Here is a 54710-nt window from a genome sequence, read left to right as displayed (position 1 = left end):
GGCCGAGGCCGAGGAATATCGCGAGAAAATGATCGAAGCGGCGGCCGAGGCCAACGAGGCCCTGCTCAACAAGTACCTCGAGGAAGGCGGGCTCAGCGAGGAAGAGATCCGCAAGGGGCTCGCCGAGCGGGCGAAGCGTGTCGAGATCGTGCTGTGCATGTGCGGCACGGCCTTCAAGAACAAAGGCGTACAAGCGCTCCTCGATGCGGTCATCGAGTTCATGCCATCACCCATCGAGATGCCCGACGTCAAAGGCATCGACGACGATGGCGAACCGGCTGGGCGCAAAGCGAGCGACGATGAGCCTTTTTCGGCGCTGGCCTTCAAGATCCTGAACGACCCCTTCGTCGGCAACCTCACGTTCTTCCGCGTCTATTCAGGCGTCCTGAATTCTGGCGACACGGTGTTCGTGCCGACCAAGTCGAAGACCGAGCGCATCGGGCGCCTCCTGCAGATGCACGCCTCCGAGCGCACCGAGATCAAGGAAGTCCGCGCCGGCGATATCGCCGCGGCCGTGGGTCTGAAGGACGTCATCACCGGCGACACGCTGTGTTCGCAGGAGAAGATCATCACGCTCGAGAAGATGGTCTTCCCCGATCCCGTGATCTCGGTTGCCGTTGAACCCAAAACCAAGGCCGACCAGGAGAAGATGGGCCTCGCGCTGCAGCGTCTCGCCAAGGAAGATCCGTCGTTTCGCGTGCATACGGACCAGGAATCGGGCCAGACGATCATTTCCGGCATGGGCGAGCTGCATCTCGAGATCATCGTCGATCGCATGAAGCGCGAGTTCAAGGTCGAGGCCAATGTCGGCAAGCCGCAGGTGGCGTATCGCGAGACCATCCGCGCGAGCGTCGAGCAGGAAGGCAAGTTCGTCCGCCAGTCTGGTGGCCGCGGCCAGTACGGTCACGTGTGGCTCAAGATCGAGCCGAACGAATCGGGCAAGGGCTATGAATTCGTCAACGGCATCGTGGGCGGCGTCGTGCCGCGCGAGTACATACCGGCTGTGGACAAGGGCATCAAGGAAGCCTGCGAGACTGGCGTCATTGCGGGCTACCCGGTGGTCGACGTCAAGGTCACGATTTTCGACGGCTCCTACCATGACGTCGACTCGAGCGAAATGGCGTTCAAGATCGCCGGCTCCATGGGCTTCAAGGAGGGCTTTCGCAAGGCGAAGCCCGTGCTGCTCGAGCCCATCATGAAAGTCGAAGTCGTCACGCCGGAGGATTACTCGGGCGATGTCATCGGCGATCTCAATCGCCGCCGCGGACAGATCAGCGGCATGGACGAGGGCCCGTCGGGCAAGGTCATCACCGCCGACGTGCCGCTCTCGGAGATGTTCGGCTATGCGACGAACGTCCGCTCGATGAGCCAGGGCCGCGCAACGTTTACGATGGAATTCGGCAAGTACATGGAAGTGCCGCCGAACATCGCTGATAGCATCATCAAGAAATAACTTTCGCCCAAGAGGTACAGGTCGTGTCGAAAGAGAAGTTTGAGCGCAAGAAGCCGCACGTGAACGTGGGGACGATAGGTCACGTGGACCACGGTAAGACGACGCTGACGGCGGCGCTGACGAAGGTGATGGCGGAGACCTATGGTGGTGCGTTCATGGCGTACGACCAGATTGACAAGGCGCCTGAGGAGAAGGCGCGTGGCATCACGATATCGACGGCGCACGTGGAGTACGAGTCGGCGGCGCGACACTACGCGCACGTGGACTGCCCCGGGCACGCGGACTACGTGAAGAACATGATCACGGGTGCGGCGCAGATGGACGGTGCGATTCTGGTGGTGTCGGCGGCGGATGGGCCGATGCCGCAGACGCGCGAGCACATTCTGCTGGCGCGGCAGGTGGGGGTGCCGTACATCGTGGTGTTCATGAACAAGGCGGACATGGTCGATGACAAGGAGCTGCTGGAGCTTGTTGAGATGGAGGTACGGGAGCTTCTGTCGACGTACAAGTTCCCCGGTGAGAAGACGCCGATCGTGATTGGCTCGGCGCTGAAGGCGCTGGAGGGGGATACCTCGGAGATTGGGGTGCCTGCGGTGGTGAAGCTGGTGGAGGAGATGGACAAGTACATTCCTGTGCCCGAGCGCGACATCGACAAGCCGTTTTTGATGCCTGTGGAGGATGTGTTCTCGATTTCGGGTCGCGGCACGGTGGTGACGGGACGTATCGAGCGCGGGATCGTGAAGGTCAATGACGAGGTGGAGATCATTGGACTGAAGGCGACGGCGAAGACGATCTGCACGGGCGTGGAGATGTTCAGGAAGCTGCTGGACGAGGGTCAGGCGGGGGATAACGTGGGGGTGTTGCTGCGTGGCACGAAGCGCGAGGAAGTGGAGCGCGGGCAGGTGCTGGCGAAGCCGGGGAGCATCACGCCGCACACGAACTTCGAGTGCGAGGTGTACGTGCTGACGAAGGAAGAGGGTGGTCGGCACACGCCGTTTTTCAAGGGGTATCGGCCGCAGTTTTACTTTCGCACGACGGACGTGACGGGCACGATCGAGCTGCCTGCGGGGGTCGAGATGGTGATGCCCGGGGACAACATCAAGATGGTGGTGGACCTGATTGCGCCGATTGCGATGGAAGAGGGGCTGCGCTTTGCGATCCGCGAGGGCGGCCGCACGGTCGGCGCCGGCGTCGTCTCCAAGGTGCTCAAGTAATCAACATCAGTCAGTCAGCGCGACAGTAACAGCGCGGAGTCGAACATCATGGCCAGCCAGAACATCAGAATACGATTGAAAGCATTCGATCACCGCCTGATCGACAGTTCCGCACGGGAGATCGTCGAGACGGCGCGTCGTACGGGCGCGCGCGTGCAGGGGCCGGTGCCGTTGCCGACCAAGATGGAGCGCTTCACGCTGCTGATCTCGCCGCATGCCGACAAGGATGCGCGTGACCAATACGAACTGCGCACCCACAAACGGCTCATGGACATCGTCAACCCGACCGACAAGACGGTCGATGCGCTGATGAAGCTCGAGCTCCCGGCTGGCGTCGACGTGCAGATCAAGCTCAACTGACGTTGGGATAGTGGGTCGGTCCGGCCCGCTTGCAAGATCCGGACCAACTGTTATACTGCGCGGCCTTTTTGGGTCTGCCGCCCCAGGTTTGCGGCGGATAATCCAGAGCCGCAGCAGCGGCAATCGGGCGAGGTTGGCGCGGGGCATGTCCCCTGCCAAGACCACTCGAGCAACGACGGGCAGTCCTGTCCGACGTTCTTGCGTGATCAGCCTCAAAGCCCGGGTTTTGTTAGTGGCGCATGCCAATCGTAGTGTGCGCGTTGAGGATGACTATTTATGGCAATCGGGCTCATTGGCCGCAAGCGCGGCATGACGCGCGTCTTTACCGACGAGGGCGAGACCATCCCGGTAACGGTGGTGGAAGTGCTCCCCAATCGTGTCGTGCAGGTAAAGACTGCCGATCGTGATGGCTACAGCGCGGTACAGGTTACCTATGGCGCGCGACGCGCTCAATTGCTGTCGAAAGGCGCCGCCGGCCATTTTGCCAAGGCGAATGTCGAGCCCGGCAAAGCGCTGATCGAATTTCGCATCGCTGCGGGCGATGCGGACAAGCTCGCGGTCGGCACCGAGATCAATGCCGGACAATTCACTGCAGGCCAGGTCGTCGACGTTTCGGGCACGACGATCGGCAAGGGTTTCGCCGGCACCATGAAACGGCACAACTTCGCCGGCGGCTACAAGACTCACGGCAACTCCGTATCGCATCGCGCGCCGGGCTCCATTGGCCAGCGCCAGACGCCAGGAAGGGTCTTCGCCGGCAAGCGCATGTCCGGTCACATGGGCGTCGTTCGCCGCACGACAGAGAATCTGCGTGTCGTCGAAGTCGACGCAGAACGCAACCTGTTGTTGATACGCGGCGCCGTGCCGGGCCCTGCCGGCGCGGAAGTCGTCGTGCGGCCTTCCGTGAAGGCTGCTGCGCGCGCGCGTCGCAAGACCGTCGCGCCGACCAAGAAGAATTGAGGCGCAGGCAAATGAAGCTCAAGATTCTCGGCTCCACCGGTGCCACGCTCGAAGTCTCCGATGGCAATTTCGGTTCCAGTTTCAACGAAACCCTGGTGCACCAGGTCGTCACCAGCTACCGCAACGGTTATCGCGCCGGCACCAAGGCGCAAAAGACGCGTGCGGAAGTGCGCGGCGGTGGCAAGAAACCCTGGGCGCAGAAGGGCACGGGCCAGGCGCGCGCCGGTTCCTCGCGCAGCCCGATCTGGGTGGGCGGCGGACGCGCATTCGCGGCGAAGCCTCGCGATTATTCCCAGAAGGTCAATCGCAAGATGTATCGCGGCGCATTGCGCGCGATGTTGTCGGAACTGGTACGGCAGGATCGCTTGCTTGTCGCCGATGGCCTGTCGGTCGATGCGCCGAAGACCCAGCTGCTCGCGAAGCGCCTGAAGACCATGCAGCTCGACAACGTGCTGATCGTGATCGAGGCGCAGGATGAGAAGCTGATGCTGGCCGCGCGCAACCTGCCGCACGTCGATGTGCTGCCAGTCAGTGCATTGAACCCGCTTGCGCTCATTGCACACGACAAGGTGTTGATGACAATCGGCGCGGTGAAGGTGCTCGAGCAACGGCTGACCGATTCCGCGCAGCGTTCCGCCAAGACCGTGCACTGAGCGGGAGAAGCACGATGCCATCCAGAGAGAAACTTGCCACCGTACTGCTCGCGCCGCACTTGACGGAAAAAACGGCACTCGCGATGCAGAACAACAACCAGTACACCTTCCGTGTGCGCCGCGACGCAACGCGTACCGACGTCAGGCAGGCGGTCGAACTCATGTTCGATGTCAAGGTCGACAGCGTGCGCGTCGTGAACGAGATCGGCAAGAAGCGCCGCATGGGCAAGATTCAGGGCCGAACGCAGGACTGGAAGAAAGCCTATGTGTCCCTGGCCGCAGGCCAGAGCATCAGTTACGAAGACGGGATCAAGGCCTGAGGGCCGCGCCACCAGCCAGGTAAAGACAGATGGCCATCATCAAACTCAAACCTACCTCACCCGGCTCGCGCTTCGTCGTGAAGATTTCGCGTTCGCACCTGCACAAGGGCGGACCGTTTGCGCCGCTGACTGCGCCCAAGAAGAAGCACTCGGGGCGCAACAACGTCGGCCGCATCACCATGCGCCACCAGGGCGGCGGCATCCGGCACAAGTACCGCCTGATCGACTTTCGACGCGACAAGGACAGCATCGGCGCGGTCGTCGAGCGACTCGAGTACGATCCGAACCGCTCGGCGCATATCGCTCTTCTCAAGTACAGCGACGGCGAGCGCCGCTACATTCTCGCGCCGAAGGGCGTTGCGGCGGGCGACGAGCTGCGCTCGGGTCCCGACTCGCCCATCAAGGCGGGCAACGCGATGGCGCTGCGCCATCTGCCAGTCGGCACGACGGTGCACAACATCGAGTTGAAGCCCGGCAAGGGCGGGCAGCTCGCGCGCAGTGCCGGCAACAGCGCCCAGTTCACTGCGCGCGAGGGTCTTCATGCCTATCTGCGACTGAAGTCCGGCGAGGTACGCAAGGTCCATATCGATTGCCGCGCGACCATCGGCGAGGTGGGCAACGACGAGCACAACCTGCGCAGCTTCGGCAAGGCGGGTGCCAAGCGCTGGCGCGGCGTCAGGCCGACCGTGCGTGGTGTCGCCATGAATCCGGTCGATCACCCGCACGGCGGTGGCGAGGGCAAGCCTGGCCAGGGTAATCCGCATCCTGTATCCCCCTGGGGCCTGCAGACCAAGGGCAAGAAAACGCGCGTCAACAAACGCACCAACAACATGATCGTGCAGCGCCGCAAGAAGAAGTCGCGCTGATCGCATTGAGGTAGAAGCAAAGTGCCACGTTCGCTCAAGAAAGGCCCGTTCGTCGATCTGCACCTCGCGCGCAAGGTCGAGACCGCGGCCGCGAAAAATGACCGCAAGCCGATCAAGACATGGTCGCGACGCTCATTGATCACGCCCGAGATGGTGGGTCTGACCCTCGCCGTGCACAACGGCCGGCAGCACATACCAGTGCTGGTCTCCGAGAACATGGTCGGGCACAAGCTCGGTGAATTCGCCCCGACGCGCACGTTCAAGTCGCACTCGGGCGATCGCAAGAGCTCGGAAGGGTAGGCGCATGGAAGTCAGTGCCAAATTGCGTTACGCGCGTATCTCGCCGCAGAAATGCCGCATCGTTGCCGACGCGGTGCGCGGCAAGAATGCGAGCAATGCGCTCAACATCCTCAAGTTCATGCCGAAGAAAGGCGCCCGAATCGTCCACAAGCTGCTGTGGTCGGCCGTGAACAATGCCGAGAACCAGAATCTCGATGTGGACGAACTGAAAGTGTCGCGAGTCATGGTCGACACGGCGCCGGTCTACAAGCGTTTCGCCGCTCGCGCCAAGGGCCGCGGTACTCGCGTTGTGAAGCGCAATAGTCATATCACGATCGTCGTCAGCGACGGCGCGAAGGATTGATCGATGGGTCAAAAAGTAAACCCGATTGGAATACGCCTGGGCATCGTGCGCGATTGGACCAGCAAGTGGTATGCGGACACGCGCAACTATGCTGCCAACCTCAAGACCGATTTCGACGTCCGCGAGTTTCTCAAGAATAAACTCAGGGAAGCGTCCGTCAGCCGCATCAACATCGAGCGCGCCGCGAAGAAAGTCAACATCACCATCCAGACAGCGCGGCCAGGCATCGTCATCGGCAAGAAGGGCGAGGACATAGAGAAATTGCGCGTCGACACGGCACGCATGCTGCGTATGCCGGTTACCGACGTGCGTGTGAACATTTCCGAAATCCGCAAGCCCGAACTTGATGCGCAGCTGGTTGCCGACAGCATCGCCCAGCAGATCGAAAAACGCGTGATGTTCCGTCGCGCCATGCGTCGCGCCGTCATGAGCACGATGCGCAGCGGCGCGCTCGGTATCAAGGTGCGCCTGTCCGGTCGCCTGAATGGCGCTGAAATCGCCCGCACCGAGTGGTATCGCGAAGGACGCATACCACTGCATACCTACCGCGCCGACATCGACTACGGGCTGTCCGAAGCCAAGACGACCTACGGCGTGATCGGCATCAAGGTGTGGATCTTCAAGGGCGAGATTTTCGGTGCGGAGGAGAAGCTGGAGGCTGAGAGCGCGGAAGCTGCCGCCACCGAGAACGCCGAACAGGCAGCCCCGGCTGCTCCTGCGGAGGCGCCGGCCGGCTGAACGCGGCGGAGTTGACCAAACATGCAGCAACCAAAGAGAACCAAATACCGCAAGCAGTTCAAGGGTCGCAACCCGGGACTTGCGACCCGCGGCAGCAGCGTGGCCTTTGGCGATTTTGGCTTGAAATCGCTCGATCGTGCGCGCATGACCGCGCGCGAAATCGAGGCGGCTCGTCGTGCCATGGCGCGCTACGTCAAGCGTGGCGGCCAGATCTGGATCCGCGTGTTCCCGGATGTACCGATTACCAAGAAGCCGCTCGAAGTGCGCATGGGCAGCGGCAAGGGCAATGTCGAGTACTGGGTCGCGAAAGTGCAGCCGGGCAAGGTGCTGTTCGAGATGGAGGGCGTAGACGAGGCGACGGCACGCGAAGCATTCCGCCTTGCCGGCGCCAAGCTCTCGGTACGCACCGGATTCGTGCGTCGCCAGGTCCTTTAGTCGTCGTGCGCAGAAAGTAATCAAAGATGGACGCAAAAGAAATTCGCAACAGATCGGATGAGCAGTTGAACGACGAGCTGCTCAAGTTGCGCCGCGAGCAGTTCTCGCTGCGCATGCAGTTGGTTGCCGGGCAAGGGGTCAAGCCGAACGAGTTTGGCCGTGTCCGGCGCAACATCGCGCGGATCAAGACGATTTTGCGTGAACGAAGTGCGGAGAAGTCTCATGGCGGATGACAGCAGCCAGGCGCGGACCCTGACCGGACGCGTCGTGAGCAACAAAATGAACAAGACGGTTGCGGTGTCGGTCGAGCGACTCATTCGCCACCCGCGCTATGGCAAGTACGTGCGACGCACGACCAAGTTCCTTGCGCACGATGAGAACGGCAGTGTTCGCGAAGGCGATCTCGTGACGATCACGCCGTGTCGGCCGATGTCGCGGCACAAGTCGTGGAAGGTCCTGCAGGTTCTCGAGTCACAGGCTGAGTGAGAACGGGTGACCCATGATTCAACTGCGCTCGATGCTAAATGCCGCGGATAACAGCGGCGCAAGAACCCTGATGTGCATCAAGGTGCTCGGTGGCACGCGCCGCCGTTATGCCAACGTCGGTGACGTCATCAAGGTCAGCGTCAAGGACGCTATACCCCGTGGCAAAGTCAAGAAAGGCGAGGTCTACGACGCCGTGATCGTGCGAACCCGCAAGGGTGTGCGTCGTCCGGATGGGTCCCTGATTCGCTTCGACGGCAATGCCGCCGTATTGCTCACCAACAAGCTCGAGCCGATCGGTACCCGCATTTTCGGACCGGTTACGCGCGAGCTGCGCAACCAGCAGTTCATGAAAATCATTTCGCTCGCGCCAGAGGTGCTCTGACCATGCGCAAGATTCGCAAGGGTGATCAGGTAGTGGTCCTGTCGGGCCGCGACAAGGGACGACGTGGCACGGTACTTCAGGTGCTGGCCGATGGCACGGCCCTGGTCGAGGGGATCAACCGCGTCAAGAAGCACCAGAAGCCACGACCGACGGCGCAGGGTGCGCCGGCTCCTGGCGGCATCATCGACAAGGAGGCGCCGCTCAGGTTGTGCAAGCTGGCATTGTGGAATGCGTCGGGCAAGCGCAGCGAGCGCGTGGGCGTCAAGCGCCTTGCGGATGGCAAGCGCGTGCGATTCTTCAAGTCCAATGGCGAAATGATCGGAGCCTGAGGCCCAAGTCATGACACGTTTGCAGGAATTTTATCGCGACAAGGTGGTGCCGAAGCTCACTTCGGAGCTCAAGTGCGGCAATCCGATGCAGGTGCCGCGCATTACCAAGATCACGGTCAACATGGGTGTCGGCGAAGCCGTTGCAGACCGCAAGGTCATCGATGCCGCCGTCGGCGACTTGACCAGGATCACCGGCCAGAAGCCGATGCTATGCACGGCCAAGAAGTCGGTCGCGTCGTTCAAGGTGCGCGACGGACTTGCGATCGGTTGCAAGGTGACGCTGCGCGGCCGGCGCATGTACGAATTCCTCGACAGGCTGATCACCATTGCGCTGCCGCGGGTGCGTGATTTTCGCGGCCTGTCGCCGCGTTCGTTCGATGGCCGGGGCAATTACAGCCTTGGCGTGAAAGAGCAGATCATTTTTCCGGAGATCCAGTACGACCAGATCGACCAGCTGCGTGGCATGGACATCACCATCACCACGACGGCCGCGGACGACAAGGCAGGTCGTGCGTTGCTCGAAGCGTTCAATTTTCCGTTCCGCAAATAAAGGCGCAGCAACTGCAGGGCAGACAGGCAGAGGTAGCAAGAGACTATGGCCAAGACAAACATGGTGGAGCGCGACAAGCGTCGGGCACGCACGGTCAAGCGGTACGCAGCCAAGCGCGCGGCGCTGAAAGAGACCATACGCAGTCCGAAGTCCTCGCCGCAGGAGCGCGAGGTTGCCCAGGTTGCGTTGCAGAAATTGCCGCGTGACGCGTCACCAATCCGTACCCGCAATCGCTGTTCTCTGACGGGACGTTCGCGTGGCGTGTATCGCAAATTCGGATTGTCGCGTACGAAGATCCGCGAATTGGCCATGCGCGGGGAAATTCCTGGCGTGTCCAAGGCCAGCTGGTAAGGAGTCACTCAAGACATGAGCATGACCGATCCAATAGCCGATCTTCTGACCCGCATCCGCAACGCGCAGATGGCTGGCAAGACCGAAGTCGCGGTGAGCGCATCGCGCATCAAGACCGCCATTGCCAAGGTCCTGAAGGACGAGGGCTATATCAACGATTTCCGCACTTCCGACAATGGCGCGAAGCGCGAACTGACGATCGAGTTGAAGTATTTCGAGGGCCGGCCGGTGATAGACCGCCTGGAGCGGGTGAGCCGACCGGGGCTGCGTATTTATCGCGGCAAGACGGAGCTGCCGAAGATTCTCGGCGGCATGGGCACGGTGATCGTATCCACGCCGCGCGGCGTCATGACGGACCGTCAGGCGCGCGAAATCGGCCAGGGCGGCGAGGTGCTGTGCATCGTCGCCTGACGACGATGTATCTGCTTAGGTGAGAGCGCATGAGTCGAATTGCAAAACAACCGGTTGAACTGCCCCAGGGCGTGACAGCAAGCGTTGCCGCAGGCCAGGTGACGGTCAAGGGCGCCAAGGGAACGATCGCCGTGCCGCTGTCGGGCGGGGTCGGTGTAATCGCCGAGGAGAAAAAACTCGCCCTCAAGTACACGCGCGAGCAGCGCATGCACGCAGGATCCATCCGCGCGCATCTTGCCAATGTCGTACGCGGCGTGTCGAAGGGTTACGAACGCAAGCTGGAACTGGTCGGCGTCGGATTTCGAGCCCAGGTGCAGGGCAAGAACCTCAACCTCGTACTCGGATTTTCGCACCCGGTTGTCTTCCCGGTGCCCGATGGCATCAGCATCGAGGCGCCGAGTCAGACCGAGATCGTCGTCAAGGGCATCGACAAGCAGCGCGTTGGGCAGGTTGCCGCGAAGATTCGCGAGCTGCGACCGCCGGAACCGTACAAGGGCAAGGGCGTGCGCTATGCCAACGAGCGTATTTCCCTCAAGGAAGGCAAGAAGAAATAACTTGCGCGCAGGATAGGAACATGCAAATCACCAAGAAGCAGCGCCGGATGCGCCGAGCGACCAAGCCAAGGGCGAAGATTCGCGAGCTGGGCGCGGCGCGGCTTGCCGTGCATCGCACACCGCGACACATATACGCGCAGCTGTTCGCTGCCGGTACGGATCACGTCGTCGCGACGGCCTCGACGCTCGACAAGGGGCTCGTGACCGGGCTCAAGGCGACGGGCAATGTCGATGCGGCAAAGGCGGTTGGCCGGTCGATTGCCGAAAAGGCACGGGCAGCCGGCATCGAGGCGGTCGCTTTCGACCGGTCGGGATTTCGCTTTCATGGTCGCGTGAAGGCGCTTGCCGACGCGGCACGCGAAGCGGGACTGAAGTTTTAGACAACGGGGCAGCAAAGCATGGCACGAGTCGAGAAAACACCTGGCGGCGACGAGTTCATCGAGAAACTCGTGGCGGTCAATCGCACTGCCAAGGTGGTCAAGGGTGGCCGTCAGTTCGGTTTCACCGCCCTTACCGTGGTGGGCGATGGCGCCGGGCGCGTTGGCTTTGGATTCGGCAAGGCACGCGAGGTGCCGGTCGCCATATCCAAGGCAATGGCGCAGGCGCGCAAGAGCCTGATCAATGTCGCGCTGCGTAACGACACATTGTTCTACGCGATTCAGGGCCGTCATGGTGCGACCCGCGTGTTCATGCAGCCTGCTTCGGACGGAACCGGCGTCATTGCCGGCGGTGGGATGCGCGCCGTGCTCGAGTGCGCGGGCGTGCGCAACGTGCTCGCCAAGAGCTATGGTTCGCGCAACCCGATCAATGTGGTGCGCGCGACGATCAATGCGCTGGGAGCCATCCGCTCGCCGCGCGACATCGCCGCGAAGCGCGGCAAGACACTGGAAGAAATCACGGGTTGAAGCCATGGCCAAGTCGAGTGCGCAAATCAAGGTGACGCTGCAGAAGAGCCTGCATGGGCAACTCGCCGGCATCGCGGCAAGCGCCCGCGGCCTCGGCCTGCGCCGGCGTCACCAGTCGGTAATGGTGGCGGACACCGCCGAAAACCGGGGCATGATCAACGCCGCCCAGCATTTGCTCAAGGTCGAGCGGCAGTAGCGCCCCTTTGGAGTTGCAAGTATGCGATTGAACACAATCAAGAGTGCCGCGGGTGCGCGCCGCAAGCGCCTGCGGGTTGGTCGTGGCGCATCGAGCGGCCAGGGCAAGACCTCCGGCCGCGGCGTGAAGGGCCAGCGTGCGCGCAAGGGCGGCTATCACAAGGTCGGCTTCGAAGGCGGCCAGATGCCCGTGCAGCGCCGCTTGCCGAAGTTCGGCTTTCGCTCCGCGAAGAAATCGACGCGCGCCGAAGTGCGCCTCGATGAACTCGCCAAGGTCGATTCACAGGTGATCGACCTGGCCGCGTTGAAGGCGAGCAACATCGTGCCGGCGAGAGCCGAGCAGGCAAAAGTCATACTCTCGGGCAAGCTCGAGCGTGCCGTCACATTGCGCGGCATCCTCGCGACCAAGGGCGCGCGCAGTGCGATCGAGGCGGCCGGCGGCAAGATCGAGGCGGCGGCGAAGTAGCGTCATGGCAGCGGCGAATTCCAAGTCGGTGGCGGCAGCGATGGGTGGCGAACCGGGTCGTTTCGACGAAGTCCGGCGCCGGCTGCTGTTCCTGGCGGGCGGACTGATCGTCTACCGCATCGGCACATTCATCCCGGTGCCGGGCATCGATCCCGCGCAGGTCGCGAAGTTCTTCGCCGATCAGGCAGCGACGATACTCGGCATCGTCAACATGTTCTCGGGCGGCGCGCTCGAGCGCCTGTCGATTTTCGCCATGGGCGTGATGCCATACATCTCCGCGTCGATCATCATCCAGATGGTCTCGCACGTGTATCCGCCATGGGAGGAGTTGCGCAAGGAGGGCGAATCAGGCCGGCGCAAACTGACCCAGATCACGCGCTATGCGACAGTGGCCCTGGCTGTGTTCCAGTCGCTGTCGGCGGCGGTAGCACTGCAAAACGGTGGCATGGCGATATCGCCCGGGCCGCGCTTCCTGTTCTTGGCCTGCATCACCATGACCACCGGCACCATGTTCCTGATGTGGCTCGGTGAGCAGATCACCGAGCGCGGTATCGGCAATGGCATTTCCATGCTGATCCTCGCGGGCATCATCGCGGGACTGCCCGGTGCGGTCGGTCGCACCATCGACCAGATCAGCACCGGCGAAATGTCCGGCGCATTCGCGCTGCTGCTGTTGTTGATCGTGCTGGGTGTGACCGCATTCTGCGTCTACGTCGAACGGGCTCTGCGCAAGATCCCGGTCAATTACGCCAAGCGCCAGGTCGGCCGGCGTGTTTATGCGGGGCAGAGCACGCATCTGCCTTTCAAGATGAACATGTCAGGCGTCATTCCGCCGATCTTCGCCTCGAGCCTGCTGCTCTTTCCGGCGACGATCGCGAGCTTTGCGGGCACCGGCGAGAGCCAGGTGGCCGGCGTGTTGCAGACGATCTCCGCGGCGTTGGGTTACGGGCAGCCGCTGCATCTGCTCATCTACGGCGCGCTCATTATATTCTTCTGCTTCTTCTATACGGCGCTCGTTTTCAATTCGCGCGACACGGCGGAGAATCTCAAGAAGTCCGGTGCATTCATTCCGGGCATACGGCCGGGGCAGCAGACCGGCGAGTACATCGACAAGGTGCTGACGAGACTGACGCTCTGGGGTGCACTCTACGTGGCCGCGGTCTGTCTCATCCCGGAATTCCTTATTTCCAGCAAGGGCGTGCCGTTCGTTTTCGGCGGCACTTCTTTGCTGATTCTGGTGGTCGTGGTGATGGACTTCATGTCGCAACTGACCGCGCACACCATGTCGTACCAGTATCCGGGCCTTATCAAGAAGGCGAATCTGCTCGGCTATGGCCGCGGCGGATCCGGCGGGACGCGAGGATAAGACGATGAAAGTCCGACCATCAGTTAAAAAGATGTGCAAGAACTGCAAGATCGTGCGGCGCCGGCGCGTCGTTTACGTGATCTGCAGCGATCTGCGTCACAAACAACGGCAGGGTTAAGAGCTATGGCACGTATTGCCGGCATCAACATACCGATGAACAAGCATGTGCTCATCGGGCTGACACATATCTACGGGATTGGCCGCGCGCGCGCTGAGCAGATCTGCCAGATCGCCAACGTGGAAACCACGACCAAGGTCAAGGACCTGACCGAGGTCGAGGTGAACAACCTGCGTTCGACGATCCAGAAAATACTGGTCGAAGGCGACCTGCGCCGCGAGGTTTCCATGAACATCAAACGATTGATGGACCTTGGAACCTACCGCGGCATGCGTCATCGGCGCGGCCTGCCGGTCAATGGCCAGCGCACCCGCACCAATGCGCGTACCCGCAAGGGTCCGCGCAAACAGGCCGTCAAACTCAATGCGCCTCCGGGCAAGGCATAAGGCATAGGACAAGCACAGGCGAGAAACATGGCAGAGACCAAGCAAGCAACTGCAGCCGGGGGCAAGAAGCCGAAAAAAGCGCGCAAGAACGTGCTCGACGGCATCGCCCATGTGCATGCATCGTTCAACAACACGATCATCACGATCACGGACCGTCAGGGCAACGCCCTGTCCTGGGCGACCTCGGGCGGCTGCGGTTTCCGCGGTTCGCGCAAGAGCACGCCGTTTGCGGCACAGGTGGCGGCCGAGAAGGCCGGAACAGCCGCGCAGGAACATGGCCTGAAGAACGTCGAAGTGCGCGTCGCCGGACCGGGCCCTGGCCGCGAGTCGGCCGTGCGGGCGCTCAATGCCTGCGGCCTGAAGATCACCAGCATCGCCGACGTCACGCCCATTCCACACAACGGTTGTCGGCCACCCAAGCGCCGCCGCGTATAGCGCTGACGAGGCAGAGGAATTCGCATATGGCACGATACGTAGGACCCAAGTGCAAGCTCTCGCGACGCGAGGGCACAGATCTTTTCCTCAAGAGCGGCGTCAAACCCCTCGAGAGCAAGTGCAAGCTGAGTGTGCCGCCGGGCGGCATCAAGGGCGAGCGGCGTACGCGCCTGTCCGACTATGGCCTGCAGCTGCGCGAGAAGCAGAAACTGCGCCGCATGTATGGCGTGCTGGAGCGCCAGTTCAGCAATTACTACACCGAGGCGGCACGGCGCACGGGCTCGACGGGCGAGAACCTGCTGAAGCTGCTCGAATGCCGGCTCGACAACGTCGTCTACCGCATGGGCTTCGCCGCTACCCGCGCCGAAGGCCGGCAGCTCGTCAGCCACAAGGCGGTGCTGGTCAACGATTCGGTCGTCACGATCCCGAGCTATCAGGTGCGCGCGGGCGATGTAATCGGTTTGCGCGACAAGGCGAAGAAGCAGCTACGCATCCAGAACGCGCTGCAGATCGCCGCGCAGGTCGGGCGCCCGGACTGGGTGGATGTCGATGAGTCGGCCCTGCGCGGAACCTTCAAGTCGGTTCCGGCGCGCGAGGATATCCTGCCCGATATCAACGAAAACCTGGTGGTCGAGCTGTATTCCAAGTAAAGGCATTGCTGCGGCTTTGCCGCGGTGTCACAAATAATAGGGTGCAACGGTAATGCAAGGATCCGTCACAGAATTTCTCAAGCCACGAGTCGTCAAGGTACAGCCCGTCGGCCATTGCCAGGCGCGTATCACCATCGAACCGCTGGAGCGCGGATTTGGTCACACACTGGGCAATGCATTGCGCCGTGTGCTGCTCTCGTCGATGCCAGGCGCCGCGATCACCGAGGTGGAAATCGACGGCGTACTGCACGAGTACACCAGCATGGAGGGTGTGCAGGAAGACGTAGTCGACGTGCTGCTGAACCTCAAGTCGGTGGCGATTCGCATGCACTCGCGCGATTCGGCGGAGCTGCGCCTGCTCAAGAAAGGCCCGGGACCGGTCACGGCGGGCGATATCCAGACCGATCACGATATCGAAGTCGTGAACCCGGACCTGGTGATAGCCAATCTCACCAAGGCAGGTGAACTGTCCATGCTGCTGCGCGTCGAGCGTGGCCGCGGCTATCGGCCGGCGGCGCAGCGCGTAGCCTTCGAGGAACAGTCCCGGCCGATCGGTCGCCTGCAGCTCGATGCCTCGTTTTCGCCCGTGCGGCGCGTTACCTATGGCGTCGACTCCGCGCGCGTGGAGCAGCGCACCGACCTCGACAAGCTGGTAATGGACCTCGAGACGAACGGTACGATCGATGCCGAAGAGGCGATTCGCCGCGCCGGCGCCATACTGAAGGACCAGCTGTCAGTGTTCGTCGATCTTCGCGGGGAGGAAGAAACCACCGCCAAGGTCACGGAGATGCAGTTCGATCCGATCCTGCTGCGGCCGGTCGATGAGCTCGAGCTCACCGTGCGCAGCGCCAATTGCCTCAAAGCGGAGAATATCCACTACATCGGCGATCTGGTGCAGCGCACCGAGGTGGAACTGCTGCGCACCCCCAATCTCGGCAAGAAGTCATTGACCGAAATCAAGGAAGTGCTGCAAAGCCACGGCCTGATGCTTGGCATGCGCCTGGACGGCTGGCCGCCGCTCAGTCTGCGTCATGAAGAAGACCGCAACCTCATCTAACAGGGCCTGCACGCATGAGACATCAACTATCCGGACGCCAGCTGTCGCGCAATAGCCCGCATCGTTGGGCCATGCTGCGCAACATGAGCGTATCTCTGCTGCGGCATGAGACCATCCGCACGACCTTGCCCAAGGCCAAGGAATTGCGCCGCGTGGTCGAACCGCTGATAACGCTGGCGAAGACCGATTCCGAGGCTCGCCGACGCCTGGCGTTCTCGCGCCTGCGCGATGCCGAGGTCGTGGCCAAGCTGTTCGAGGACCTGGGGCGCCGCTTTGGCGGGCGACCGGGGGGGTATACCCGCATTTTGCGCATGTTGCCGCGGCCGGGCGACTCAGCCCCCATGGCGCTGATGCAACTGGTCGATGGCCCTGCCACGGTTGCTGCCAGCGCCAAGGAAGACGCCGCAGGCGACCAAGCGGCCCCGAAGGCGACCACCAAAGCCGCAGCCAAGAAGACCGCCAAAAAGCCGGCCAAGAAGGCCGCAGCGGCGGACGCAGCGCCCAAAAAGAAGAAAGCTGCGGCGCGCAAGAAAAAAGCCGCTACCTGAACCGGCGGCCGCCGCCTCGCTGCGGCGTCTCTCGCGGCCTGCGCCGAGGCATTCGACGGCCGCTCGGGGATTGCCCGGGCCCTGGCCCTTCTTTAATCTGTGCGCCAGGGTCGGCACCTGCCGACCCTATGGGACCAAATAACAAGGGGAGTGCTAATGGGTCTGGCATCTGAGTTCAAAGAATTTGCCATGAAAGGCAACGTTGTCGACATGGCAGTCGGCATCATTGTCGGCGGGGCATTCGGCAAGATCGTTTCGTCTTTCGTCGGCGACGTGGTCATGCCGCCGCTCGGCAAGGCGATCGGCGGCGTGAATTTCACCGACCTCGCGACCAGTCTCGGACCTGGCGCGGACGGCAATGAAGTGCTGCTGAAGTACGGTTCGTTCATGCAGACCGTGTTCGATTTCATCGTGATCGCGCTGGTGCTGTTCATTGCCTTGAAGGGCATCAACAAACTGAAGAAGCCCGACCCGGCGGCACCGCCGCCGCCGCCGCCGAAGAGTGAGGTGTTGCTGGAGGAAATCCGTAACCTCCTCGCGAAGAAGTAACGGGGCTGGTTCTCGTGAACCCGGAACGGGCCGCGCGAGCGGCCCGTTCTCTTTTGTCATTGCCGGTTCTAGGTCTTCGCGAACGCATCGCGGGTGAGGTTTTCGTTGCCGTCCTGCTGCACGGCAAGGTTGTCCTCGATGCGTATGCCACCGAAGGGGTGGAGCTGTTCCACGCGTGACCAGTTGATCGCCGCTGCGAGCGCGCTGTTGCGGGCGCGCTCGAGCAGGCTGTCGATGAAGTAAACGCCAGGCTCCATGGTGACCACAAAGCCCGGTTCGAGTACCCGCGTGAGCCGCAATGCGCCCTCACCCTCGGGCCGGGGAATCTCGGCGCCGCTTCGGTCGCGCAAGGTACCGCCAACATCGTGGACCTGCAGGCCGAGCAGGTGACCGATGCCATGCGGATAGAAGACCTTGCTCAACCCTCTTGCGACGGCTTCATCGGCCTCGACCGAAATCAGGTCGGCACCCTGCAGCCACTCCGCGATCAGCATATGGGCGGATTGGTGGATATCGCGCCAGTCGCTCCCGGAGCGAACGCTGGCGCAGAGCGATTGTTGCAGCAGATCGAATTGCTCGATCAGCTGGGCAAATTCGCGGTCGGAAAAAGAATAGGTGCGGGTGATATCGCAGGCGTAACCGTTGACCTGGGCACCGGCGTCGATCAGCAGTGAGTGCAGGTGTTTCGGTCGGTCGCGCTCGAGGATCTGGTAGTGCAAAACGGCAGCATTGCGATTCTCGGCAATGATGCTGTTGTAAGGCAGGTCCTGTTCACGCTGTGCACAGGCGGCCAGATAGGCCATGTGGATGTCGAATTCGCTGCCGCCAGCGAGAAAGGCCTGTTTCGCTGCGCGGTGCGCGACGGCGCCCATCCGGTTGGCTTCACGCAGGCAGGCGATTTCATAGCGCGATTTCATGGCGCGTGGATAGTGCATGCGCAGCGTGAGGTCGGGCGGGTTGACGGCCGGGTCGCCCCATTGCACCAGGGCATCGAAAGGCTCGCCGACGAAAGCCACCGAGGAGAGGTCTGCCGGCAGCTGGGCGCGCGCCTCCGCAGGATCGCGGATGACGGTTATGTCGAAATGCGCCACCCAGTAGCTGTCGGGTATGGCGGCCTGCTTGTACCAGTAGTCGTCCGGCTGGTGAAACAGCAGCTGCGGCCGCTTGCCGGGTTCGAAATAGATGAACGAATCCGGCGCATCCAGCACTGGGAGCCAGTGCTTGAAGGGTGCATTCACCCGAAAGGGATAGTAATTGTCATCCTGGAAGGCCACCTGCAGGCTTCCCGCGTGCAGCAGGAGGCCGCGCAGCCCGCAATGCCCGAGATCCGCCGCGATCTGCGCCTGCAGGGCACCCAGATGCTCGGCATACAGGGCACCGAGTTGATTGTTGTTTTGCTGCATAGCCTCTCCGCTCGTTGCTGACATATTGCTGCCGGGCGGGCCGGCAATCCGCTGATTCTATGGGGTCTTGCGCGCCAGCGGGCCTCCTGCCGCCAGCTGTCGCCAGCGACCGACAGCGTATTGTGAACTGTTTCATATTTTGCGCGCAGGCTTTAAAATGCGCCTCGCGACAGGATGGTCGCCGGACGAACGCCACAGCTTTTGTTCGCGATTTGCACTCACTCACACATGCTCTCTGGGGTACACGATTCATGAAGACCAAACTTGCTCTAAGTGCCTTGTTCGCGGCGCTCGTGCTGACTGCCTGTTCGCGGCAGGAAGCTGCCAGCGTCGCTTCCGACGCGGCCGACACGGCCACCGAAGCTGCTGCCACGGCGACCGAAGCCGCGGGCGATGCGATGGATAGCGCTGCCGATGCCGCCAACTCCGCTGCTGACGCCGCGGGCGATGCCATGGACAGTGCTGCCGATGCCGCCAGCGATGCCGCCGGCAATGCGGCCGATGCTGCCAAGGACGCCGCCGGCGATGCGATGGACGCCGCTGCGGATGCCGCCAAGGACGCCGCGGACCAGCTGAAGGGCAACTAAACCCAACGGGTTTATCTTCAGCCGAGCTTCGAAGCTCAAGATCGGCCCGGCCAGGTTGGCAAAACCACCTGCCCGGGCCGATTGCTTTTGATGGGGTCGATCCTTGAGCGTCACAATCCGCAATGCACGCGACAGTGCCAACGACCGCCGCTGGATTGCCGGCGTCTACCGCAACTATCTCGATGACCTCGCGCCGCTCAACACAGGCATCTTTCCCGCGCTTGGCGAGATCGGCCACAGCGAGGCCGATCAGCTGGCGCGTTGGTTCGCCGACAACGCCGCCTTCCCCATGATCGTGCTCGCGAGCGGCGAGCCCTGCGGGTTCGCGATGGTGGCCCGGGCGAGTTCCGATCCGCTGCGTCGCAATGTCGACTACCGGATGGCGGAGTTCTTCGTTGCTCGCGCGAGCCGGCGGCGCGGCGTCGGCGCGAACGCCGTGCGGCTGTTGCTCGATCGCTTCGCCGGGAACTGGGAAATCGTGGAATATCTGCGCAATCCCGGCGCCGTGCAATTCTGGCGGCGGGTCGTTGCCGACTATACTGGCGGCCAATACCGCGAAGAGAACGCGAACGGCGAAGTGCGGCAGTATTTCACTTCCGGTCCGAGGCGCAGCCCATGATCCGATTCAACTTGTGCATTGTGGTGACCATCATGTCCGTCGCTCCCACCATCGCAGGCAACCGCCCGGTCGGGGCAGAATTTGCAACGCGTTCCGAGGTGATCGCGCCGCAGGGCATGGCCGCAACGAGTCATCCCCTCGCCACACAGATCGCCATCGATATCCTGAAGCGCGGCGGTTCGGCGGTCGATGCCGCAATCGCAGCCAATGCCGCACTCGGGCTCATGGAGCCAACCGGCTGCGGCATCGGCGGTGACCTGTTTGCGATTGTCTGGGATGCCGATGCCGGCAAGCTGACCGGCTACAACGGCAGCGGCCGCTCGCCGCATGCATTGACGCTCGAGATGCTGCGTGCCGAACTGCGCAGGCTCGATGCAAAGTCGATTCCGCCGCGCGGACCATTGCCGGTCTCGGTGCCCGGTGCAGTGGATGGCTGGTTCGCATTGCATGAGCGCTTCGGCCGGCTGCCGATGAGCGATGTGCTCGCGCCTGCCATAGGCTATGCGCGCAATGGATTTCCGTTGACCGAAGTCATAGCCGATGCCTGGCGGCGCAACGCGGACTACCTCAAAGGCTATGCCGGTTTTGCCGATGTTTTCATGCCGGGTGGCCGCGCGCCCGCAAAGGGCGAGATATTTCGCAATCCGGCGCTCGCCGACAGCTACGCGCTGCTCGCCAGCGCTGGCCGCGATGCATTCTACAAGGGACCAATTGCGCGGAGCATTGCGAAATACATGCGCGAGCAGGGTGGTTTTCTGGATGCCGAGGATTTTGCCGGGCATCATGGCGAATGGGTGCAGCCCGTGAGCGCGAGCTACCGCGGCTACGAGGTGTGGCAGTTGCCGCCCAATACCCAGGGCATCGCCACACTTCAGATACTGAACATCCTCGAGGGATATGACCTGCGGGCATTGGGTTACGGCAGTGCCGACTACCTGCACCTTTTCACCGAGGCGAAGAAGCTTGCCTTCGAGGATCGCGCGCGCTACTACGCCGATCCGGGATTCTCGCCGGCACCAGTCGCGGCACTCATCTCCAAGGACTACGCCGCGGAGCGACGCAAACTCATCGATCGCGATCATGCCTCGCGCAAGCTCCCCTCGGGCGATGCGGCGCTGTTGCGCGGTGACACGATCTATCTCACGGTTGCCGATGCGGCGGGCAACATGGTGTCGCTCATCCAGAGCAATTATCGCGGCATGGGTTCGGGCATGACGCCGCCGGGCCTGGGGTTCATCCTGCAGGATCGTGGTGAGCTGTTCAGCCTCCAGGACGGCCACGCCAATGTTTACGCGCCGGCCAAGCGGCCGTTCCATACGATCATTCCGGCGTTCGTGACGCGAGGCGGCAAGCCCTGGCTCAGCTTCGGTGTCATGGGCGGCGCGATGCAGCCACAGGGCCAGGCGCAGGTGCTTATCAATCTCATCGACTTTGGCATGAACCTGCAGGAGGCGGGTGATGCGCCGCGGCTGCGGCACGACGGTTCGAGCGAACCGACGGGAGAAGTCATGACCGATGGCGGCGAGATCGTCCTCGAGAAGGGCTTCGATCCGGCGGTCGTCGCCGAGCTCGAAAGGCGCGGGCATCGGGTTCGTGTTGCCAACGATGGTGATTTTGGCGGCTACCAGGCGATCATGTTCGACGCGACCCGGCATGTGTACTCCGGCGCGAGCGAATCGCGCAAGGACGGCAACGCCCAGGGGTATTGAGCTAGCGGTTTTTCGCGACTGCAGCCGAAAGCAACGGTGCCAGATGGGTGCCGGTATGCGAACCGGCGGTAGCGACGAGCATTTCGGGAGTGCCCGCACCGACCAGGCGGCCGCCGGCCACACCGCCCTCCGGCCCCAGGTCGATGACCCAGTCGGCCGTCTTGATCACATCGAGATTGTGTTCGATGACCACGACGGTGTTGCCCTCGTCGCGCAGCCGGTGCAATACGCCGAGCAGTTGCGCGACGTCGTGAAAATGCAAACCGGTCGTCGGCTCGTCGAGGATGTAGAGTGTGCGGCCGGTCGAACGCCGCGCCAGTTCCTTGGCGAGCTTGATACGCTGGGCCTCACCGCCCGAGAGCGTCGTGGCGCTCTGCCCGAGCCGCAGATAGCTGAGTCCGACGTCCATCAGCGTCGCGAGCCGGCTTGCGATGGCGGGCACGTTCTGGAATACCGTTTGCGCATCCTGCACGGTGAGTTCCAGCACTTCGTGGATATTGCGGTCGCGATAGCGAATCTCGAGTGTCTCGCGGTTGTAGCGACGCCCACTGCAGACATCGCAGGCAACGTAGACATCGGGCAGGAAATGCATTTCGACCTTGATGACGCCATCGCCCTGGCAGGCTTCGCATCGTCCGCCCTTGACGTTGAAGCTGAAACGTCCCGCGTCGTAACCACGCGCCCTGGCCTCCGGCACCTGCGCGAACAGCTCGCGCACCGGTGTGAATAGTCCCGTATAGGTTGCGGGATTCGAGCGCGGCGTGCGACCAATGGGGCTCTGGTCGATATCGATGACCTTGTCGAGCTTCTCGAGGCCACTGATTTCCTGGCAGGGCGCGGGCTGGCTGCTGGCACCATTCAGGCGGGCCGCGGCGATGGCGAACAATGTGTCGATGATCAATGTCGACTTGCCGGAGCCCGACACGCCGGTCACACAGGTGAGCAGCCCGAGCGGCAGTTTGACATCGAGTGCCTGCAGATTGTTGCCGCGTGCACCGCGGATTTCGAGCTCATGTCCATCACGCCGGGACTTGCGCCTGGCGGGCACTGCGATGCCGCGCCGGCCCGCGAGGTAATCGCCGGTCAGCGAACCGGAACAGGCAATGATGTTCGCAAGCGGGCCTTCGGCCACGACCTGGCCGCCGTGAACGCCCGCCCCAGGACCAAGATCAACAATATGGTCAGCGCGACGGATGGCGTCCTCATCGTGTTCCACGACGATGACGGTATTGCCGAGATCGCGCAGGTCGCCGAGCGTCTGCAGGAGTCGCGCATTGTCGCGCTGGTGCAGGCCAATCGACGGCTCATCGAGCACGTACATGACGCCCGTGAGGCCGGAGCCTATCTGGCTTGCGAGGCGGATGCGCTGCGCTTCGCCGCCGGAGAGCGTGTCGGCGCGCCGGTCGAGCGTGAGGTAGTCGAGGCCGACGTTGCCGAGGAAGCGCAGGCGTTCATTGACTTCGCGGACGATGCGCTCGGCGACCGTCTGGCGCCATCCCGAAAGGCCGAGCGAAGTGAAATACTGCGTCGCAGCCTGGATGGACATCGCAGTGATGGCAGCGAGATTGTGCTCACCAACGAAGACGTTTCGCGAAATGCGATTGAGCCGCGTGCCGCCGCAGTCGCCGCAGGCCCTGATGCCGCGATAGCGTGCCAGTTCATCGCGTACGGCGCTTGAACCGGTTTCCCGGTAGCGGCGTTCGAGATTGGGCATGATGCCCTCGAAGGGTTGGCGTTTTCGTTGCCGGCGCCCGGTCGCATCGCTGTAGTGAAATTCGATCACTTCGCCGTCGCTGCCATGCAGCAGCAGGCGCTGCACGTCGGCGGGCAGGTCCTGCCAGGGCGCCTCGATGTCGAAGCGGTAGTGGCGTGCGAGCGAATCGATGAGCGAGAAATAGTGGCTGTTGCGCCGATCCCAGCCGCGAACCGCGCCGCCCGCAAGTGACAGACCCGGTTGCGCCACGACCTTCGATGGGTCGAAGAACTCGACTGTCCCGATGCCATCGCAGGCGCTGCAGGCACCTGCAGGGTTGTTGAACGAGAACAGTTTCGGTTCGAGCGGTGGCACGCTGTAGCCGCAGACTGCACAAGCGTGTCGCGCCGAGAAAAGCATCTCCTGACGTGGTTCCTCGCCGGGCAGCGCGGCGATGCTGGCCATGCCGTCGGCAAGGCGCAATGCGGTTTCGAGCGACTCAGCAAGCCTGTTCGGTGCGTCGTCCCGAATCCGCAGACGGTCGATGATGGCATCGATATCGTGCTTGCGCCGCGGGTCGAGGCTTGGCAGCTCGTCGAGCTCGCGTACCTTGCCATCGATGCGCGCCCGCACGAGGCCCTGGCCGCGGAGTTGGTCGAAAACATCCTGGTGGGCGCCTTTGCGCTGGCGCACGAGCGGCGCGAGTACCATCACACCGCAGCCTGGCGGCAGACTCATGATCTGGTCGACCATCTGGCTCACGGTCTGGATCGCAAGATCGGTGCCATGGTCAGGACAGCGCGGCATCCCGACCCGCGCGAAAAGCAGGCGCAGGTAGTCGTAGATTTCGGTGACCGTGCCCACCGTCGAGCGCGGGTTGTGCGAGGTGGCCTTCTGCTCGATGGCGATTGCCGGTGACAGACCCTCGATACTGTCGACATCGGGCTTGTCCATCATCGACAGGAATTGCCGCGCGTAGGCCGACAGGGATTCCACGTAGCGGCGCTGACCCTCCGCGTAGAGGGTATCGAAGGCGAGCGAGGACTTGCCCGAGCCGGACAGGCCGGTCATGACGATCAGCGCATCGCGCGGCAGGTCGACGTCGATATTGCGCAGGTTGTGGGTGCGGGCACCGCGGATGCGGATCAGGGCCATGGGTCATTTCACGATGAGCGAACCGCCCATTTTACCGCCCGGGCCCGGTACGCCCAAATCGGGCCATTACGCGCAAATTCCTGCTGGGAGCGGCAGGGTCCAGCGACTACAATGGCCGCCCCCCAACCGGCGGTTTGCAGTTCATTTCACAACGGAGGCGAGCGATCATGGCCCGCGGCATCAACAAAGTCATACTCATCGGCAACCTGGGCGCCGATCCCGAAACCCGCACCATGCCCTCGGGCACCACCGTCGCGAACATCCGTATCGCCACCAGCGAGTCGTGGCGGGACAAGCAATCCGGCGAGAACCAGGAACGCACCGAATGGCACAACGTGGCCATGTTCGGCCGCCTGGGCGAAATCGCGGGCGAATACCTGCGCAAGGGCTCGCAGGTGTACATCGAGGGCCGCCTGCGTACGCGCAAATGGCAGGACAAGCAGGGAAACGACCGCTACACCACCGAGATCGTCGCCAACGAGATGCAGATGCTCGGCGGGCGTGGCGGCGGCGGTGCCGCCATGGCCGAGGCGCCGGCGCGGGCCATGGACGACGGCGGCAGCCCGCCTGCGCGCGATGATTTCGACGACGATATTCCTTTCTGATACATAACTAGCTGAAAAATAAAGAATTCAAGCGCCTGCCGCGCCAAGGCGGTGTTTCCGCGCTCGGGCAAAAACCGGTAAAGTCACGGCTCGCCTTACCGAACATGCCTGCTCATTACTTCATTAAGACCTTTGGCTGCCAGATGAACGAGTACGATTCCGCGCGGATGGCGGACGTCCTCGGAACGGCGTGCCAGATGCGCGCGACGGAGTCGATCGCTGCGGCGGACTTGCTGATCGCCAACACCTGCTCGGTCCGGGAAAAGGCAGAGGATAAAGTCTATTCGCTGCTCGGCGAATGGTCGCGCATCAAGCGCAAGCGGCCAGAAGTGATAATCGCCGTGGCGGGTTGTGTCGCCAGCCAGGAGGGCGAGGAGCTGCTGCGGCGTGCGCCGCAGGTCGACCTGGTGATAGGCCCGCAGACGATTCATCGCCTGCCGCAGATGATTGCCCGGTTGCGCAGCACCGGACGCGCCCAGATCGATCTGTCATTCCCGGCCATCGAGAAATTCGATTCCCTGCCCGAGGAGCGCCGGCATGCGCGTGGGGCGAGCGAATTCGTATCGATCATGGAAGGCTGCAGCAAGTATTGCAGCTTTTGCGTCGTGCCCTATACGCGTGGCGAGGAAGTCAGTCGGCCATTCGAATCGGTGGTCGCGGAGGTTGGCCGTGCCGTGGCCGCCGGCGCCCGGGAAATCACGCTTCTTGGCCAGAACGTCAATGCCTACGCGGGTGCGATGCAGGACGGCGTGCAGGTCGATCTTGCCACCCTGATCCACCACATCGCGGCATTCGATGACCTCGAGCGAATTCGCTTCACGACGTCGCATCCGCTCGAATTCGGCGCTTCGCTCATCGAAGCCTACGCCAACGTACCGAAACTCGCGAACCACCTTCACCTGCCCGTGCAGTCAGGATCGGATCGCGTGCTTGCGGCCATGAAGCGCGGCTACACGGCGCTCGAGTTCAAGGACAAGCTGCGCAGGCTGCGCGCGGTGCGCCCCGGTATCTGCGTCAGCAGCGATTTCATCGTCGGGTTTCCCGGCGAGACCGACAGCGATTTCGCAGCGACGCTGCGCCTGGTTCGTGATGCGAACATCGACCAGTCGTTCGCTTTTCTCTACAGTGCGCGCCCCGGCACGCCCGCGGCCGATCTGCCCGATGATGTCGACCAGGCGACCAAACTGCGAAGACTCGCGCTGTTGCAGGAGCAGCTCGAGGAAAATGCGCGCGCCATCAGCGCAGCGATGGTCGGTAGCCGCGAGCGCATTCTGGTCGAGCGTCCGGCGAAGCGGGACAGCACGGAACTCGCGGGCCGCACTGCGAACAACCGCTGGGTCAATTTCGCCGCACCACGCTCGCTCATTGGCAAGTTCACCGAAGTATTGATCACGGCAGCCAGGGCGCATTCGTTGCGCGGGCGCTGGCTAGAGCCGGAGGCGCCAGCGCGGGCCCATGCCTGATCCTGTGCCGAATCCGCCGGCGGTCATCGCGCGGGAGTTCGATCTCGAGCCAGCCGACAACACACGGCTCGCGAATCTCTGCGGCCCGCTCGATGAGAACCTGCGCCTGCTCGAAACCCGACTCGACGTCGAGCTCAATCGCCGGGGTGCGACTTTCCGCGTACGCGGCGCGCGGGCCAATGCGGCCGAAGATCTGTTGCGCGAGCTCTATGCCACTAGCAAGCAGGAGGAGATCACGCCGGAGCGTGTGCACCTCGCGCTTCGCGACCACCAGGACGATCGTGAAGCGCGCATCGCCGGTGCGGATCAGGAGCATATCCGCGTCATGCGTGGGTTGATCCGCGCCCGGGGCCCCAACCAGAAATCCTACTTGCGCAATATCCGCGGCCATGACCTTTGTTTCGGCGTAGGTCCCGCGGGCACGGGCAAGACCTATCTCGCCGTCGCCACGGCGGTCGAGGCCCTGCATAGCGAGCGGGTGCGGCGCATCGTGCTGGTGCGCCCTGCGGTCGAGGCCGGCGAGCGACTCGGATTTCTGCCAGGCGACATGAGCCAGAAGATCGATCCCTATCTGCGGCCGATGTACGATGCGCTCTACGAGATGATCGGTTTCGACCGCGTCGCGCGTTACATCGAGCGCAATGTCATCGAAGTCGCGCCGCTCGCGTTCATGCGGGGTCGCACCCTCAATGATGCATTCATCATCCTCGACGAGGCACAGAACACGACTCGCGAACAAATGAAGATGTTCCTCACGCGCATTGGATTTGGATCGAAGGCGATCGTGACCGGCGATATGACCCAGACCGACCTGCCGGCAGGGCGCGCCTCGGGACTGCGTCACGCAGTCGACCTGCTGGCGCGGACCGAGGGCGTGGCGTTCACGTTTTTCAAGGCCGAGGATGTCGTGCGTCACCCGCTGGTGCAGCGTATCGTCCGTGCATACGATGCTGAACAGTAGCACCTCCAGTGACTTGCGCGTCGAAGTGAGCGGCCGCCGCGCGCCGGACGAACCAGCTGCGACCAGTGTCTGCAAGTGGGCCCGCGCGGCGCTCGGCGCGCGTGGCCGCGGCCAGGTGCTCGCCGTACGTTACGTGAGCCTGCGCAGCAGCCGCGACCTCAATCGCCGTTATCGCGGCCGCGATCGCGCGACCAATGTGCTCGCGTTTCCCGTCGCGGCCCCGGATCTCGGCCAACTCGGCGATCTCGCCGTATGCACGGTGCTGGTCAGGCGGGAGGCGGCCGAGCAGGCAAAGGCCGTCCGCGCGCATTTCGCGCACCTGATCGTGCATGGTTGCCTGCACCTGCTCGGCCTTGATCATCGTCACGAACGCGAAGCGCGGCGCATGGAGCGGCAGGAGCGGCGCATCCTGCGCGGGCTCGGTTTCGCCGACCCGTACCGCAACGAGCTTCGTGCCACCGGTGCTGGGTTCCCGTAGATGAGCGACGACAAGACAAGCACCACGGGATGGTTCCGGCGACTCGCGGTGCGCATGCGCGGCGACACGCCGGATCGCGAGGCGCTGCTCGAGCATCTGCAGACGGCTGCGCGCAATGGTGTCATCGACGCGGATGCGCTCGAGATGATCGAGGCCGTGCTGAGTGTCGCCGATCTGCAGGTGCGCGACATCATGGTGCCGCGCTCGCAGATGGTGAGTCTCGCGCGCGACGCAGCGGTCGGCGAAATCGTCGCCTGCATACTCGAGCATGGCCATTCGCGCTATCCCGTTACGGACGATGACAAGGACGATATCGCAGGCATACTGCTCGCCAAGGACGTGCTGCAGGCGTTTACAGGGCAGGGCGGCGCCCCGCGTTTCGATATCCGCGAGTACCTGCGCCCGGCAGTATTCGTGCCCGAATCGAAGCGCGTCAACGTGCTGCTGAAGGAATTCCGCCGCAACCGCAATCACATGGCGATAGTCGTCGATGAATATGGTGGCGTCGCGGGACTCGTCACGATCGAAGATGCGCTCGAGCAGATCGTCGGCGAAATCGACGACGAGTATGACGTCGAGGAGGAAAGCGACATTCGGCGGGAGGACGCGCGCCAGTTCATCGTGGGCGGCACGACCCTCATCGAGACATTCAACGAACATTTCGGCAGCCGCTTTCCCGACGAGCAATTCGATACCGTGGCGGGCCTGCTTCTGCATCATCTCGGGCGCATGCCGCGACGCGGCGAGAGCATCTCGCTCGATGGATTCGAATTTCGCGTCATCCGTGCCGATCGTCGCCGGGTGCAGAGCCTTCGGGTCGTCAGTCCCGGCGACGTGCAACCAAAGAGCGAGTGACGCTGCGGCTGCAATTTCAGGCGATGCTGCGCGGCTGCCTGCAAGGCCGGTGGGCATTTGCCCTGGCCATGTTTGCAGGGGCGCTGACCTCGGCCGCGTTCGCGCCCCTTGCCTGGTGGTGGCTCGCGCCGCTCACGCCGGCACTACTGATCTTACTGTGGCAGGACGCATCGCCGCGCCGCGCCGCCTTGCTCGGGTTCCTGTTCAATGCAGCGACCTTCGGGATCGGGACCTACTGGCTCTACATCAGCATCCACGGCTTCGGCCAGGCGCCGATCTGGCTCGCGATCGTGCTCATGGCAGGTTTGGTCGGAATCATGGGGCTTTATCATGCGGCGCTCGGCTTCGCAGTCGCGCGCTGGTTGCCAGCGCGCGGCTGGGCGCGCTGGATGCTCGGCATTCCCGCGCTGTGGCTCCTCATCGAATGGTGGCGTGGCTGGTTCCTGAGCGGCTTCGCCTGGCTGTCGCTTGGATATTCGCAGATCGATACCGTGCTTGCGGCGCTGGCGCCCGTCGGTGGTGTCTATCTGGTTTCGCTCGCCATACTGGTCATCGCGGGTGCGCTCGCAACCCTCGTGCTCGGTCGTGGCCACGAACGGCAAAGCGCAACGCTGGTGATCCTGTTGCTCATCGGCGCTGCGTTCGCATTGCATGGCCGGCCGTGGACCCGCGCCGCAGGACCTGCGATCGAGGTCGCCATCGTGCAAGGCGCCATACCACAGGACCAGAAGTGGCTCGACAGCAACCTCGATGCCTCACTCAAACGCTATCGAGAGCTGAACGCACAGGTGCTCGGGACACCCTTGATCGTCTGGCCCGAATCAGCCGCACCGGATCTGGCGAACCATATCGCGCCATGGCTCGGCTCGGTCTACCGCGAGGCGCGTGCCAGCGGCTCTTCGATCGTGATGGGGCTGGTGCGTGCCGATGATCGCCTCGAGAACTATTACAACAGCGTGCTCGCCATGGATGAAGAGCTGATGTGGTACGACAAGGACCATCTCGTGCCGTTTGCGGAGTTCTTCCCGGTCCCTGGTTTCATCCGCAACTGGTTGCGACTGATGAGTCTGCCCTATGCCGATTTCACTCGCGGGGGCGCGCGCCAGCCGCCGTTGCAGGCGGCGGGCCTCAAGCTGGGCGCCAGCATCTGTTACGAAGACGCCTACGGCAGCAGCCAGGCGCGCTGGTTCGCTGACGTGACGGCGCTCGTGAACGTCACCAACGATGCCTGGTTCGCGCATTCGAGCGCGCGCTATCAGCACTTTCAAATCGCCCGCATGCGGGCGCTGGAATCGGGCCGCTACCTCATACGCGCCGCAAATGACGGTGTATCGGCGATCATCGGCCCCGATGGCAAGGTGCGCACACAGGCAGCCGAATATCAGCCAACGGTGCTGCGCGGCCACATAGAGCCGCGCTCGGGGCTGCCGCCCTACGGCCGGGTCGGCAACTGGCTGGTTGTGCTGCTGGCAGCGGCCATGGTCGTCGCCGCGCGCCGTCTTGTCTGAACTTTGCAACGTCGAGGTGGTCCTATGGCTTGTCAATCAGCGCTTCTGCATTACAGGAGTCACATGTTCAATTGCCAATCCGCGCCCCGGCGCGTCCTGACCTTATTGTCCCTGACCGGCCTGCTTGCCGGTTGCTCACCAAGTGCCTCGACGGCCGATCGCCAGAGTGGCGCAGCGGCGCCCGCAGTCGCCGCGGCGCAGTCCGCCAGCGCGGCACCATTGGTCAGTGGTCTGCCGGACTTCTCCGCACTGGTCGAAGCGGTCGGCCCAGCCGTCGTCAATATCCAGGTGGAGCAGAAGCAGCAACAGGTGCAGATGCCCGGGATGTCGCCCGACGATCCGTTCTACGAATTCTTCCGCCGCTTCGGCGTGCCGCGCCAGGGACCGCGCAGTGACGCGCCGCCGATGCGCGGCATGGGTTCGGGATTCATCATCAGCTCAGACGGTTACATCCTCACCAACGCCCACGTGGTCGACGACGCCGATGAAGTCACGGTCAAACTGACCGACCGGCGCGAGTTCACGGCCAAGCTGGTGGGCGTCGACAAACAAACCGACGTCGCCGTCGTGAAGATCGAAGCCAAGGGTCTTCCGGTTGTGCGCCTCGGCGATGCCACGAAGCTGAAGCCCGGCGAGTGGGTGGTGGCGATCGGTTCGCCTTTCGGCTTTGAGAACAGTGTCACTGCCGGTGTGGTGAGCGGCCTGTCCCGCTCGGTACCTGGCAACGACAGCAACTACACACCATTCATCCAGACCGACGTTGCCGTCAATCCAGGCAACTCGGGCGGACCGTTGTTCAACCTGCGCGGCGAAGTCGTCGGAATCAATTCCCAGATCTACAGCCGCAGCGGCGGCTACATGGGTGTTTCATTCGCGATCCCCATCGACATCGCCAATGACGTGCGCAAGCAATTGGTGGCGACCGGGCATGTACGTCGTGGCCGGATCGGCGTCTACATCCAGGGTATCGATGCGCAGCTTGCCGAGTCGTTCGGGCTCGACCGGCCGCGCGGCGCACTGGTCACACAGGTCGAAGAGGACGGTCCTGCCGACAAGGCGGGCGTCAAGGCGGGCGACGTGATCGTCGGCGTGGCTGGCCAGCCGGTTGAAGACTCGGCCTCGGTCCCGGTCATGGTCGCGAGACTCGCGCCGGGTGAGAACGCGACCTTCGGGGTCTGGCGCGATCGCAAGGAGCGCGAGATCAAGATCAGGATCGGTGAGAGCAAGGAGAGCGCTGCGGTGCTGACACGTGCCGAGGGTCCGGCGGCTGGCGAGACGCGCATCGGCATTGCCGTGCGCGAACTCGACTCCCAGGAGCAGGGACAGATCGAGACGGACGGCTCCGTGGTGGTTACGGATGTTTCGGGCGCTGCCTTGCGGGCCGGCATTCGCGAAGGCGATGTCGTGCTGGCGGTCAACAGCCGTCCGGTCAAGTCCGTTGCGGAATTGAAGACCGCGATCGACAAGTCGGGCAAGACCGTTGCACTGCTCATTCAGCGCGACAAGTCGCAGTTGTTCGTGCCGGTGCGGGTCGAGTAGCAGGCGCCGAAGTTCGTGAGTGGGCCTCTGTGAGTGGGCCTCTGTGAGTGGGCGATGGAGAAACCGGCGCGGCGGCCTCATGCGGGCCGCCGTCAGCCGGTGGCGCCGCCCAGCTGCATGCGTCGATATTCACGGCGGCCACCCGCGAATGCGAGCGCCGCGAGCGGCGCTGCACAACAGGCGATGAGCGTCACAGAATCACCCACGCGGGTCTCGTCGACGAACAGATAGTCCGTTAGTACGGCCGCGGCGGTGCTGCCCAGTCCGATTCCGGTGATATTGAGTACCAGCAGATAGATCGCTGACAGACGCGCGCGAAACTGGTTCGGCGTAACCAGTTGCACAGCGGCAGAACAGGCGCCGAAGGGAAAGCTCGAGAGGAACAACATCGCCGCCATCGCGGCGAGCACGGTGCCCGTGCTGCCCGACTGAAACACCAACCAGGTGCAGGGAATCAGGCCAAGGGCACTGCCCATGCCGGTAAGCAATTCAGCGTCCCTGCGGCCACGCTTGCGAAGGCTGTCCGCGGCCGAGCCGCCGCTCACGATGCCAAGGGCCCCGAATACGAACATCGTCGGCCCGTAGGTCCAGGCGATCTGCAAGGCGTCGAATCCGTGTCGACGGCGAAGAAATTCCGGGAGCCAGAATGCCGCGGCATTGAACAACAGGGTAAGCAGCGCGACACCAACGGTGATGGCGGCATAAAAGCGCCAGTGCCGAAGCATATAGGCCAATGCGTCGCCAAATCGCAGGCCCGGTTGCGCGCCGGCGCCGATTCGCGCCGGCTCTTTCAGCGACAATACCCACAGCGCCACCAGCAGGCCCGGTGGTCCGACAACCAGGAAAGCAACCTGCCAGGAGCCTACGTCGCCGAGCAGCGGCAGCGTGATTGTCGGTTGCGCGGCAATCAAGCCAATCACGAGGCCGGCAATCGTGATTGACAGACCAATACCGAAATACACGCCCATGGCGAACAGCCCGAGCGCGCGACCGCGCTTCTCCGGCGGGAAATAATCCGCCAGCATCGAATAGGCTGACGGCGTCAGCGCCGACTCGCCGATGCCGACGCCGATGCGCGCCAAGAACAAACCGCCATATGTCGAGGCCCTGCCGCACAATGTGGTCATGAGACTCCAGAGAAACACGCCCCCGGCAATGACATTGCGGCGATTGCCCGTGTCGGCCCAGCGTCCTACCGGCCAGACGCCGAGCACCGTATAGCAAATCGCGAATGCCATGCCATGCAGCAGACTCACCTGCGTGTCACTCAGCGCAAGGTCTGCCTTGATCGGCTTGACCAGCATGGACAGAATCTGCCGGTCCACGTAGTTGAACAAATAGGCGATCATCAAGACGGATGTCGCGTACCAGGCCTGCCGGCCTGGCGGCCACTGCGGTTTTGCGCCTGTGTTCATCACAGCGCGTCGAGTTCAGTAGTTGGGTGAATCGGGCAGGGCCTGCCCATAGGGGGCGAGCTCCGGCGGCAAAATCGGGCGATGTGCCGGTGTCCAGGTGAAGGGTTTCTTTTCGGTTGCGAAATGATTCACGAGCGGCCCGCCGACGGTACGCACGAACAGGTTGTAGCCTGTGTCGGTGCCGGCCGGACCGTGGTAGACGTTTTCGCGCCACCAGCAGTAGCCGCCGCGGCGCATGCGGCCGAGATCGCCCCAGACATAGTCGCCCTCGAGCGTATAGAGCTCCTCGACCATGGGGTGTGTCCACTGGGGTTTCGACATACCGGGTGGTACCCGGTGCGGCGGCGAGCAATAGAGAAAGGACACTTCGCCGGTATACGGATCGGTGCGCAGCGGTTTGATCGCGACGCCCTTGGCGAGCTGCGGATCGACGAGGCCCGGGTCCCAGTCCATGGTAAGCGGATCGACGAAAGACACCAGCAGCTTCTCGTCCATCGCGAGTGCCGCCGACGCCGCGCGCGGTTCGCCATAGAACATGTTGAGCAGGACGCAGCCGTGCCGGCTCGCTGCGCGCTCGCGCCGGAACCCAGCCGGCAGGAAGCCATAGCTGTGCTGGTGGTAGTGCTGGCCGTTGATGTCGATGCTGCCCGCGAGGACCAGGAACTCCTCGTGGGCTGCGAGCGTCTCCGGCTGCTCGCGTGACCAGCCTGCCGGGTAGCGCAGGATGCAGGTCGCGCTCCCGTCGCTGTCATCGTGGCTCAGCGTCTTGCAGTCGACCTCCGGTCGCGCGGCCCCGTAAAGGCCGCGCGACCAGGGAATCATCTGCGCCTGCACAAAGCAGATGTGCGGGCGTGCCATCCTCAGAAGCGCCAGTTGAGCGACAACCCCCAGGTGCGGCCCGGCGCCGGGTAGCCGAGCGAATGCCCGATGGCGAACGGGTCGGTGATGACGGTGCCCTGGCCCGGCACGGCGACGCCAGGGGGCGGCAGCGACGATGAAGTGAATTGCACGATATTGTGGAAATACTCTTCGTCGGAGAGGTTCTTGCCGTAGAGCGACACTTCGAGCGATTCATCGGCGTTGCGCCAGCTGAGGCTCGCATCGAGCAGTGTGATGGCCGACTGCTTGGCGACATCCTCGTTGGCGGCGTTGAAGTAGATGTCGTCTGTGTGGCTGAGCTGGCCGAACAGTGTCAGGCTGCCGCTGCCGAGCGGAACGCGGTACTGCGCGAACAGATTGCCCTTGAACTCCGGCGCATTATTGAGATTGTTGCCGCTCGCGTCTACGACCCGGGGCGAGCCGACGGGCCGGACAGTCGGTACGTCCGCACAGCCGGGGTCGGTGAAGTTGTCCAAAACGTATTGCGAGCACACGCCATAGGGCACGTCGAACTTGTCATAGGTTGCATCGAGGAAAGAAAGATTGACCCCGACGTCGAAGGCATCGTTGGGTCGTGCCAGCAGTTCGAGGTCGATGCCCTTGACCTTGGCGGTCGCGGCGTTGCTCACCAGCGTCAGGCTCTGAAAGAACGTCGTCACTTGCAGATCGTTGTAGTCATACCAGAATGCCGCAGCATTCAGGCGCAACCGCCCATCCATCCAGTCGGTTTTCGCGCCGATCTCAAAGCTCTTGATGGTCTCGGGATCGTAGACCGGATTGGTCGGCTGGTAGTCGTTGTAGCCGCCCGACTTGAAGCCTTCGGTGTACGAGGCGTACAGCAGCACGTCGTCATTCAGCTTGTAGTCGATGCCGAGCTTCGGTGTCGTGTCGCTCCATTTCTTGCTGTCGGTGCGCGTCTGAAAAGGGCAGAGCGCGCCGCAGGCTGCATAGTCGATATTGCCGTAAAGGCCGAGCAGCACTTCGCTCGCCGGATTGGCGGCGTTCGCGAGCACGAAATTGAGTTCGTTGTAGTCGTCCTTCTTCTCGTCGCTGTAGCGCAGTCCGGCGGTGAGTTTGAGTCGGTCGGTCAGGTTGTAATAGAGCTCGCCGAATACGGCCCAGGCCTTGGTGTCATTGGTGGCGAAGATGTTGAAGCTTCGCAACGACGGCACACCGAGTTCACGCACCAGGCCGAGCGCACCGTCCTTGCTCTCGTCGAAATAGTAGGCGCCACCGATCCACTGCAGGCGAGAGTCTGCGGTAGACGCCAGGCGCAATTCCTGCGAGAACTGCGTGGTGTCGAAGATTTCGCTGGTGCGCGTCACATTGAGTTCCGTGCCATCGGTGTTGAAGAAGAAATCCATCTTGAACGTCTTGTAGGCACTGATGGAGGTGAGTTCAACGCCATTGGCAAGATTCCAGTTGAGGGTGAGGGTCGGTCCGCCGGTTTTCCAGTCCATGAAGGTGTTGAAGTCATTGCGTTCCTGCAGAATCGAACTGGTCGGCACGGCGCCAAAGACCTGGCCGGTGCCGGTGCTGTCGTTCGGACGTACGGCGGTGTTGCCGTTGCTGAACTTGCTGTAGTCGTAGGCAAGCGTTCCGGTGAAGGCTTCGCTTGGGCGAAAACGCAGGATGCCGCGCACGGCTTTCAGGTCCTGGTCGTCGAGCTTGTTGGTGCCGGCCGGATCGAGGTCATCGACATAGCCGTCGTCCTTGACGAAGCGCCCCGCCAACCGGAATCCCCACTGGTCCGAAATCGGTCCTCCGGCGGCGGCTTTCAGTTCGACGCGGCTGAAACTGCCGGTTCCGACGCCGACATAGCCTTCGAACTCGTCGGTCGGTTGCTTGGAGATGATGTTGATGGAGCCGCCGGTCGCGTTGCGTCCATAGAGTGTTCCCTGTGGTCCGCGTAGCACCTCGACGCGATCGACATCGAGGAACTGGTTGAGACCCATGTTGGGCCTACCCAGGTAAACACCATCGAGGTGGATGGCTACGCTCGGGTCGGCGCCGACCGCCAGCAGGTTGCTGCCAATGCCGCGGATGTAGATCTGGCTCTCGCCGCCCGCCTGGCTGTACTGCAGAGTTGGCGTGCGCGAGGCAATGCTGAGGAAGTCGGTCTGGCCGGTACGAGCCAGCTCATCGCCGGTCACAGCGACGATGGAAATCGGCACATCCTGCGCGGATTCGGCGCGCTTTTGCGCCGTGACGACAATTTCCTCCAGCTGGCCGCTCTGGCCCTGGGCCAGAGCCGGTGCGAATGCGCCAGCCAGCCAGACTGCCGTCGCCACGAGTGCGCCTGCATGAATTCGCTTCATTTGCTGTTCCCCTTTGATTGACGACCACAGTCGCGCGGTGATCGCGCGCCTGGGGCCAATTTTTCTGCGGAAATTATTGCGCGTCAATGGCTACATCAGTTTGTAAATTGCTGATAACAAACTTGAATTGCATTAAAATACCCATTGCAGCGAATAAATAAGTAAATTATTCCTCATGCACATCGACGAAACCGATCTACGGATTCTTTCGTTGCTTCAGCGCGACGCCAGCGCTTCCGTGGGCGAGATCGCCGAAGCCGTGGGCCTGTCGCAATCGCCTTGCTGGCGCCGCATCCAGCGCCTCGATCGCGCCGGCGTCATTCGCTCGCGAGTGGCGGTGCTCGACGGTGCGCGCCTGGGTCTCAATTGCGAACTGTTCGTGCAGGTCAGGTTCGAAGCGAACAGTCCGGACACACTCGCGCAGTTCGAGGACACCGTGCGCAGGACGCCGGAGATCCTCGAGTGTCACATGCTGATGGGCGAGGTGGATTTCCTCTTGCGTGTGGTCACGCGCGATGTGCAGGCCTACGACTCGTTGCTGCGCAACACCCTGGCGAAGATACCAGGCGTACGAAGCGTGAGCTCCACAATGACCTTGTCGGCGATCAAGCGCGGCCAAAGCCTGCCGTTGCATCTGCTGGGCGATGGCACCGACGTAGAGGATCCGGATTGACGACGCTCGATCACCTCGGATTCACCGGGCCGCGGCTCGAGGTGCTCCGCGATGAATTCCGGGCCCTGGGTTTCTCGCCGACCTCGCCGGAGCCGCTCCTCGCGCGCGCCGTGGACAGTGGCGAAGTGCGTTCGCTCGGGCAGACGAGCTGTCATATCGTGCTGCAACACAGTTATATCGAGCTGTCCTCGGTTGCAAGCGAGGATCCGGCTCACCATCTGGCGCCCTGGCAGCCGCGGCGGAGCGGCATCAAGATACTCGCCTTGGCGCCCCCCGATCTGCAGGCGGAGCATGCGCGGCTTCAGCGCATGGGCCTGCATCCGACACCGCTCGCTTTTGCCGCGCGCGATATCGGCTATGGCGATCACCATGGCCAGGCGCGTTTCAGCTGGTTCATGCTGCCGGCGAAGGAATCGCCCGCCGGCCTCGTGTGCTGGGTGCGCAATGAATGCCCCGAGCTCGTCTACCAGAGCGCCGTCATGCACCACGCGAACAGCGCCATGGATGTCGACGCGCTCCTCCTGGCGAGCGATGATCCGGCGGCCACGGCGCAGCACTATGCCCGTCTGCTCGCGATTGAGCCGCAGCCGGCCGGAAAGGCATTGCGGCTCGCGCTCGCGCGCGGGGCGATCGAGATCTACGGCGCGGGCGATCTGCCCGCCGGCAGCGCCGGGCCGCGACCCGCGGACGGGTGCGACGAGCGCCTGGCTGGCCTCGCCCTGCGCTTTGGCTCGCGTACACACATGCTGTCGGCACTCGCGGCAAGCGGGCTCGGGACGATCGAGTGTGCGGCCGGTCTTGGAGTGGATTGCCGAGCGAGGCTCGGTGCCTGGATCATCCTGCGCTCGGGTTAGCCTGCCACCGGCCGCGATTGAGCCGCGCCTCGTGTATCCTTGCGCGAGTATCTGGACCCAACATTCTTCAGGCGCAATCTGGCATGCAGGAACGTTATGAACCGGCGGTCGTGGAGGCGGCCGCGCAGGGCTATTGGCGGGAGCAACACAGCTTCGAGGTGACCGAAGACCCCGAACGCGAGAAGTTCTATTGCTTGTCCATGTTCCCGTATCCCTCGGGCAGGTTGCACATGGGGCATGTGCGTAACTACAGCATCGGCGATGCGCTGGCGCGCTATGCGCGCATGCAGGGCAGGAATGTTCTGCAACCCATGGGTTGGGATGCTTTCGGCCTGCCCGCCGAGAACGCCGCGATCGCAAATTCCGTACCGCCCGCCAAGTGGACCCGCGACAACATCGCGCACATGAAGGGACAACTGCAGGCGCTCGGTTTTGCGATCGACTGGAGCCGCGAACTGGCAACCTGTGATCCCGAATACTATCGGTGGAACCAGTGGCTTTTCCTGCGCATGCGGGAGCGCGGCATCGCCTACCAGAAAACGGGCACCGTCAACTGGGACCCGGTTGATCAAACCGTGCTCGCCAACGAGCAGGTGATCGACGGACGCGGCTGGCGAACGGGTGCGCTCATCGAGAAGCGCGAAATCCCGATGTACTACCTCAATATCACGCGCTATGCCGATGAGTTGCTCGCGCATCTCGATCAACTACCCGAATGGCCCGAGCGGGTGCGCGCGATGCAGGCCAACTGGATCGGCCGCAGCGCGGGTTGCGACGTCGATTTCGCCTACAGCGCCGACACCGCGGCGCTGATGGGCGGCCCGGGGGTGCTGAAGGTCTTTACGACGCGAGCCGATACGCTGTTTGGCGTTACCTTCATGGCGGTCGCCGCCGAGCATCCGCTGGCCCAGGCTGCCGGGCGGCGCGATGCGAAGCTCGGCGCTTTCATCGACGAGTGCCGTCGCGGCAGCACCATGGAAGCCGACGTCGCCACGCAGGAGAAGAAAGGCCTGCCGACCGGGATGACGGTGATCCACCCGCTGACCGGCGCTGCGGTGCCCGTGTGGGTCGCGAACTACGTTTTGATGGAGTATGGCGAAGGCGCGGTCATGGGCGTGCCGGCGCACGATGAGCGTGACTTCGCGTTCGCGCGCAGTCATGGCATCGAGATACGCAAGGTCATCGAGCCTGCGGCGGATGCCGCCGCGCCGGACGGAGATGACTGGCATGAGAGCTTCAGTGCCTATGGCCGCACGGTCAATTCCGGCGAGTTCAGCGGCCTTGCCTCGGCGGATGCCATCCTCGGCATTGCCGCCCAACTCGCCGAACGCGGCCTGGGCTCGATGCGCACCCAGTACAGGCTGCGCGACTGGGGGATTTCGCGCCAGCGCTATTGGGGCTGTCCGATCCCGATTATCCACTGCCGGACCTGTGGCGAGGTGCCGGTGCCTGATGCCGATTTGCCTGTGCGGCTGCCCGAACATCTGGTCCCCGACGGCAGCGGCAATCCGCTCAACAAGTGCCGCGAGTTCCTCGACTGCAAATGTCCCCGCTGCGGCCAGCCGGCGAGGCGTGAGACGGACACCATGGACACGTTCGTCGACTCGTCGTGGTACTTCATGCGCTTTGCATGCGCCGACCAGGACCAGGCGATGGTCGATGCACGCGTCGACTACTGGCTGCCGGTCGATCAGTACATCGGCGGCATCGAACATGCAATCCTGCACCTGTTGTATTCGCGCTTCTGGACCAAGGTGATGCGCGAACTCGATCTGGTGAAGATCGATGAACCCTTCAACCGGCTGCTGACCCAGGGCATGGTGCTGAACCACATCTTTTATCGCCATCCTGACGGTGGCCGTCGCCAGTATTTCAATCCCGCGGAAGTCGCGTTCCAGACGGACACTGCGGCCGGGCGCGGCACGGCCACGCTTGTCGCCGATGGCGAACCCGTTGTCTGGGACGGCATTGGCACCATGTCCAAATCGAAGAACAATGGCGTGGATCCGCAGGCGTTGATCGACGCCTACGGTGCCGATACCGCGCGGTTGTTCGTCATGTTCACCGCACCGCCGGAGCAGACGCTGGAATGGTCGGACGAGGGCGTGCAGGGGTCGTTTCGTTTCCTGCGCCGGCTCTGGCATGCGATCTACGAGCACGTCGGCAAGGGTCCCACGGTGGCGCTCGAGGTTGAGGCGCTGGCGGGCGCGCAGCGCGACCTGCGGCGACAGGCGCATCAGATGCTGGCCAAGGTCAGCGACGACATCGGTCGGCGACGCACTTTCAATACAGCCATCGCGGCGGTGATGGAATTGTTGAATGCGCTCGGCAAGTTTGCCGACGACGAACCACAGGGGCGGGCAGTGCGTCACGAGGCGCTGCAGCTGTGCGTGGTGGCGCTCTCGCCCATGGTGCCGCATATCTGTCATGAACTGTGGTTTGCGCTCGGCGCCAAGCGCGCATTGATCGATTGTCCATGGCCGGAAGTGGACCAGCGCGCTCTCGAGCAGGACCACATGCAGATCGTCGTGCAGGTCAATGGCAAATTGCGCGGCCGGATTACCGTTGCCGCGGACGCATTGCAGCCGCAGGTGCAACAACTCGCCCTCGCGGATGAACAGGTGCGCCGCCATATCGACGGCAGGACCTTGCGCAAGGTGATCTATGTGCCCGGCAAATTGCTCAATCTGGTGGTCTGAATGACAGTGCGGTGGCCGTGGATGGCGATCGTCTGGGCGCTGGTTGTCAGCGCCTGCGGTTTTCACCTGCAGGGAAAACAGCCATTGCCAAAGGTACTGGCCAGCACCTGGATCGAAACCAGGAACGATCAGACCGAATTCGTCCACGCCCTGCGCGCGGGACTTGCGAGTGCGGGCAGTGTTGCGGCGAGCCGTACGGACGCCACGGCGGTCGTCGACATTTCGGTCGACGAATTGCGCGAGCGCGTGGTCTCGGTATCGGCGGACAATCTGCCCCGCGAGTACGAACTGACTTATCTGGTTCGGTTTGCGGTCTCGAGTGGCGGCGTCGTGGTCCTCGAGCCGCGTGAAGTCAGTGTCGCACGCGAGTTCAGCTACGATGAGCGCATTGCGCTTGCCAAGGAACGTGAACGCGAACAATTGAGCGACGCGCTGGCACGCGAAGCGGCGAGCAGGGTGCTGCGACAGCTTGCCAGCCTGCAGTGAAACGCTACTCGAGCGCGGTGTTGCGACTGCGCGCGATCGATCGCATGGACCTCGGCCTGCTGCTCGAGCGTTATGGACTCACGCTGCGCATGGTGAGCCTCGGCGAGAGCGTGCCTGCGTCGTACTGGGGTGAAAGCGAGGCTGGCTTGCGCGGCTCGCAGCTGTTCGCGCGGCCCGATACACCCATCCACTCGATTCTGCACGAGACCAGCCATTACGCCTGCATGACGCCCGAGCGCCGGGCGCTCCTTGATATAGATGCCGGTGGCGATGATCTCGAGGAATCGGCGGTTTGTTACCTGCAGATCGCCCTCGCAGACGAACTGCCACAAATGGGCCGCGAGCGAATGATCGCTGACATGGACGCCTGGGGCTACAGCTTTCGTCTCGGCAGCACCCGGGCCTGGCTCGATGCGGACGCAGATGATGCCCGGCAGTGGCTGTTGCGGCACGGGCTCATCGACAGCGCCGGCCGTGCAAGCGGATGCCTGCGCGTGTGAATCAATACTTGTAGATTTCGATCTGGCTCGCGGCGAGCGAATATGCGGCTGCGCCGAGCCGGGTGCTCTTGCGCGTGACCGTGAGCTTGCCAGTCAGCCAGTAGGCTTCGTAGATGGAATCGAGGGCAATGCCATCGCGCATGGTCACGTAGACGATCTGGTTGGGTGGTGGCGGCGGCACGTGGATGCAGGCGCCAAAATACGGCACCAGGAAAAACTCACTGACCTTGCCATTCTTGCCGACATCGAGCGGCACGATGAATCCAGGCAGTTTGACGAGCTTGCCGGCCAGGTCTTCGTTGACATCGAAGTTGAGGGTTTGTTGCGCCGCCGGTCCGGCTTCGCCGAGATAGTCATGCACGACGGGCGGCGGACCTGCGGGTTTGTCCCTGGATTGCGCCGGCAGCAGGTCTTCCCACTCGATTTGCCGCGCCGTGTCCGTGGCTGCCTCGACCACGGCTGCGGCACAGGCAACGAGCAAACTCGCGATCACGATTTGGGTCAACGGGCGGGTCATATTCTCACGGTGAGGCCGTCGGCGAGGGAATTGCGGTAGGCCCGCCACGCCGGCCACAAGCTCAATAATAACGCCGAGGCGAGTACCGCTGCCAGGATTCCGAGGTCCGAGAGCGCCAGGCCACCGGGCTCGATGAAAATTCCAAAGCGATTCTGCAGCAATGGCGCGGCCAGCAGCAGCAACGCATAGGTCAGCGCTACGCCACAGAGAATTCCGCCGAGGGCAAGCGCGGCGGCTTCGAGCATCAAAAGGGCGAATACATTGCCGGGGCTCGCGCCGAGGGAGCGCAGGATGGCCATTTCGCGGCGCCGTTCATTGAGGGTCGTCAGGATGGAAGTCAGCATGCCGAGGAGGCCTGCCAGCACGACGCAGGCAGCAATCACCAGCAGCGCCCGATCGGCGATGCCGACCAGCGACCACAGCTGCGCAAGCGCGACGCCCGGCAGGATCGCGAGCAGCGGTTCCGCGCGGTAATCGTTGATCGCCCGCTGCATCGTCAGGGTCATTGCCTTCTCGCGCATGCCAATCATGAACGCAGTGATCGCTGTGCTTTGCGGGTCCGAATCCGCGCGCGGTACCACGGCCTGGACCGGCGCACCATCCGGGTGCGGTGGCTGACCCTCGTGCATCAGCGTCATGGACTCGAGGCTGACATGCACGGTGCGATCGACCGGGGTCCCGGTGCGCTCGAGGATACCGACGACGACGAACGGCTGGTTCTTGTGCAGGGCGAAACTCACCTGCGCGAGGCCGTGGGCAACGATCAACTCGCTGCCGAGGTGATAACCGAGCTGCAGGGCGACGTCGGCACCAAGTACCGCTTCGCGAACGGCATTGAACGAGCGGCCCGTTGCGAATTGCAGGTGCCTGTTGCCGGCGAACTGGTAGTGCCCGAAATACGCATCGCTCGTGCCAAGCACCCGAAAACCCCGATGCGAATCACCGAGGGACAATGGAATCGTCCAGGCGACATCCGGGTGCCGCGCGATTTTGCGATAGCTCTCCCAGCTTACGTTACTGGTTGCATCGCCGATGCGAAACACCGAATACAGCAACAGGTTGACCGGGCCGCTACGCGGGCCGACGATCAGATCAACACCGGAGACGGTATTGGCGAACCCATCGCGGGCTGCGCTGCGCAGTTTCTGCACGCCAAGGAGCAGGGCGACACTGACCGCGATCGCGGCGATCGTGAGCGCAGCGCTCGCGCGCCGGTTCCACAGCGATGCGAGGGCGAGTCGTGAAATCATGCGCTGTTGATCTCGTCCATGGTCACGATCCGGTCGAAATTCGCGCCCAGACCGGGGTCGTGACTGACGAACAGCAACGATGCGCGTTGGCGCAGGAGTTCGGCGCCGAGCGTGCGGAGAAAATCCTCGCGCGACTTGTGATCGAGGGCCGAAGTCGGTTCGTCGGCGATGACGAGGGCCGGGGCGCCGATCAGCGAGCGGGCGCTCGCTACCCGCTGCTGTTGCCCGATCGACAACTGGGTGACGATGCGATCGTGGAGGTCCGAAGCGATGCCGAGTGACTCGAGCAGGCGCACCGCCTCGGCGCGTGGATCCTGACCGGCCAGCGAGGCGCGCCGCTGCCGCGAGAATCTGAGCGGCAGCATGACATTGTCGAGGACGTTCAGGTAGGGCAGGAGATTGAACAACTGGAATATGAATCCGAGACTCGCGCCGCGCAGGCGATCGCGCTCCCGGCTGCCGAGCGCCGCGAGGTCATGGCCGAGGACCATGACCTTGCCGCGGTGCGGCTGCAACACGCCGCCGATCAGTGCCAGCAATGTGCTCTTGCCGCTGCCGCTTGCACCCTGCAACAGCACCCGCTCGCCACGGCCGACCGCGAAATTCTCGATCGCTAGGAGCGGTGCGCCACCCGGCCAGCCAAAGCGCAGGCCGCGAATTTCGACGGCGTCGGGGTTCGTCACGATGTCATGAAAATCGCTGCCGCGGAGCGCGGCCTCGGCGGGAAAAGCGCGACGCAAGGTGCATCACCGCATTGTCCGCTTGCGAGACCGGCCGCTGCAAGTGCCGCGGGCTCGCAGGATGGCACCCTCATGCTGGATAATGGCGCGATGAGATTGCGCAGCACGGAGCTGGCTCGTCACCTGCAAGGCGGGGTGCAGGGGTTTTATGTCATCAGCGGTGACGAGATCCTGCTTGTGAACGAATGCCTCGACCAGTTGCGGGCGGCGTGTCGCAGGAACGGCTGCGAGGAACGACTTGTCCATGTCATAGAGCGCGGCGCCGGATTCGATCGGATCCAGCAGGATGCTGCCGCGCGTTCCCTGTTCAGCAGCCGTCGGCTGATGGAAATTCGCCTGCCGAGTGGCAAACCGGGAGCGCTCGGCAACCGGGTGCTTGCCGACCTGGCGGCGGCAGGATCCGCTGACCTGGTCGTGGTGGTGATCTGCGCCCGGCTCGCTCGCGAGGCTGCCTCGGCACCGTGGGTCCGCGCGGCCGAGAAGCAGGGTGTCTGGGTCGATGTCTGGCCAGTCGCCGCGGCGCAGCTTTCGGGCTGGATTATGGCACGTGCCGCGGCAGCTGGATTGCGAATGACCAACGAGGCTGCGCGGCTCATTGCGGAGCGCACGGAAGGCAATCTGCTGGCAGCGCAGCAGGAGATCGACAAACTGCTGCTGGCTGACGATGGTGCCGAAATCGACGCCGACAAGGTGATGCACGCGGTTTCGCGCGGCACGCGTTACGATGTATTCAAGCTCGCGCAGGCGGTAGGCGAGCGCGATGCGCGCCGCGCGATCCATATACTCTCCGGCCTGCGTGGCGAGGGGGCAGAACCGCCGCTCGTATTGTGGGCCCTGGGCCGCGAGGTGCAGGGCCGGGGGGGCGGCAACCGGTACTCGCCGGGATCAGGCTCGCGAGCGGCCCGGCCGGCAGGGGCGGCACAGCTCGCCCGCTGGTCGACGCAGCTCGCGCAGATCGACGCCACCATCAAGGGGCGGCGCTCGGGCGACCCGTGGTCCGAATTTGCGCTGCTTGCGCTCGACCTGTGCGGCCGTCAAGCTCTGCGTTTTCCAACAATGGCTATGTCCGGCAGTCCATGCAGCCCATAGGTATCTTTGGCGGTGCCTTCGACCCGATTCACTACGGGCACCTGCGCACGGCGTTCGAATTCCTGCAGGCCCTGCGACTCGCGCAGATCCGCTTCATACCCACGGGCAACCCGGCACATCGCGAGGCGCCGATCGCCGAGCCCCAGCTGCGCCTCGACATGCTGAAGGCCGCCATCGCGGGGCAGAGTGGTTTCGCGGTGGATGATCGGGAGCTGCGACGCAGCGGGCGCAGTTACTCCGTGGACACGATGGCCGAATTGCGCAGCGAACTGCCGCAGCGGTCCTTGTGCCTGCTGCTTGGCATGGATGCCTTTCTCGGACTGCCGAACTGGCATCGCTGGCGCGACCTGCTGCAGCTTGGCCATATCGTGGTCGCCCACCGTCCCGGCTGGAAGGCGCCGACCAAGGGGCCGCTCGGCGAACTGATGGTCGATCATGGCACCGGTAGCGCGCGTGACCTGCAGATGCGGCCGGCCGGCCATATCTACATTCACTCGGTCACGCAGCTCGAGATTGCTTCGTCGGATTTGCGCCAGATCATCACGAGCGGCCGCGATCCGCGCTATTTGGTACCCGATGCGGTCCGCGACATCATCGTGCAAACCGGCTGCTACGCCCGCGCTTCGGGCGCCGAGCCAGTTTCCGCATGAGTGCCGCGCGTCGCTCCTCACGACCCGCCGCAATAGTCGAGGTTGTGCGGGGCGCTCTCGATGATATGAAGGCCCAGGATATCCGTGTCCTCGATGTGCGGGGGCTGACCGATATCACCGATTACATGATCGTTGCGAGCGGCAGTTCGGACAGGCACCTGCGGTCGATCGCCGACAATGTCGTGCGCCAGGCACGGGAGCACGGTTCGCGGCCGTTTGGCGTGGAAGGCGGCGACGGCGGCGAGTGGCTGCTGGTCGATCTGCCAGATGCAATGGTGCATATCATGCTGCCGCGAGTTCGCGAACTGTATGCGCTCGAGCGGCTGTGGCAGCCGGCGGCCGCGCCCGCCGCTGCGGTCAAGCCGGTCGCACGCAGGAGCGCTGCGCGAAAACCGGCTGCACGCAAGGCGTCATCGGGCGCCCGCGCCAGGCAAGGCGGTCGCGGGATGGCGCCCAAGGGCGGCGGCGCGCGGCGTCGCTGACGCGTGCCGATCCCGCGGCGCGGCCCGTGATGCGAGTCCGGCTGCTTGCCATTGGCCAGCGACTGCCCGCCTGGGCGCAGGCGGCCGTTGATGACTACAGCATGCGCCTGGGTCATTACTGCCGCTTCGAAGTTCGCGCATTTGTCGCTGCCGCGCGTGGCCGCGGGCGCAGCGATCAACAGGCGATGGCAAACGAGAGCGAGCGATTGCTCGCTGCGCTCAAGCCGGGCGAGAAGCTGATCGCCCTCGATGAGCGCGGTCGGCAGTTTCGCAGCCTTGAGCTCGCCTCATGGCTCGAGTCGCAGCAAGCCGCTGCCATGGACCTGGCCTTCGCCATTGGCGGCGCCGATGGCTTCAGCGATGAGCTGCGCCAACGTGCCGGCATGCTCTGGTCGCTGTCGGCCGGCACATTGCCGCATGCGCTTGCGCGCGTCGTTGCGATCGAACAGCTCTATCGCGCTTTTACGCTGCTTGCCGGGCATCCCTATCATCGTCAATAGTGCCGCAATGGAACCGGTAATCTGTCTTGCCTCCGCGTCACCGCGTCGCCGCGAATTGCTTGCCCAGATCGGCGTGCCGCATCATGCCGTAGCGGCGGCTATCGACGAGTCACGTCGAACCGGCGAGACGGCGCGTGCGTATGTTGCGCGCCTGGCGCGGGCCAAATGCACCGCGATCCATGCGCAGCCCGCGCTCTCGCGCGCTCTGCCGGTGTTGGCGGCCGACACCGTTGTGTCAGTGGACGAGGACTTGCTCGGAAAACCGGTGGACCGAGCAGAGGCTCTCGCCATGCTGCGCCGCCTGAGTGGCCGGCAACACGTGGTGCTGACGGCCGTTTGCCTGCAAACTGCGACGGCTAGCTTCGAGCGCGTTGCCGTTACCACCGTGAAGTTCGCGCCGATCCGCGAACCTGACCTCGAGCGTTACCTGGACTCGCGCGAACCCTATGACAAGGCAGGCGCCTACGCGGTGCAAGGCCTCGCGGCCGTATTCATCGATGAGCTGCACGGCAGTTATTCGAACGTCGTCGGCTTGCCCCTTGCCGAGACGGCCGCGGTTCTCGCCGCCGCCGGGCTGCCGTTTTGGTGCGGGTGTGCCGATGAGTCTTGAAATCCTGATCAGTTGCTCGGCCGGTGAAACCCGGGCGGCAATCGTCGCGAACGGTTTTCTCGAGGAGCTGCACATCGAGCGGCCCGGTCATCGCGGCCACGTCGGCAATGTCTACAAGGGCAGGGTGACACGGGTTCTGCCCGGAATGCAGGCGGCCTTCGTCGACATCGGTCTTGCGCGTACCGCCTTTCTGCATGCCAGCGATATCGGGCCGCGCACTGCGGTAGCGAAGGAAGACGGCCATGCGCCTGCGCCGGACATCCGCCGGTTGCTGGCCGATGGCGCAGAGCTGCTGGTCCAGGTTGTCAAGGATCCGCTCGGCAGCAAGGGCGCGCGACTGACGGCTGCGATCTCGCTGCCGTCCCGGCTGCTGGTGTTCATGCCTTCTGCCCATGGCATCGGTGTGTCGACACGCATCTGCGAAGACGCTGAGCGCGATCGCCTGAAAGGAGAGCTCGGCAACCTTCTCGGCGAGACCGCGAGCGGCGGTTACATCCTGCGCACGGCCGCCGAAGGTGTGAGCGACACGGCGCTTGCTGCCGAGATCGCCATGCTGCAGCGTAGCTGGCAGCGGATTTCTGAGCGTTATAAGGCGTCGCAAGCGCCGGCGCTGCTGCATGGTGAGCTCGCGCTGCCCAAGCGCGTGGTTCGCGACGAGTGTTCCCGCGGGATTTCGAGGATTCGCGTCGATGACCCGGCAACGCAATCCGATCTCATCGATTTCATGGCGCAGTTGATGCCGCAGGCGCAGGTGTCGGTCGAGCTCCACGCCGGCGGCCAGACGCTTTTCGACGAGCATGGCATCGAGGCACAAATTGCGGCCGCAATGCAGCGACGCATCGAGCTGCCATCCGGCGGTCATGCCATCATCGACCAGACCGAGGCGATGACGACGGTCGACGTCAACACCGGCGCTTATGTCGGCCGCAGCGCGCTCGAGGAGACGATCTTTCGGACCAATCTCGAGGCGGCGACCAGCATTGCGCGCCAGCTGCGGCTGCGAAATATCGGCGGCATCATCGTCATCGATTTCATCGACATGTCCGACGAGGCGCATCGCGACGCCGTACTCGAGGCATTGCGCGGCGAATTGGCCAACGACCGGGCGCAGTGTTTCGTCACCGGCTTTTCGGTGCTGGGCCTGGTGGAAATGACCCGCAAGCGCACCAGGGAAAGCCTGGAACAAATACTCTGTGAATCCTGTCCTAGTTGTCAGGGGCGCGGCTTTGTGCGAAGCGTGGAAAGTGTCTGTCACGAGGTTTTTCGCGAGATTGTGCGACAGGCACGGCATTCCGCTTCGAGGCAGCTGGTCATACTGGCCGCGGGTCCGGTGGTGGACGGTCTCGAGGGCGCATTTTCCGGGAATCTTGCCGCGTTGACCGCCGCCACGGGTTGTGCCGTCCGGGTGCAAACCGGCAGCGGATTCGGGCCCGAGCAATTTGAAATCGTCTCGCCTTGAGTGAAGGTTCTTGAGTGCAATGGTCGAAGCTGCAGCACAATCGTCGGCAGCCAGGCAGGTCGGGCCGTTGCGGCGGGTGGCGGGCAGCGGCTCCGCGATCGCGTTCGCGCTGTTGCTGCTGGCGGTCTCCTGCGCAATCGCCTACCAGCTCGCGCTCGCCCGCACGCCGCATCATCGCGCAACGATCGAGGCGCTGCTGCGCGCCCAGGTCGGCATGGAACTGCGCTTCTCGAGCCTGCAATTCCGCATAGCCTGGCACGGCCCCGAGGCGGTCTTCACGCAGGTCGAACTCTACAGTCCAGGTGGCACCGGCAACTGGCTGCGCGCGCAACGACTGATACTTACGTTCGACGGTCTGCAGACTTTGAGCAGCGGCCGGTTGCAGCCAGGTCGCATCACGCTGGTGGGCCCGCAGATCGACCTTACTGGCACAGCTCGCAGCATCGCGGCGCCGACAGCCAGGTCTCGGGACACCGCGCGCTCGGTCGATGTGAATTTCCTCCAGCGGCTGTTCGCGGCCTTGCAGCGATTGCCGCAGGGCCGCACGGATCTCGAAGCGGCGACGGTCTATGTTGACTCCGGTCGCGGTACGGGCAGCATGGCCCTGCGCGTTCCCGTGGCCACATTGCAGCGTGACAGCGCCTCGGCGCGACTCAGCGCCTATGTGCAGCTGCCCGATCGTGTCGGACGTTCCTTGTCGGTGGTGATACGCCTCGCCCGGGACGACACGGGTCCGGATCTGTCGGGTCAACTTCGGATACGGGGTCGTGCTCTCGCCGTGCACGAACTCGCGGGCTGGCTGCCGATGCGCCCGTACTGGCCGACTGCTGCGACCATGGATGTGGGCGCCGATGCCACCGTCCTCGGCAGCGAAGTGCGCAAGCTCGACGGCCGCGTGGCGATGCGCGATGTCGTTCTGGCCGATGCCGCCGATGGCGAAGAAATACGGCACTTCGGCGATCTCAGTTTCGATGTCGATTTTTCACGCGGGGAAGACGGCTACCGGCTGCGCATCGAGGATCTCGCGATCGCCCATGATGGCCTGGCGATGCCGGCCGCCAATCTGTCTTTGCAGGGCACAGTTGGCGAACCTGGATTCATTTTGTCTGCGCCGACTCTGCCGGTGGTTGCCTTGCAGCTTGCCGCCCTGTGGCAGGTCGGCGGCGAATGGTTGCGCTCGCTCGATGAGCTGGGCGCGGTCGGTGAATTGCGTGATCTACGGGTCGTCCGCGGAGCCCGCGACCTCGCCTATTCGGCGCGTATCGAAGATGGCGTTTTGCGACGTCTCGACGACGATGCCAGCCTGTCGGGACTTGCTGGATCGGTCGCCGGCGATGCCAATGGTGGCGTAATCGACTTGAGCTCCTCGGGCTGGCGTCTGCATAGCGCGCATCTGCCGCAGCTGTCCGATCGCGATATCGCCGTGCAGGCAGTAATGCGCTGGCGTGAGGACGGCAGGCAAATCGAATTTGCAACGGAGGCGTTGTCGGTACAGACGGGCGATAGCAAACTGACCGGTACGTTGCGCGGCCGATGGCGCGATGGCTCGCTGCAGGCGCTTACGTTGCGCGGTTCCGGCGCGCAGATTGACGCCGGACAGCTGCCGATCTGGCTGCCGGTGAGCGGCGCGTGGCAGGAGCTTGCCGGACTCGCCGGCCGAATCGAGGCTGGCAAGCTGGCGCGCGTCGAGCTCGCCGCGGACGTCGCGCGCGGCGGCGGCAGCGCGCAGATCACCGTCGAACCGCGAATCAACCTGCAACTCGCCGACGTCCGCATCGCTGCCGGTGGCGGCTGGCCCGCCGTGCAGGGCCTGTCGGGCCGCGTCGACTGGCAACGGGATACATTGCGGCTGCGGGCGGATGCGGGCGAATTCGGCGGGCTCGAGGTACGCGACCTGCAACTCAAGTTCGCGGCGGGCGAGCAACGCAAGGCGACGGTGACAGCGAATCTGCGAGGCGAGGCAGGTAGGCTGGCGGGTTTCGCGGGCGCCAATCCCGCCATGGCGCCGCTTGCCGATCAACTGCAGCGTCTCGACTTGTCCGGTCCGGTCGACCTCAACTGGCGGGCAGACAGCATTGACGGTGATGGACTCGGAAGCTGGCGGGCGGGCATCACGTTTTCGCGTTTGCAGCTTCGCACGGCACGCGACTGGCCCGAGCTCGCAGACCTCGCCGGCAATATCCTCGTCGAGGACGGCCGGCTCAAGCGTTCCCGGGTCCGCGGTCGCTGGCTCGGCGGGCCGATGCAAATGACCCTGCTTCCGGCGCAGGTCGGGACGCAACAGAGTGTTGCGGTCGAGGCGAGCGGCACGACGGAACTTGCCATGCTTGCGCGCCACTGGGGGCTCGCCGCCGCTGCACCGTTGCGCGGATCAGCGCAATGGCGCGCCACGCTCGCTCCCATGCCGAGACTGCGTGGCACGACGGAACCGGACTGGCTATTGAGCGCAACAGTCGCCGATCGCGCAGCGGCGCAATTACGTTTCCACGCCAACGAACAAGGGCGGTTTGCGCTCGAGCGGGCCGCCGTGCGCTTCGGCGCCGACAAGGTGGCATTGCCACCATTGCGCGCGCTCTCGCTCAGCGGCCACCTCGATCGCCTCGATGCCGACCAGCAGCTGCTCGCGGTCGCCGGGCACGACTGGCTCGGCAAACTGCCGCTCGATGCGCGACTTTCGGTCGCAGAACTGCGCTTCCTTGGCAATGACTACCGCAACAGTTTGCTGCAGGGCAATTCCGAAGGCGACGCATTGCACTGGACTATTGCGAACCCGGCCCTTCGGGGCCGCGTCGTCGTGCCGCAAGGTCGGGCACGGGCCATGCGTGTCGAATTGCAGGCGCTGCGACTGACCGATGCTGCCACGCTGGGGCCGCTGCTTGCGAAGTGGGCGCAACGCGATGGACAACTCGAGATCGACATCGCCGACGCCCGGGTCGATGATCGCGCCCTGGGCCACGTGGTTGCCAGTCTGAGCGCCGACCGACGTGGCCTGCGGGTGAAGGATTTCCGCGTTACGAGCGGTGGCAACAGCGCACGGATCGAAGGCCTATGTGCCACGGAATCGGCGTCCTGCAGCGGCCGGCTGCAGCTCGCGGGCGATGATCTAGCGGCGCAATTGCGCAGCTGGAACCTGCCGCCGGTGCTTGCGGCTGCGCAGTACGAATTGTCGGGAGACTTGACCTGGGACAATCCATTGCAACCGCTCACCGCGATGCCGGTTGGTTTCGAAGGGCAGGCAAGCCTGCAAAATGGCCGCGTCAGCGCGACCTCGATGGCGCTGGCGGAGCTACCGGCGCTTTTGCGCCTGCCCGTACTGCTCGTCAACGACTCGCGGGTGCCTGCCCAATTGGCGGCTGCGCTACGGGATTTCAGCGCCCTGCGCCTGCGCATTGCGCGGCACGATCGGCAACTCGAGCTCGGCGAAATGCAATGGACCGCTGCCGCCGTACACGCTCAGTTTGCGGCGACCGTGGATGAGCATACCGGGCAGATCCGCGCCGAAGGCGTGACACTGCCAAGCTCGGAGGTGCCGCCGGCGCCGCTGCGGGCCGCGCCCACCATCGCCGCCGCGTTTGCAGGCATCAAGCGCCTGCTGCGTACCTCTCCCGAGCACCCGCTCGCCTGGCATCTCGTGATCGACGAAGGCGCGGGCGCGAGCCAGTGGCAAGTGTCGCGCGAATGATCGTCGCGGCCATCCAGATGTGTTCGGGCGTCGATGTCGGTGCCAACATCGCTCGCGCCACGCATTGGCTCGCGCGGGCGGCCGATGCCGGCGCGCGGCTCGCTGTACTGCCGGAGAATTTCGCGCTGATGGCGCGCTCATCTGCGGAACGACGCGCTGCTGCCGAGACGCCAGGCGACGGGCCAGTGCAGGAGGCCATGGCGCAAGCCGCCTCGAGGCATGGCTTGTGGATCGTGGCTGGTACCCTGCCGCTGATCTTGCCGGATGAGGAACGCGTTGCCGCCGCATCGCTGGTGTTCGACCCCGCCGGACATTGCATCGCGCGCTATGACAAGATCCACCTGTTCGACGTCGACGTACCGGACAGCGACGAGTCGCATCGCGAATCTGCGGCGATCGCCCCGGGGCGGCGCGTCGTCGTCGTTCCTACGCCCATTGGGACACTGGGTCTCACGGTATGTTATGACCTGCGTTTCGCGGAGTTGTTTCGCGCCTTGAGCGTCTCCCGCGCAGAGGTGCTGATCGTACCCGCCGCTTTCACCGTCCCTACGGGTGCGGCACACTGGGAGGTCCTGTTGCGGGCGCGGGCGATCGAGTCGCAGTGCGATGTCATCGCGAGTGCGCAGACCGGCCGCCATGAGAATGGCCGCGAGACCTACGGACACAGCATGGTGGTCGATTACTGGGGACGGGTACTGGCCAGTCAACCGCAGGGTGAGGGTATCGTTACCGCAACGCTCGATGCGTCCGCGCGGGAGCGTGCGCGCGAGCGATTTCCGGTATTGCGCCATCACGTGCTGTAGTCCAAGCTCACACCGAGCGTCCCATGAACGATCCCATCACCATCGCGAGCGAGGTCATACTGCGGCCGACTGGCCTCGACCTGTCCGTCATCGACCGCATGCTCGCGGAACTCGGCGCTCGCTCGGTCGATGCCGCCGACATTTATTTTCAACTGAGCCGCTCGGAGTCCTGGTCGCTCGAGGACCGTATGGTCAAATCCGGCAGCGCGGCGATCGAGCAGGGCGTCGGGGTGCGCGCCCTGAGCGGCGAACGCAGCGGCCTTGCCTATTCCGACGAGCTGCATCTGCCGGCGCTCCTGGAGGCCTCGCGCGCAGCACGCAGCATCGGTGCAAGCGGCGCGAGCGCCGCCGTGCCGGTGCGCAGCACGAACGGTCAGCGTGCGTTGTATGGGCCAGCGGACCCGCTCGATTCGCTGGAGGACGCCGACAAGGCGCGTTGGCTGCATCGCATCGACGAGGCTGCACGCGCGGTCGATCCGCGCATTGTGCAGGTCATGGCGAGCCTGGTGAGCGTGCACGAAGTCGTGCTCATCGCGACCAGCGACGGCGCCCTGACGGCCGATATTCGCCCCATGGTCCGTTGCAGTGTGTCCGTCATCGGTGAAGCCGGCGGGCGTCGCGAGAGCGGCTATGCCGGCGGTGGCGGGCGTTTCGATTACAACGAATTGCTGAGCGGCGAGCGCCTGGTCGGCATGGCGCAGGAAGCTGCGCGCCAGGCGCTGGTCAATCTCGATGCCGTGCCGGCGCCTGCCGGAACCATGACCGTGGTGCTCGGACCGGGCTGGCCCGGAATACTGTTGCACGAGGCCATCGGCCACGGCCTGGAGGGTGATTTCAATCGCAAGGGGACGTCGGCGTTCTCGGGGCGCATCGGCGAGCGGGTTGCAAGCGCGGAATGCACGGTCGTCGATGACGGTACCCTGCCCGGAAGACGCGGCTCGCTCAATGTCGATGACGAGGGCACGCCCAGCCAGTGCACCACCCTGATCGAGAACGGCGTGCTGAAGGGCTATCTGCAGGACCGGCTGAATGCGCGCCTGATGGGCACCCGCTCGACGGGCAACGGCCGGCGCGAGTCGTTCGCCTCGCTCACCCTGCCACGCATGACCAATACCTATATGCTCGCCGGCCGCCACGACCCGAAGGAAA

At 63.7% G+C, this 54710-nt stretch carries 62 protein-coding genes and 1 pseudogene (2 of these 63 cut by a window edge); 55 read left to right on the top strand and 8 right to left on the bottom strand.

Going from position 1 to position 54710, the window contains the following annotated elements:
- From fusA to mscL, 31 genes and pseudogenes are all read left to right on the top strand, one after another.
- Positions 1-1453 carry the 3' portion of an elongation factor G gene (fusA, locus tag R3E77_13510; GenBank protein MEZ5500432.1) on the top strand. 635 nt of this gene lie to the left of the window's left edge, so only the last 1453 of its 2088 coding nucleotides appear in the window; the start codon falls outside the window, past its left edge; its stop codon occupies positions 1451-1453.
- 23 nt (positions 1454-1476) lie between these two features.
- Positions 1477-2667, top strand: a complete 1191-nt coding sequence (gene tuf / locus R3E77_13505; GenBank protein MEZ5500431.1) for an elongation factor Tu — start codon at positions 1477-1479, stop codon at positions 2665-2667.
- A gap of 48 nt (positions 2668-2715) precedes the next feature.
- Positions 2716-3027, top strand: coding sequence for a 30S ribosomal protein S10 (rpsJ, locus tag R3E77_13500; protein MEZ5500430.1), 312 nt, complete (start codon positions 2716-2718; stop codon positions 3025-3027).
- Between the two features lie 276 nt (positions 3028-3303).
- The gene (gene rplC, locus R3E77_13495) at positions 3304-3987 is read left to right on the top strand and encodes a 50S ribosomal protein L3 (protein ID MEZ5500429.1); all 684 of its coding nucleotides are present in this window, start codon (positions 3304-3306) and stop codon (positions 3985-3987) included.
- An 11-nt stretch (positions 3988-3998) separates the two neighbouring features.
- Positions 3999-4640 carry a 50S ribosomal protein L4 gene (gene rplD / locus R3E77_13490; GenBank protein MEZ5500428.1) on the top strand — a complete coding sequence of 214 codons (642 nt, stop codon included), beginning with the start codon at positions 3999-4001 and terminating at the stop codon, positions 4638-4640.
- 14 nt (positions 4641-4654) lie between these two features.
- Positions 4655-4960: a 50S ribosomal protein L23 gene (rplW, locus tag R3E77_13485; protein MEZ5500427.1), complete on the top strand. Its 306-nt coding sequence runs from the start codon at positions 4655-4657 to the stop codon at positions 4958-4960.
- 29 nt (positions 4961-4989) lie between these two features.
- The gene (rplB, locus tag R3E77_13480; GenBank protein MEZ5500426.1) at positions 4990-5826 is read left to right on the top strand and encodes a 50S ribosomal protein L2; all 837 of its coding nucleotides are present in this window, start codon (positions 4990-4992) and stop codon (positions 5824-5826) included.
- A gap of 21 nt (positions 5827-5847) precedes the next feature.
- The gene (rpsS, locus tag R3E77_13475; GenBank protein ID MEZ5500425.1) at positions 5848-6126 is read left to right on the top strand and encodes a 30S ribosomal protein S19; all 279 of its coding nucleotides are present in this window, start codon (positions 5848-5850) and stop codon (positions 6124-6126) included.
- A 4-nt stretch (positions 6127-6130) separates the two neighbouring features.
- A complete protein-coding gene (gene rplV, locus R3E77_13470) occupies positions 6131-6469 on the top strand; it encodes a 50S ribosomal protein L22 (GenBank protein MEZ5500424.1) in 339 nt (112 codons plus the stop codon).
- Positions 6470-6472: 3 nt separating this feature from the next.
- Positions 6473-7207, top strand: a complete 735-nt coding sequence (gene rpsC, locus R3E77_13465) for a 30S ribosomal protein S3 (GenBank protein MEZ5500423.1) — start codon at positions 6473-6475, stop codon at positions 7205-7207.
- 21 nt (positions 7208-7228) lie between these two features.
- Positions 7229-7642, top strand: coding sequence for a 50S ribosomal protein L16 (rplP, locus tag R3E77_13460; GenBank protein MEZ5500422.1), 414 nt, complete (start codon positions 7229-7231; stop codon positions 7640-7642).
- A gap of 26 nt (positions 7643-7668) precedes the next feature.
- Positions 7669-7875 carry a 50S ribosomal protein L29 gene (rpmC, locus tag R3E77_13455; protein MEZ5500421.1) on the top strand — a complete coding sequence of 69 codons (207 nt, stop codon included), beginning with the start codon at positions 7669-7671 and terminating at the stop codon, positions 7873-7875.
- Positions 7865-8128 carry a 30S ribosomal protein S17 gene (gene rpsQ, locus R3E77_13450; protein ID MEZ5500420.1) on the top strand — a complete coding sequence of 88 codons (264 nt, stop codon included), beginning with the start codon at positions 7865-7867 and terminating at the stop codon, positions 8126-8128. The genes rpmC and rpsQ overlap by 11 nt, the downstream gene beginning before the upstream one ends.
- A 13-nt stretch (positions 8129-8141) precedes the next feature.
- Positions 8142-8510, top strand: a complete 369-nt coding sequence (rplN, locus tag R3E77_13445) for a 50S ribosomal protein L14 (GenBank protein ID MEZ5500419.1) — start codon at positions 8142-8144, stop codon at positions 8508-8510.
- A gap of 2 nt (positions 8511-8512) precedes the next feature.
- Positions 8513-8839 carry a 50S ribosomal protein L24 gene (rplX, locus tag R3E77_13440; GenBank protein ID MEZ5500418.1) on the top strand — a complete coding sequence of 109 codons (327 nt, stop codon included), beginning with the start codon at positions 8513-8515 and terminating at the stop codon, positions 8837-8839.
- Positions 8840-8849: 10 nt separating this feature from the next.
- Positions 8850-9389 carry a 50S ribosomal protein L5 gene (gene rplE / locus R3E77_13435; protein ID MEZ5500417.1) on the top strand — a complete coding sequence of 180 codons (540 nt, stop codon included), beginning with the start codon at positions 8850-8852 and terminating at the stop codon, positions 9387-9389.
- Between the two features lie 45 nt (positions 9390-9434).
- Positions 9435-9740, top strand: a complete 306-nt coding sequence (rpsN, locus tag R3E77_13430; protein MEZ5500416.1) for a 30S ribosomal protein S14 — start codon at positions 9435-9437, stop codon at positions 9738-9740.
- A 15-nt stretch (positions 9741-9755) separates the two neighbouring features.
- On the top strand, positions 9756-10151 hold the full coding sequence (gene rpsH, locus R3E77_13425) for a 30S ribosomal protein S8 (GenBank protein ID MEZ5500415.1): 396 nt from the start codon (positions 9756-9758) through the stop codon (positions 10149-10151).
- Positions 10152-10180: 29 nt separating this feature from the next.
- A complete protein-coding gene (gene rplF / locus R3E77_13420; protein MEZ5500414.1) occupies positions 10181-10705 on the top strand; it encodes a 50S ribosomal protein L6 in 525 nt (174 codons plus the stop codon).
- A gap of 26 nt (positions 10706-10731) precedes the next feature.
- Positions 10732-11085, top strand: coding sequence for a 50S ribosomal protein L18 (gene rplR, locus R3E77_13415; protein MEZ5500413.1), 354 nt, complete (start codon positions 10732-10734; stop codon positions 11083-11085).
- An 18-nt stretch (positions 11086-11103) separates the two neighbouring features.
- Positions 11104-11610, top strand: a complete 507-nt coding sequence (gene rpsE, locus R3E77_13410; protein MEZ5500412.1) for a 30S ribosomal protein S5 — start codon at positions 11104-11106, stop codon at positions 11608-11610.
- Positions 11611-11614: 4 nt separating this feature from the next.
- Entirely contained in the window at positions 11615-11806 is a 192-nt protein-coding gene (gene rpmD, locus R3E77_13405) for a 50S ribosomal protein L30 (GenBank protein ID MEZ5500411.1), read from the top strand.
- A 21-nt stretch (positions 11807-11827) separates the two neighbouring features.
- Positions 11828-12271 carry a 50S ribosomal protein L15 gene (gene rplO / locus R3E77_13400; GenBank protein MEZ5500410.1) on the top strand — a complete coding sequence of 148 codons (444 nt, stop codon included), beginning with the start codon at positions 11828-11830 and terminating at the stop codon, positions 12269-12271.
- 40 nt (positions 12272-12311) lie between these two features.
- On the top strand, positions 12312-13637 hold the full coding sequence (secY, locus tag R3E77_13395) for a preprotein translocase subunit SecY (GenBank protein MEZ5500409.1): 1326 nt from the start codon (positions 12312-12314) through the stop codon (positions 13635-13637).
- A 4-nt stretch (positions 13638-13641) separates the two neighbouring features.
- The gene (rpmJ, locus tag R3E77_13390) at positions 13642-13755 is read left to right on the top strand and encodes a 50S ribosomal protein L36 (protein ID MEZ5500408.1); all 114 of its coding nucleotides are present in this window, start codon (positions 13642-13644) and stop codon (positions 13753-13755) included.
- 5 nt (positions 13756-13760) lie between these two features.
- Positions 13761-14141, top strand: coding sequence for a 30S ribosomal protein S13 (gene rpsM / locus R3E77_13385; protein MEZ5500407.1), 381 nt, complete (start codon positions 13761-13763; stop codon positions 14139-14141).
- 27 nt (positions 14142-14168) lie between these two features.
- On the top strand, positions 14169-14576 hold the full coding sequence (gene rpsK, locus R3E77_13380; GenBank protein ID MEZ5500406.1) for a 30S ribosomal protein S11: 408 nt from the start codon (positions 14169-14171) through the stop codon (positions 14574-14576).
- Between the two features lie 26 nt (positions 14577-14602).
- Positions 14603-15226: a 30S ribosomal protein S4 gene (gene rpsD, locus R3E77_13375; protein MEZ5500405.1), complete on the top strand. Its 624-nt coding sequence runs from the start codon at positions 14603-14605 to the stop codon at positions 15224-15226.
- Between the two features lie 52 nt (positions 15227-15278).
- Positions 15279-16283 carry a DNA-directed RNA polymerase subunit alpha gene (rpoA, locus tag R3E77_13370; GenBank protein ID MEZ5500404.1) on the top strand — a complete coding sequence of 335 codons (1005 nt, stop codon included), beginning with the start codon at positions 15279-15281 and terminating at the stop codon, positions 16281-16283.
- A 14-nt stretch (positions 16284-16297) separates the two neighbouring features.
- Positions 16298-16678, top strand: a pseudogene (gene rplQ, locus R3E77_13365) (50S ribosomal protein L17).
- Between the two features lie 309 nt (positions 16679-16987).
- Positions 16988-17380: a large-conductance mechanosensitive channel protein MscL gene (gene mscL / locus R3E77_13360; GenBank protein ID MEZ5500403.1), complete on the top strand. Its 393-nt coding sequence runs from the start codon at positions 16988-16990 to the stop codon at positions 17378-17380.
- A gap of 68 nt (positions 17381-17448) precedes the next feature.
- Here mscL and pepQ read toward each other — a convergent pair whose 3' ends face one another.
- Entirely contained in the window at positions 17449-18783 is a 1335-nt protein-coding gene (gene pepQ, locus R3E77_13355; GenBank protein ID MEZ5500402.1) for a Xaa-Pro dipeptidase, read from the bottom strand.
- Positions 18784-19034: 251 nt separating this feature from the next.
- On the opposite strand from pepQ, the gene R3E77_13350 reads away from it, so the two are divergent.
- The 3 genes from R3E77_13350 (at position 19035) to ggt (ending at position 21698) form a co-directional block, all read left to right on the top strand.
- Positions 19035-19370: a hypothetical protein gene (locus R3E77_13350; GenBank protein ID MEZ5500401.1), complete on the top strand. Its 336-nt coding sequence runs from the start codon at positions 19035-19037 to the stop codon at positions 19368-19370.
- A 103-nt stretch (positions 19371-19473) separates the two neighbouring features.
- Positions 19474-19989: a GNAT family N-acetyltransferase gene (locus R3E77_13345; GenBank protein MEZ5500400.1), complete on the top strand. Its 516-nt coding sequence runs from the start codon at positions 19474-19476 to the stop codon at positions 19987-19989.
- Complete coding sequence (gene ggt / locus R3E77_13340) at positions 19986-21698, top strand: gamma-glutamyltransferase (protein ID MEZ5500399.1); 1713 nt, start codon at positions 19986-19988, stop codon at positions 21696-21698. Before R3E77_13345 ends, ggt begins: the two co-directional genes overlap by 4 nt.
- Before the next feature lies 1 nt (position 21699).
- On the opposite strand, the gene uvrA is transcribed toward ggt, so the two are convergent.
- A complete protein-coding gene (uvrA, locus tag R3E77_13335) occupies positions 21700-24546 on the bottom strand; it encodes an excinuclease ABC subunit UvrA (GenBank protein MEZ5500398.1) in 2847 nt (948 codons plus the stop codon).
- Positions 24547-24710: 164 nt separating this feature from the next.
- Here uvrA and ssb point away from each other — a divergent pair, with 164 nt between their 5' ends.
- From ssb to R3E77_13300, 7 genes are all read left to right on the top strand, one after another.
- Positions 24711-25151, top strand: coding sequence for a single-stranded DNA-binding protein (gene ssb / locus R3E77_13330; protein MEZ5500397.1), 441 nt, complete (start codon positions 24711-24713; stop codon positions 25149-25151).
- A gap of 104 nt (positions 25152-25255) precedes the next feature.
- The gene (gene miaB / locus R3E77_13325) at positions 25256-26614 is read left to right on the top strand and encodes a tRNA (N6-isopentenyl adenosine(37)-C2)-methylthiotransferase MiaB (GenBank protein MEZ5500396.1); all 1359 of its coding nucleotides are present in this window, start codon (positions 25256-25258) and stop codon (positions 26612-26614) included.
- On the top strand, positions 26607-27575 hold the full coding sequence (locus R3E77_13320) for a PhoH family protein (protein ID MEZ5500395.1): 969 nt from the start codon (positions 26607-26609) through the stop codon (positions 27573-27575). Before miaB ends, R3E77_13320 begins: the two co-directional genes overlap by 8 nt.
- Positions 27562-28053: an rRNA maturation RNase YbeY gene (ybeY, locus tag R3E77_13315; protein ID MEZ5500394.1), complete on the top strand. Its 492-nt coding sequence runs from the start codon at positions 27562-27564 to the stop codon at positions 28051-28053. The genes R3E77_13320 and ybeY overlap by 14 nt, the downstream gene beginning before the upstream one ends.
- The gene (locus R3E77_13310; protein MEZ5500393.1) at positions 28054-28908 is read left to right on the top strand and encodes a transporter associated domain-containing protein; all 855 of its coding nucleotides are present in this window, start codon (positions 28054-28056) and stop codon (positions 28906-28908) included.
- Positions 28905-30416 (top strand): apolipoprotein N-acyltransferase, encoded by a 1512-nt coding sequence (lnt, locus tag R3E77_13305; GenBank protein MEZ5500392.1) that lies wholly within the window; start codon positions 28905-28907, stop codon positions 30414-30416. The genes R3E77_13310 and lnt overlap by 4 nt, the downstream gene beginning before the upstream one ends.
- A 63-nt stretch (positions 30417-30479) precedes the next feature.
- The gene (locus R3E77_13300; GenBank protein ID MEZ5500391.1) at positions 30480-31955 is read left to right on the top strand and encodes a DegQ family serine endoprotease; all 1476 of its coding nucleotides are present in this window, start codon (positions 30480-30482) and stop codon (positions 31953-31955) included.
- A 92-nt stretch (positions 31956-32047) separates the two neighbouring features.
- On the opposite strand, the gene R3E77_13295 is transcribed toward R3E77_13300, so the two are convergent.
- The 3 genes from R3E77_13295 to R3E77_13285 are packed head-to-tail and all read right to left on the bottom strand — an operon-like array spanning position 32048 to position 36567.
- The gene (locus tag R3E77_13295) at positions 32048-33370 is read right to left on the bottom strand and encodes an MFS transporter (GenBank protein ID MEZ5500390.1); all 1323 of its coding nucleotides are present in this window, start codon (positions 33368-33370) and stop codon (positions 32048-32050) included.
- Between the two features lie 15 nt (positions 33371-33385).
- Complete coding sequence (locus R3E77_13290; protein ID MEZ5500389.1) at positions 33386-34228, bottom strand: DUF4437 domain-containing protein; 843 nt, start codon at positions 34226-34228, stop codon at positions 33386-33388.
- 2 nt (positions 34229-34230) lie between these two features.
- Positions 34231-36567, bottom strand: coding sequence for a TonB-dependent receptor (locus R3E77_13285; protein ID MEZ5500388.1), 2337 nt, complete (start codon positions 36565-36567; stop codon positions 34231-34233).
- Positions 36568-36742: 175 nt separating this feature from the next.
- Here R3E77_13285 and R3E77_13280 point away from each other — a divergent pair, with 175 nt between their 5' ends.
- From R3E77_13280 to R3E77_13260, 5 genes are all read left to right on the top strand, one after another.
- A complete protein-coding gene (locus R3E77_13280) occupies positions 36743-37240 on the top strand; it encodes an Lrp/AsnC family transcriptional regulator (protein ID MEZ5500387.1) in 498 nt (165 codons plus the stop codon).
- Entirely contained in the window at positions 37237-38094 is an 858-nt protein-coding gene (locus R3E77_13275; protein MEZ5500386.1) for a VOC family protein, read from the top strand. Before R3E77_13280 ends, R3E77_13275 begins: the two co-directional genes overlap by 4 nt.
- Before the next feature lie 83 nt (positions 38095-38177).
- Positions 38178-40793, top strand: a complete 2616-nt coding sequence (gene leuS, locus R3E77_13270) for a leucine--tRNA ligase (GenBank protein ID MEZ5500385.1) — start codon at positions 38178-38180, stop codon at positions 40791-40793.
- The gene (gene lptE / locus R3E77_13265) at positions 40794-41279 is read left to right on the top strand and encodes an LPS assembly lipoprotein LptE (GenBank protein MEZ5500384.1); all 486 of its coding nucleotides are present in this window, start codon (positions 40794-40796) and stop codon (positions 41277-41279) included.
- A complete protein-coding gene (locus R3E77_13260) occupies positions 41276-41779 on the top strand; it encodes a hypothetical protein (GenBank protein ID MEZ5500383.1) in 504 nt (167 codons plus the stop codon). The genes lptE and R3E77_13260 overlap by 4 nt, the downstream gene beginning before the upstream one ends.
- Before the next feature lies 1 nt (position 41780).
- Here the strand turns inward: R3E77_13260 and R3E77_13255 are convergent, their stop codons facing one another.
- The 3 genes from R3E77_13255 to R3E77_13245 are packed head-to-tail and all read right to left on the bottom strand — an operon-like array spanning position 41781 to position 44286.
- A complete protein-coding gene (locus tag R3E77_13255) occupies positions 41781-42296 on the bottom strand; it encodes a DUF3299 domain-containing protein (protein ID MEZ5500382.1) in 516 nt (171 codons plus the stop codon).
- Positions 42293-43546 carry an ABC transporter permease gene (locus R3E77_13250; protein MEZ5500381.1) on the bottom strand — a complete coding sequence of 418 codons (1254 nt, stop codon included), beginning with the start codon at positions 43544-43546 and terminating at the stop codon, positions 42293-42295. Before R3E77_13250 ends, R3E77_13255 begins: the two co-directional genes overlap by 4 nt.
- Positions 43543-44286, bottom strand: a complete 744-nt coding sequence (locus tag R3E77_13245) for an ABC transporter ATP-binding protein (protein ID MEZ5500380.1) — start codon at positions 44284-44286, stop codon at positions 43543-43545. Before R3E77_13245 ends, R3E77_13250 begins: the two co-directional genes overlap by 4 nt.
- Positions 44287-44376: 90 nt before the next feature.
- Between R3E77_13245 and holA the strand changes: the two genes are divergently transcribed.
- The 9 genes in view from holA to tldD are tightly spaced (at most 29 nt apart) and all read left to right on the top strand, a layout consistent with a single transcriptional unit that may run on beyond the window.
- Positions 44377-45375 (top strand): DNA polymerase III subunit delta, encoded by a 999-nt coding sequence (holA, locus tag R3E77_13240; protein ID MEZ5500379.1) that lies wholly within the window; start codon positions 44377-44379, stop codon positions 45373-45375.
- Complete coding sequence (nadD, locus tag R3E77_13235) at positions 45363-46025, top strand: nicotinate-nucleotide adenylyltransferase (GenBank protein ID MEZ5500378.1); 663 nt, start codon at positions 45363-45365, stop codon at positions 46023-46025. Before holA ends, nadD begins: the two co-directional genes overlap by 13 nt.
- Positions 46022-46507, top strand: a complete 486-nt coding sequence (gene rsfS, locus R3E77_13230) for a ribosome silencing factor (GenBank protein ID MEZ5500377.1) — start codon at positions 46022-46024, stop codon at positions 46505-46507. The genes nadD and rsfS overlap by 4 nt, the downstream gene beginning before the upstream one ends.
- A 29-nt stretch (positions 46508-46536) precedes the next feature.
- Complete coding sequence (gene rlmH / locus R3E77_13225; protein ID MEZ5500376.1) at positions 46537-47007, top strand: 23S rRNA (pseudouridine(1915)-N(3))-methyltransferase RlmH; 471 nt, start codon at positions 46537-46539, stop codon at positions 47005-47007.
- A gap of 7 nt (positions 47008-47014) precedes the next feature.
- Positions 47015-47617, top strand: coding sequence for a Maf family protein (locus tag R3E77_13220; protein MEZ5500375.1), 603 nt, complete (start codon positions 47015-47017; stop codon positions 47615-47617).
- Entirely contained in the window at positions 47607-49076 is a 1470-nt protein-coding gene (locus R3E77_13215; protein ID MEZ5500374.1) for an Rne/Rng family ribonuclease, read from the top strand. Before R3E77_13220 ends, R3E77_13215 begins: the two co-directional genes overlap by 11 nt.
- Positions 49077-49095: 19 nt before the next feature.
- Positions 49096-52758, top strand: coding sequence for a DUF3971 domain-containing protein (locus R3E77_13210; protein ID MEZ5500373.1), 3663 nt, complete (start codon positions 49096-49098; stop codon positions 52756-52758).
- Positions 52737-53561 carry a carbon-nitrogen hydrolase family protein gene (locus R3E77_13205; protein MEZ5500372.1) on the top strand — a complete coding sequence of 275 codons (825 nt, stop codon included), beginning with the start codon at positions 52737-52739 and terminating at the stop codon, positions 53559-53561. Before R3E77_13210 ends, R3E77_13205 begins: the two co-directional genes overlap by 22 nt.
- Positions 53562-53584: 23 nt before the next feature.
- Positions 53585-54710 carry the 5' portion of a metalloprotease TldD gene (gene tldD / locus R3E77_13200; protein MEZ5500371.1) on the top strand. It continues 323 nt past the right edge of the window, so the window shows 1126 of its 1449 coding nt (coding positions 1-1126); the start codon lies at positions 53585-53587; its stop codon lies off the right edge, out of view.

Source organism: Steroidobacteraceae bacterium, assembly GCA_041395505.1.
In the GTDB taxonomy this organism is placed as follows: domain Bacteria; phylum Pseudomonadota; class Gammaproteobacteria; order Steroidobacterales; family Steroidobacteraceae; genus JAWLAG01.
Note: the sequence above shows the minus strand (reverse complement) of the source record. Positions and strands in the feature narration are given on the sequence as shown.

Bases quoted from the DNA above. Each gene is read 5' to 3' on its own strand.
- rplX (MEZ5500418.1), top strand. From the start codon at position 8,513: ATGCGCAAGATTCGCAAGGGTGATCAGGTAGTGGTCCTGTCGGGCCGC.
- R3E77_13350 (MEZ5500401.1), top strand. From the start codon at position 19,035: ATGAAGACCAAACTTGCTCTAAGTGCCTTGTTCGCGGCGCTCGTGCTG.
- rsfS (MEZ5500377.1), top strand. From the start codon at position 46,022: ATGAGTGCCGCGCGTCGCTCCTCACGACCCGCCGCAATAGTCGAGGTT.
- rpsQ (MEZ5500420.1), top strand. From the start codon at position 7,865: ATGGCGGATGACAGCAGCCAGGCGCGGACCCTGACCGGACGCGTCGTG.
- R3E77_13300 (MEZ5500391.1), top strand. From the start codon at position 30,480: ATGTTCAATTGCCAATCCGCGCCCCGGCGCGTCCTGACCTTATTGTCC.
- mscL (MEZ5500403.1), top strand. From the start codon at position 16,988: ATGGGTCTGGCATCTGAGTTCAAAGAATTTGCCATGAAAGGCAACGTT.
- rpsE (MEZ5500412.1), top strand. From the start codon at position 11,104: ATGGCACGAGTCGAGAAAACACCTGGCGGCGACGAGTTCATCGAGAAA.
- rpsK (MEZ5500406.1), top strand. From the start codon at position 14,169: ATGGCAGAGACCAAGCAAGCAACTGCAGCCGGGGGCAAGAAGCCGAAA.
- rplV (MEZ5500424.1), top strand. From the start codon at position 6,131: ATGGAAGTCAGTGCCAAATTGCGTTACGCGCGTATCTCGCCGCAGAAA.
- rplD (MEZ5500428.1), top strand. From the start codon at position 3,999: ATGAAGCTCAAGATTCTCGGCTCCACCGGTGCCACGCTCGAAGTCTCC.
- R3E77_13210 (MEZ5500373.1), top strand. From the start codon at position 49,096: ATGGTCGAAGCTGCAGCACAATCGTCGGCAGCCAGGCAGGTCGGGCCG.
- ggt (MEZ5500399.1), top strand. From the start codon at position 19,986: ATGATCCGATTCAACTTGTGCATTGTGGTGACCATCATGTCCGTCGCT.
- leuS (MEZ5500385.1), top strand. From the start codon at position 38,178: ATGCAGGAACGTTATGAACCGGCGGTCGTGGAGGCGGCCGCGCAGGGC.
- rpmD (MEZ5500411.1), top strand. From the start codon at position 11,615: ATGGCCAAGTCGAGTGCGCAAATCAAGGTGACGCTGCAGAAGAGCCTG.
- rpsC (MEZ5500423.1), top strand. From the start codon at position 6,473: ATGGGTCAAAAAGTAAACCCGATTGGAATACGCCTGGGCATCGTGCGC.
- uvrA (MEZ5500398.1), bottom strand. From the start codon at position 24,546: ATGGCCCTGATCCGCATCCGCGGTGCCCGCACCCACAACCTGCGCAAT.
- rpmJ (MEZ5500408.1), top strand. From the start codon at position 13,642: ATGAAAGTCCGACCATCAGTTAAAAAGATGTGCAAGAACTGCAAGATC.
- rplO (MEZ5500410.1), top strand. From the start codon at position 11,828: ATGCGATTGAACACAATCAAGAGTGCCGCGGGTGCGCGCCGCAAGCGC.
- rplN (MEZ5500419.1), top strand. From the start codon at position 8,142: ATGATTCAACTGCGCTCGATGCTAAATGCCGCGGATAACAGCGGCGCA.
- R3E77_13320 (MEZ5500395.1), top strand. From the start codon at position 26,607: ATGCCTGATCCTGTGCCGAATCCGCCGGCGGTCATCGCGCGGGAGTTC.
- rpsJ (MEZ5500430.1), top strand. From the start codon at position 2,716: ATGGCCAGCCAGAACATCAGAATACGATTGAAAGCATTCGATCACCGC.
- R3E77_13250 (MEZ5500381.1), bottom strand. From the start codon at position 43,546: ATGATTTCACGACTCGCCCTCGCATCGCTGTGGAACCGGCGCGCGAGC.
- R3E77_13295 (MEZ5500390.1), bottom strand. From the start codon at position 33,370: ATGAACACAGGCGCAAAACCGCAGTGGCCGCCAGGCCGGCAGGCCTGG.
- rplB (MEZ5500426.1), top strand. From the start codon at position 4,990: ATGGCCATCATCAAACTCAAACCTACCTCACCCGGCTCGCGCTTCGTC.
- R3E77_13285 (MEZ5500388.1), bottom strand. From the start codon at position 36,567: ATGAAGCGAATTCATGCAGGCGCACTCGTGGCGACGGCAGTCTGGCTG.
- R3E77_13215 (MEZ5500374.1), top strand. From the start codon at position 47,607: ATGAGTCTTGAAATCCTGATCAGTTGCTCGGCCGGTGAAACCCGGGCG.
- rpoA (MEZ5500404.1), top strand. From the start codon at position 15,279: ATGCAAGGATCCGTCACAGAATTTCTCAAGCCACGAGTCGTCAAGGTA.
- holA (MEZ5500379.1), top strand. From the start codon at position 44,377: ATGAGATTGCGCAGCACGGAGCTGGCTCGTCACCTGCAAGGCGGGGTG.
- rplF (MEZ5500414.1), top strand. From the start codon at position 10,181: ATGAGTCGAATTGCAAAACAACCGGTTGAACTGCCCCAGGGCGTGACA.
- rlmH (MEZ5500376.1), top strand. From the start codon at position 46,537: ATGCGAGTCCGGCTGCTTGCCATTGGCCAGCGACTGCCCGCCTGGGCG.
- R3E77_13310 (MEZ5500393.1), top strand. From the start codon at position 28,054: ATGAGCGACGACAAGACAAGCACCACGGGATGGTTCCGGCGACTCGCG.
- rplC (MEZ5500429.1), top strand. From the start codon at position 3,304: ATGGCAATCGGGCTCATTGGCCGCAAGCGCGGCATGACGCGCGTCTTT.
- rplW (MEZ5500427.1), top strand. From the start codon at position 4,655: ATGCCATCCAGAGAGAAACTTGCCACCGTACTGCTCGCGCCGCACTTG.
- R3E77_13290 (MEZ5500389.1), bottom strand. From the start codon at position 34,228: ATGGCACGCCCGCACATCTGCTTTGTGCAGGCGCAGATGATTCCCTGG.
- secY (MEZ5500409.1), top strand. From the start codon at position 12,312: ATGGGTGGCGAACCGGGTCGTTTCGACGAAGTCCGGCGCCGGCTGCTG.
- rpsH (MEZ5500415.1), top strand. From the start codon at position 9,756: ATGAGCATGACCGATCCAATAGCCGATCTTCTGACCCGCATCCGCAAC.
- rplE (MEZ5500417.1), top strand. From the start codon at position 8,850: ATGACACGTTTGCAGGAATTTTATCGCGACAAGGTGGTGCCGAAGCTC.
- R3E77_13280 (MEZ5500387.1), top strand. From the start codon at position 36,743: ATGCACATCGACGAAACCGATCTACGGATTCTTTCGTTGCTTCAGCGC.
- nadD (MEZ5500378.1), top strand. From the start codon at position 45,363: ATGCAGCCCATAGGTATCTTTGGCGGTGCCTTCGACCCGATTCACTAC.
- rpmC (MEZ5500421.1), top strand. From the start codon at position 7,669: ATGGACGCAAAAGAAATTCGCAACAGATCGGATGAGCAGTTGAACGAC.
- R3E77_13220 (MEZ5500375.1), top strand. From the start codon at position 47,015: ATGGAACCGGTAATCTGTCTTGCCTCCGCGTCACCGCGTCGCCGCGAA.
- ybeY (MEZ5500394.1), top strand. From the start codon at position 27,562: ATGCTGAACAGTAGCACCTCCAGTGACTTGCGCGTCGAAGTGAGCGGC.
- lptE (MEZ5500384.1), top strand. From the start codon at position 40,794: ATGACAGTGCGGTGGCCGTGGATGGCGATCGTCTGGGCGCTGGTTGTC.
- rplP (MEZ5500422.1), top strand. From the start codon at position 7,229: ATGCAGCAACCAAAGAGAACCAAATACCGCAAGCAGTTCAAGGGTCGC.
- rpsN (MEZ5500416.1), top strand. From the start codon at position 9,435: ATGGCCAAGACAAACATGGTGGAGCGCGACAAGCGTCGGGCACGCACG.
- R3E77_13255 (MEZ5500382.1), bottom strand. From the start codon at position 42,296: ATGACCCGCCCGTTGACCCAAATCGTGATCGCGAGTTTGCTCGTTGCC.
- rpsD (MEZ5500405.1), top strand. From the start codon at position 14,603: ATGGCACGATACGTAGGACCCAAGTGCAAGCTCTCGCGACGCGAGGGC.
- rpsM (MEZ5500407.1), top strand. From the start codon at position 13,761: ATGGCACGTATTGCCGGCATCAACATACCGATGAACAAGCATGTGCTC.
- miaB (MEZ5500396.1), top strand. From the start codon at position 25,256: ATGCCTGCTCATTACTTCATTAAGACCTTTGGCTGCCAGATGAACGAG.
- pepQ (MEZ5500402.1), bottom strand. From the start codon at position 18,783: ATGCAGCAAAACAACAATCAACTCGGTGCCCTGTATGCCGAGCATCTG.